The organism is Microcoleus sp. BM001215392, from assembly GCF_036700185.1.
Classification (GTDB): domain Bacteria; phylum Cyanobacteriota; class Cyanobacteriia; order Cyanobacteriales; family Microcoleaceae; genus Microcoleus.
The window spans coordinates 1-57,671 of sequence record NZ_JAUBOJ010000002.1; the positions used below are offsets into that span (position 1 = coordinate 1).

General features: G+C 44.7%; 44 protein-coding genes and 3 pseudogenes (1 of these 47 running past the window's edge). 39 read left to right on the forward strand and 8 right to left on the reverse strand.

Annotated elements, in window-relative coordinates:
- From QT974_RS00335 to QT974_RS00375, 9 genes and pseudogenes are all read left to right on the forward strand, one after another.
- Window positions 1-209 (forward strand): annotated as a pseudogene (locus tag QT974_RS00335) (siphovirus Gp157 family protein); the annotation flags it as partial.
- Between the two features lie 108 nt (window positions 210-317).
- Entirely contained in the window at window positions 318-584 is a 267-nt protein-coding gene (locus QT974_RS00340; protein ID WP_015211757.1) for a hypothetical protein, read from the forward strand.
- A gap of 61 nt (window positions 585-645) precedes the next feature.
- Window positions 646-1,347 (forward strand): hypothetical protein, encoded by a 702-nt coding sequence (locus QT974_RS00345; RefSeq protein ID WP_333466567.1) that lies wholly within the window; start codon window positions 646-648, stop codon window positions 1,345-1,347.
- A gap of 28 nt (window positions 1,348-1,375) precedes the next feature.
- A complete protein-coding gene (locus QT974_RS00350; RefSeq protein WP_015211755.1) occupies window positions 1,376-1,573 on the forward strand; it encodes a hypothetical protein in 198 nt (65 codons plus the stop codon).
- A gap of 2 nt (window positions 1,574-1,575) precedes the next feature.
- Window positions 1,576-1,824 (forward strand): hypothetical protein, encoded by a 249-nt coding sequence (locus QT974_RS00355; RefSeq protein WP_333323134.1) that lies wholly within the window; start codon window positions 1,576-1,578, stop codon window positions 1,822-1,824.
- A 1-nt stretch (window position 1,825) separates the two neighbouring features.
- Complete coding sequence (locus QT974_RS00360) at window positions 1,826-2,638, forward strand: hypothetical protein (protein WP_333466568.1); 813 nt, start codon at window positions 1,826-1,828, stop codon at window positions 2,636-2,638.
- The gene (locus QT974_RS00365; protein ID WP_333224249.1) at window positions 2,611-3,318 is read left to right on the forward strand and encodes a hypothetical protein; all 708 of its coding nucleotides are present in this window, start codon (window positions 2,611-2,613) and stop codon (window positions 3,316-3,318) included. The genes QT974_RS00360 and QT974_RS00365 overlap by 28 nt, the downstream gene beginning before the upstream one ends.
- Window positions 3,311-4,042 (forward strand): hypothetical protein, encoded by a 732-nt coding sequence (locus tag QT974_RS00370; RefSeq protein ID WP_333466569.1) that lies wholly within the window; start codon window positions 3,311-3,313, stop codon window positions 4,040-4,042. Before QT974_RS00365 ends, QT974_RS00370 begins: the two co-directional genes overlap by 8 nt.
- 22 nt (window positions 4,043-4,064) lie before the next feature.
- On the forward strand, window positions 4,065-4,895 hold the full coding sequence (locus QT974_RS00375) for a ThiF family adenylyltransferase (protein ID WP_333466570.1): 831 nt from the start codon (window positions 4,065-4,067) through the stop codon (window positions 4,893-4,895).
- 150 nt (window positions 4,896-5,045) lie between these two features.
- Here the strand turns inward: QT974_RS00375 and QT974_RS00380 are convergent, their stop codons facing one another.
- Window positions 5,046-5,276, reverse strand: coding sequence for a hypothetical protein (locus QT974_RS00380; protein WP_333132173.1), 231 nt, complete (start codon window positions 5,274-5,276; stop codon window positions 5,046-5,048).
- A 145-nt stretch (window positions 5,277-5,421) separates the two neighbouring features.
- Between QT974_RS00380 and QT974_RS00385 the strand changes: the two genes are divergently transcribed.
- The 14 genes from QT974_RS00385 (at window position 5,422) to QT974_RS00450 (ending at window position 28,861) form a co-directional block, all read left to right on the forward strand.
- Window positions 5,422-9,300: a hypothetical protein gene (locus QT974_RS00385; RefSeq protein ID WP_333466571.1), complete on the forward strand. Its 3,879-nt coding sequence runs from the start codon at window positions 5,422-5,424 to the stop codon at window positions 9,298-9,300.
- A gap of 140 nt (window positions 9,301-9,440) precedes the next feature.
- Window positions 9,441-9,698: a helix-turn-helix domain-containing protein gene (locus tag QT974_RS00390; RefSeq protein WP_333466572.1), complete on the forward strand. Its 258-nt coding sequence runs from the start codon at window positions 9,441-9,443 to the stop codon at window positions 9,696-9,698.
- 67 nt (window positions 9,699-9,765) lie between these two features.
- Entirely contained in the window at window positions 9,766-13,305 is a 3,540-nt protein-coding gene (locus QT974_RS00395; protein ID WP_333466573.1) for an AAA domain-containing protein, read from the forward strand.
- An 18-nt stretch (window positions 13,306-13,323) separates the two neighbouring features.
- The gene (locus QT974_RS00400; protein WP_333466574.1) at window positions 13,324-14,763 is read left to right on the forward strand and encodes a phospholipase D-like domain-containing protein; all 1,440 of its coding nucleotides are present in this window, start codon (window positions 13,324-13,326) and stop codon (window positions 14,761-14,763) included.
- A 404-nt stretch (window positions 14,764-15,167) separates the two neighbouring features.
- Window positions 15,168-15,572, forward strand: a complete 405-nt coding sequence (locus QT974_RS00405) for a hypothetical protein (RefSeq protein ID WP_333466575.1) — start codon at window positions 15,168-15,170, stop codon at window positions 15,570-15,572.
- Between the two features lie 380 nt (window positions 15,573-15,952).
- Window positions 15,953-16,393, forward strand: coding sequence for a plasmid mobilization protein (locus tag QT974_RS00410; protein ID WP_333466576.1), 441 nt, complete (start codon window positions 15,953-15,955; stop codon window positions 16,391-16,393).
- Between the two features lie 76 nt (window positions 16,394-16,469).
- Window positions 16,470-18,797 carry a hypothetical protein gene (locus QT974_RS00415; protein ID WP_333466577.1) on the forward strand — a complete coding sequence of 776 codons (2,328 nt, stop codon included), beginning with the start codon at window positions 16,470-16,472 and terminating at the stop codon, window positions 18,795-18,797.
- A gap of 21 nt (window positions 18,798-18,818) precedes the next feature.
- The gene (locus tag QT974_RS00420) at window positions 18,819-19,535 is read left to right on the forward strand and encodes a hypothetical protein (RefSeq protein ID WP_333323151.1); all 717 of its coding nucleotides are present in this window, start codon (window positions 18,819-18,821) and stop codon (window positions 19,533-19,535) included.
- Between the two features lie 16 nt (window positions 19,536-19,551).
- A complete protein-coding gene (locus QT974_RS00425) occupies window positions 19,552-22,803 on the forward strand; it encodes a hypothetical protein (protein ID WP_333466578.1) in 3,252 nt (1,083 codons plus the stop codon).
- A gap of 5 nt (window positions 22,804-22,808) precedes the next feature.
- A complete protein-coding gene (locus QT974_RS00430) occupies window positions 22,809-23,765 on the forward strand; it encodes a hypothetical protein (protein ID WP_333466579.1) in 957 nt (318 codons plus the stop codon).
- 333 nt (window positions 23,766-24,098) lie between these two features.
- A complete protein-coding gene (locus tag QT974_RS00435; protein WP_333229200.1) occupies window positions 24,099-25,229 on the forward strand; it encodes a hypothetical protein in 1,131 nt (376 codons plus the stop codon).
- A gap of 24 nt (window positions 25,230-25,253) precedes the next feature.
- On the forward strand, window positions 25,254-25,970 hold the full coding sequence (locus QT974_RS00440) for a hypothetical protein (RefSeq protein WP_333466580.1): 717 nt from the start codon (window positions 25,254-25,256) through the stop codon (window positions 25,968-25,970).
- Window positions 25,971-25,984: 14 nt separating this feature from the next.
- Window positions 25,985-27,982 (forward strand): hypothetical protein, encoded by a 1,998-nt coding sequence (locus QT974_RS00445; RefSeq protein ID WP_333466581.1) that lies wholly within the window; start codon window positions 25,985-25,987, stop codon window positions 27,980-27,982.
- A gap of 126 nt (window positions 27,983-28,108) precedes the next feature.
- On the forward strand, window positions 28,109-28,861 hold the full coding sequence (locus QT974_RS00450) for a hypothetical protein (protein ID WP_333466582.1): 753 nt from the start codon (window positions 28,109-28,111) through the stop codon (window positions 28,859-28,861).
- 193 nt (window positions 28,862-29,054) lie between these two features.
- Here the strand turns inward: QT974_RS00450 and QT974_RS00455 are convergent, their stop codons facing one another.
- The 3 genes from QT974_RS00455 to QT974_RS00465 form a co-directional block, all read right to left on the reverse strand.
- Entirely contained in the window at window positions 29,055-29,294 is a 240-nt protein-coding gene (locus tag QT974_RS00455) for a hypothetical protein (RefSeq protein ID WP_333466583.1), read from the reverse strand.
- A 305-nt stretch (window positions 29,295-29,599) separates the two neighbouring features.
- The gene (locus QT974_RS00460; RefSeq protein WP_333466584.1) at window positions 29,600-29,875 is read right to left on the reverse strand and encodes a lipase; all 276 of its coding nucleotides are present in this window, start codon (window positions 29,873-29,875) and stop codon (window positions 29,600-29,602) included.
- 152 nt (window positions 29,876-30,027) lie between these two features.
- Window positions 30,028-30,351, reverse strand: a complete 324-nt coding sequence (locus tag QT974_RS00465) for a helix-turn-helix domain-containing protein (protein ID WP_332955153.1) — start codon at window positions 30,349-30,351, stop codon at window positions 30,028-30,030.
- An 825-nt stretch (window positions 30,352-31,176) separates the two neighbouring features.
- Here QT974_RS00465 and QT974_RS00470 point away from each other — a divergent pair.
- The 3 genes from QT974_RS00470 (at window position 31,177) to QT974_RS00480 (ending at window position 37,214) form a co-directional block, all read left to right on the forward strand.
- Window positions 31,177-34,977, forward strand: coding sequence for a DUF3987 domain-containing protein (locus QT974_RS00470; protein WP_333466585.1), 3,801 nt, complete (start codon window positions 31,177-31,179; stop codon window positions 34,975-34,977).
- A gap of 602 nt (window positions 34,978-35,579) precedes the next feature.
- A complete protein-coding gene (locus QT974_RS00475) occupies window positions 35,580-36,173 on the forward strand; it encodes a hypothetical protein (protein WP_333466586.1) in 594 nt (197 codons plus the stop codon).
- 495 nt (window positions 36,174-36,668) lie between these two features.
- Window positions 36,669-37,214, forward strand: a complete 546-nt coding sequence (locus QT974_RS00480; protein ID WP_015211723.1) for a tyrosine-type recombinase/integrase — start codon at window positions 36,669-36,671, stop codon at window positions 37,212-37,214.
- An 84-nt stretch (window positions 37,215-37,298) separates the two neighbouring features.
- Here the strand turns inward: QT974_RS00480 and QT974_RS00485 are convergent, their stop codons facing one another.
- On the reverse strand, window positions 37,299-38,102 hold the full coding sequence (locus QT974_RS00485; RefSeq protein ID WP_333466587.1) for a hypothetical protein: 804 nt from the start codon (window positions 38,100-38,102) through the stop codon (window positions 37,299-37,301).
- 63 nt (window positions 38,103-38,165) lie between these two features.
- A complete protein-coding gene (locus QT974_RS00490) occupies window positions 38,166-40,373 on the reverse strand; it encodes a DNA/RNA non-specific endonuclease (RefSeq protein WP_333466588.1) in 2,208 nt (735 codons plus the stop codon).
- Between the two features lie 398 nt (window positions 40,374-40,771).
- Between QT974_RS00490 and QT974_RS00495 the strand changes: the two are divergent.
- The 12 genes and pseudogenes from QT974_RS00495 to QT974_RS00550 form a co-directional block, all read left to right on the forward strand.
- Window positions 40,772-41,509 (forward strand): annotated as a pseudogene (locus QT974_RS00495) (Hsp70 family protein); the annotation flags it as partial.
- Window positions 41,506-42,219, forward strand: a pseudogene (locus QT974_RS00500) (Hsp70 family protein). The pseudogenes QT974_RS00495 and QT974_RS00500, both read left to right, overlap by 4 nt.
- 160 nt (window positions 42,220-42,379) lie before the next feature.
- The gene (locus QT974_RS00505; RefSeq protein WP_333466589.1) at window positions 42,380-42,601 is read left to right on the forward strand and encodes a hypothetical protein; all 222 of its coding nucleotides are present in this window, start codon (window positions 42,380-42,382) and stop codon (window positions 42,599-42,601) included.
- 204 nt (window positions 42,602-42,805) lie between these two features.
- On the forward strand, window positions 42,806-43,414 hold the full coding sequence (locus QT974_RS00510) for a hypothetical protein (protein WP_333466590.1): 609 nt from the start codon (window positions 42,806-42,808) through the stop codon (window positions 43,412-43,414).
- 100 nt (window positions 43,415-43,514) lie between these two features.
- Window positions 43,515-44,099, forward strand: a complete 585-nt coding sequence (locus tag QT974_RS00515) for a hypothetical protein (RefSeq protein ID WP_333466591.1) — start codon at window positions 43,515-43,517, stop codon at window positions 44,097-44,099.
- 100 nt (window positions 44,100-44,199) lie between these two features.
- On the forward strand, window positions 44,200-44,547 hold the full coding sequence (locus QT974_RS00520) for a hypothetical protein (RefSeq protein WP_333466592.1): 348 nt from the start codon (window positions 44,200-44,202) through the stop codon (window positions 44,545-44,547).
- Window positions 44,519-44,833: a helix-turn-helix domain-containing protein gene (locus QT974_RS00525; RefSeq protein WP_333466593.1), complete on the forward strand. Its 315-nt coding sequence runs from the start codon at window positions 44,519-44,521 to the stop codon at window positions 44,831-44,833. The genes QT974_RS00520 and QT974_RS00525 overlap by 29 nt, the downstream gene beginning before the upstream one ends.
- A gap of 419 nt (window positions 44,834-45,252) precedes the next feature.
- Window positions 45,253-45,447, forward strand: coding sequence for a hypothetical protein (locus QT974_RS00530; RefSeq protein ID WP_333466594.1), 195 nt, complete (start codon window positions 45,253-45,255; stop codon window positions 45,445-45,447).
- Window positions 45,448-45,814: 367 nt separating this feature from the next.
- Window positions 45,815-47,212 (forward strand): ATP-dependent DNA helicase, encoded by a 1,398-nt coding sequence (locus QT974_RS00535; protein ID WP_333466595.1) that lies wholly within the window; start codon window positions 45,815-45,817, stop codon window positions 47,210-47,212.
- Window positions 47,213-47,518: 306 nt separating this feature from the next.
- A complete protein-coding gene (gene drmD / locus QT974_RS00540; RefSeq protein WP_333466596.1) occupies window positions 47,519-50,671 on the forward strand; it encodes a DISARM system SNF2-like helicase DrmD in 3,153 nt (1,050 codons plus the stop codon).
- Window positions 50,672-50,722: 51 nt separating this feature from the next.
- Window positions 50,723-51,325 (forward strand): hypothetical protein, encoded by a 603-nt coding sequence (locus QT974_RS00545; protein WP_333323168.1) that lies wholly within the window; start codon window positions 50,723-50,725, stop codon window positions 51,323-51,325.
- Between the two features lie 101 nt (window positions 51,326-51,426).
- Complete coding sequence (locus tag QT974_RS00550; protein ID WP_333466597.1) at window positions 51,427-55,506, forward strand: Eco57I restriction-modification methylase domain-containing protein; 4,080 nt, start codon at window positions 51,427-51,429, stop codon at window positions 55,504-55,506.
- A 197-nt stretch (window positions 55,507-55,703) separates the two neighbouring features.
- Here the strand turns inward: QT974_RS00550 and QT974_RS00555 are convergent, their stop codons facing one another.
- A complete protein-coding gene (locus QT974_RS00555) occupies window positions 55,704-56,051 on the reverse strand; it encodes a XisI protein (RefSeq protein WP_333466598.1) in 348 nt (115 codons plus the stop codon).
- Window positions 56,039-56,455 carry an element excision factor XisH family protein gene (locus QT974_RS00560; protein WP_332968503.1) on the reverse strand — a complete coding sequence of 139 codons (417 nt, stop codon included), beginning with the start codon at window positions 56,453-56,455 and terminating at the stop codon, window positions 56,039-56,041. Before QT974_RS00560 ends, QT974_RS00555 begins: the two co-directional genes overlap by 13 nt.
- A gap of 158 nt (window positions 56,456-56,613) precedes the next feature.
- Here QT974_RS00560 and drmA point away from each other — a divergent pair, with 158 nt between their 5' ends.
- Window positions 56,614-57,671 carry the 5' portion of a DISARM system helicase DrmA gene (gene drmA / locus QT974_RS00565; protein WP_333466599.1) on the forward strand. 2,743 nt of this gene lie beyond the right edge of the window, so only the first 1,058 of its 3,801 coding nucleotides appear in the window; it begins with the start codon at window positions 56,614-56,616; its stop codon lies beyond the right edge, outside the window.

Below are 57,671 nucleotides of genomic sequence, written 5' to 3' on the forward strand. Positions count from 1 at the left end.
GCACTCGAATTGAGCGTAAACTCAGAGTTGAATACGGAATAGTACCATCAAATCTGACCTCTGCAACTGAGGTAATTTCAAATCGTGCTGCTGCACCAAATACTCAGGAGAATCATTCAACTATAACACAAAATAGTAGGCGAAAAGAAAAGGCGATCGCTAAAAGCGTTGATGGTTCTAACAAGAAGATGAAAGCACGAGTCGGCTAGGGTAAATCTTCAGACAAACAAGCCTGGGAGGTTTAACTAACAGCAGATAGTTGTTATATCGCTATCTGCTAAACCTTTTTTTTGAACTAATTTAGGAGAACTTAATCCATGAAAAAACAAAACAACCATTCCTTTGATATTTCAACATTTGACACAATTATCTACCGGATTCATCGAGGAAAACTTGCCATCTTAATTGAGGATGGAGACAATCGCCTCGATATATCGTTTCCTATAAAAGATGGGCGATTATTTGTCCTCCTTGGTTCTATAAGAGCCGCTGTAGCTGAAGCAATGACCGATTACTTGGAAGTAGAAGCCTACGGAGATGAGCCGCTACTATTATTAAGTGGATCTTTGAATAAGTTTAATTAATACCAATAAGGGGGCTAACGCCCATAAGTAGTATGACAAGCTATTAAATAGCATAGCAAAAATGAAATGGTTGACACCAGAAGAGGCAGTCGCGGCTGCTAATTTATCGGTAACGAGCGAAGAGTTAATTGAGTATACAATTCAAGCCGAAGATGAAGAAACAATAGAGGAAAAATTCCAAAAGATTGGACTGCTATTTGACCGCGATCGCTGGCAAGCCAAAAAACATTATCTAGGTCTCCTCTCGCCAGCTAAAGTTAAAAAACCAGTTGCTACTGAATCATCAACCTCTGCAAGCGATTCAGAATCAATAGATGATGATAATTGGGCAGAGGAAGATGAAGAAAATACTGTCTTTGAAACTGAACAATCCCACACTTTACAATCCGAACATCAAGAAGAACCTTATATCTTCGAGAAATGTACCGTCGAACTGCACCTGACATTTAAACCAGATGACGGCCATCCAGACGGACGAATTGTAATTATTTCCGCAAGTAGTCACAGGGACTTTCCAGTTAGCGAAAAGATAAGAGAGTCATCATTGGGAGAATTACCGCCACCTCTCAAAGAACTGCTGAAGGAACTTGTAGCAGATTTTCCTAATTGCCAAGTGCGGCGACAGATTGCTAATGCTCGCAACCAAAAGAAAAGAAGCGCTAACCCAAATAAACCTGGAAGCGAAGCAAGTAGCACCACTACGTCTACAACTTCTACAGAGTCTAAAACTACTGGAACGCAACTGACCTTATTTGGGATTTGAACGACATACCTACTTTTGGGAAAAAAAAATGACTTCAAAAAAGAAAGTGCTAATTTCCTTCGAGGGACAACAGCATCCTGTTGATGAGGAAATAGCAAATGATGATAACGAACTCCGCAAATTGCTCACAACTTATTACCCAGATTGCGCCAACGCCGACATCATTAGAAAACCTGGAGAATTGATTACAGTAGCCAAACGCAACGGCTCTAAAGGAGTAAAATAACCATGAAAATGACTCCTTTAGAATTCCTCATCAATGCACCAGAAGAAGTCAATCCAGCACTATCTATGTGCCGGAAACTACAACGGTTAGAGCTTTCTGGCGAACTCGATAGCGCGACTATGAAAGAAATGGTAAAAGCTATTGACTTAGCTATTTCAAAAGGGACAGACGACGTGAGAGCAGTTGAGCAAACCAAGGAACGACTGTTAAATAGTCGCTCTGTAGCTGGTGCAGTTCCAATGGGGTTTTAATATGGCTGCAATTTGGAATGCTAAATCCGCTCTGCAAATATTACAGCAGTGCCAACCAATCATCGATTTTCAATCAGCAACCGATTATTTGTTAGATAAACTGAACACCTATCAGCTACTCAGTCTTTATCAACAATTGTTTCCTTTGGAATGGGAAAAAAGCCAATCGGAACTCTACTCGGAAGATGAAAATCACAGTCCGAAGGAATTGGAGTTTATTTCGCTAGTTAACGAACATTTATTTCCGATTGACGACATAATTTTAGAGGGCGCTTATGAAGAGCGCCTCTATCAAATTCCTGTCTCGCCTAAAGGAATAGATTGGCAAGACCATGAAGAAGGAATTGACGCATTGCGAAGTGGATGGCAGATATTACTGCCGCTTTCGCAGTCAGGTCGGTGGTGGTTGGAATCGGTAGTAGGCGATAAAGGAGAATCGTGGTACGAATGCACGTTTGGATACAGGTTGAAAGACATTTCACATCCCGAACAAACTAACTTTAAACTTCTTAAAACATTAGCCCGTCGCGTTGCACCTCCCATCAGCGATTTGCCTACAGCCTTAGCACTTCTTGACTTAAAAACTGGCAATATTTGGCTAGACCAAAGTGTTTGCTGTGAAAGTTACTGGAATCATAATTTTGAATCAAGACCCTGGACAATTGAAGACATTAAATTCCTAGCAAGTGAATGGAAAAAAGCTAGTCAGCTACTAGATAAAGCCTGCGAATTGATTGACTGGATTGAATCTGAGCCTAACACCAATTTCTCACACCTCTTAGCATTATGGAATCTGACATTGCATCTGAAATAATTCGAGAGGTACTGGAGGTAGCCCCCCGAAAATTGTCTACTATTCAAGCCGAACTTCTCTTTATTGAGGGCGGTACTTACATTTTTCACTATCAATCGGGGGACAGTTCCAAGTACAAATGCCTGTCTCCAGCAACTCTGCGAGCCGCTTTTGCCAATACACCCATTGATTCGGGTTGGATAAACCCTGAATCGGGGATAGTACGTTGGGGAACTGGCAGCGCCGGGGAATGGACAATCAAATTCGTGCTACCTCAGAAACACGAAATAAATTTGTTGGAATCAAAGCATTTAGTTTCTTTACCAGCATTGGTGTTCTTGGGGTTGAAATCTGATTACTGGGTTTGGGCAATTAAAGGCTCTAAATTTGACCCGGAAGCAGATGCTTTTCACGTTCCGCTGCCCAACGTCTATTTGCATTCCTATCAACCCTGTGGACGCATCTGCTGGGGAGATAATAAACCGCCTGTAGCTTCGCCCAATACTATTAAAAAAGCTTGGGAATTGTTCATCTCTAGTCCCTTTAACGGACATTTGAGTGACGGCAAATCTAGGGCGCAACCCAGTGACGTGCGCTTGCAGCTCGAAAAAGCAGGTAAACGTTCATCTTACCCAGTTAAAGATTTAGTCAGCACGAACCAAACGATTGCCAAATTAGTTTCAGCAATAACTGATGATTGAACCACGTAAACAGAATCACTACAACTTAGAATTTGTCGATTATAAGATTGTCAAACTCGGAGACAATCTGCCGTTTCACTCTAGCAGTATGTTCGAGTATCTGATTGGCAGCAATGGCATTTTTGTGAGAGCGGTTAGACTGGGGTTAGAAGTGATAATTCCGGTGGAAATTTTTACCGCGTCAATCAGAGGATTAGAACCGATTGAGCATTTAGTCCGATTAACTCCCGGACGAATCCCTCAGCAGATACTCATCCAACTGTGGAAAGAAAGTTGTATCGCCGCGCTTGCAGAACCACCGTTAGAAATCACTTTCCACATTCATCAGGAACAAGGACAATGGCGGCTCGTAATTCCAGAGCAAACGCAAAGTTCTGCTAAATGTAGAGCAATTGAATACGGTTTAGATTCTTCGTACATTAACGCCACTGTAGAAGTACATTCGCACAATCGGATGGCAGCTTTCTTCTCAGGTGCAGATGATGCAGATGAAGGGGGTTTCCGCATTTTCGTAGTTTTAGGGAGAGTGACTGAATCGAGCGCTGAAATTATTTGCCGCGTGGGAGTTTATCGACAGTTCTGGCACGTTCCGGCTGACTGGATATTTGAATTACCGAGTTTCATTGTAGATGTCACAGTTGGTGGAGAAAAAGACGATTTGATTGATAAATTCTACTCCAGTTCTGTTGCGCCATCTTTGTTAGATGACCCAATCGAATTGTAAACAAGATTTGGAGATTTACCCCATGTTTAATTATGATTATTTGTCAGCTTCGCCTTTGATTGTCAGACAAGCTGATTCGATTGATTTTTGGCTAATTGGGGCGGGAGGAACGGGTTCTTGGCTGTCTTACCATATTGCACGGCTGGCACGGAGTTTGGGTAAGTCGGGGAAAAAGGTGCAATTTGCGATCGCAGATCCCGATCGAGTTGAAGAAGGGAACATCAGCAGGCAAGCTTTCTGCGATAAGGAAATCGGACTGCCCAAGGCGCAGGCTCTAGCGTTGAGATACTCTATCGCTTGGGGAGTTGACACGACGGCTTTCGTGCAGGAATTTGACCCCAAGCTAATCCGCTACGCCTACGACAAACTGACCATCCTGGTGGGGTGCGTGGATACAGCAGCCGGGAGAGCGGCAATTAATCAGGCTCTGGAGTTAAACCAATTTTACAGCCGTTCTGAAATTCCCCGCGTGTGGTATTTGGATTGCGGAAATCATGCGGCAGCCGGACAAATTTTGCTGGGCAGTTCTTTGGAAACTGACCCGGACTTCTATAATTTTGGGGGGTTGGGATGTGCTAGGCTGCCATCTCCGGTGCTCCTGGCTCCTGACCTTTTGAAACCGAAACCTGAAGAGTTGACAAATAATCTATCTTGTGCTGAGATGGCAGTGCTGAATGTGCAGAGCGAGGGCGTGAATGTTCGAGTGGCGGCTGAGGCGGCGGATTATTTGTACCGGATGGCTGCGGGCAATCTCAAGCGGTTTGCGACCTATTTTGATTTGGAGAGTGGGACGGCGCGATCGCTTTACATTACCCAGCATTCGGTCTGTGTGGCACTAAAATCTAATGCTTGAGTTCAGCATCCGTCATCGACCTTATCCCAACCAATGATCCAATGGAAAATTTTCCATTGGGCATAGCCAAACCAAGAGGCCATATCAGGGCGGCTACCGCCGCCCCATCGAACCAAACACCCCATGCCTCTGCTATGTGTCCCCCTACGCCTAGACCCTATCGATATATGTAGGGTCAGCCTGAATTCGCTCGTCGAAGTCCATATTCTCCCATTCTTCAATAACCCTCCCCGGTCTGTCCATCAAATCCGCAGGAGCACTGCTGGGACGCACGAATGGGTATTTATCCTCATCTTCAGGAGCGATCGCCAATTCCACCAGCTCAGTATCTTCATCTTCAAACAGAGCCGGATTAACAATTGTATCAACCTTTAGTTCCATTTCAATCACCTCAAAAACACTTCCAACGGTCAACACTTGACCAAGTTTCAATCTGCTAAGGCTTAGATAGACTTTTCTTACCTGCCTTACCAACTGTTTCAACAATTCCTATTATAACACCTCGATTCTAGGGAGAAATCAACTCATGGTCGCCACAGTTTGTACCGAACAAGGACTCAAGATTCCCGTTTTTGATGCCGCTTACACTGATGCCAAAGGTCGAAATGTAGGAAAATTTTTCAACAACCCAGAAATCCTGCGGCACTCGATTTTGCAAGCAATATTTGAACCTGAGGAACTGAAGACATTAATGATCGTCAAACTCGACAAATCCAATCCTGATTCTCGCCAATTACGCGCCAGCATCCACGACCCCGAAGATGGCATCAAGCGACGCATGATATTTCAATCTGGCAACAGTTATTACTTTGGTGACGAAACCCTAGCCAAAAAGATAGGAGACTTATTCGCAACCGAAAAAGACACCGCCTGTCGCTACGGTTCTCTACTGGTCAGCACTTGTATGTCCGGCGTATCAGAATGCGACAACCTGCGAGTAAAAATTGTTGATTTCACCGACCCGCAATATGCTAAATATCGAACCGGAGACTGTCACGGTGCAATCAGTTCCGACTTACTCAAAAGCATCGGTGGCGAGAAAAATCGAGCCAGCCAATTTCGTTTCGCTTGGCTTCGCAGTTGGAATACAGACAATACAGAATCCACACCCCAAGTCAGCTTTCTGGCTAAAGGAACGCTCCGTCCCGATGACAATTTACTCGACTCATTAGCCGACTCCAAAGGTAATAAACCCCAACTGATTTTAGACCGTTCCAGCATCAAAGGCATCAATAAAAAACAACTCCAAGAACTCATTCCTTGTGGCGATTACGAATTACCAAAAGCCATCCTTGGCAATCGCAAAAACAGTCAAATCGGCATCACCCAAACTAGCTGGCAGTCCACCGGGGTTTGGTTCGACGAAGCAGCCCAAAGACAAGACCTAGTGCCAGCAGCTAAAGCCGAAGCCCAAAGGCTGGCAGCATTGCAGCGCGACCCGATGAAATTGCGCCAAGCCATGATTGAAGATTACGACAGGCGCGAAGCATTTTTGGCTCGTTTGAACGAAAGAAAACTCAAGGAACAGCAGGACAAACTATCAACTACAATTGACGACGAAATAAACGGTGACAGCGAGGAAAGTACCGAAGATAAAAAGCGGGAAAGACAGGACATTCAGATGCTCAAAGCCGATAAATTCGGACTGATGATAGGCAGTCCCGAATTCACCAATATGGCAGAAAGGTGGCTGGCATCCAAATGGCGAAATCTGGCAACCAGGGGAGCTTTATCAATGACCTCAGCAATGGCTCTACCCTGCGAAGATTTACCCAAAGGCACGGTTTGCGCTAACCATTTAGAAGAAGGAGAATGCGTTCAAGGTCGATTCCCAATTCTCAACAAAGACGGTCTGAGGATATATCAAAATGTACACGCAAAAAACCTGGAAAATATTCCAGAGGAAACCCGCAGTGTCATGGCGAAAATCAAAGGGGTAATTTGGTTCAATCCCAAAGACTTAGAAAAGTTCCATCAAGGTGATTTTGACGGTGACGAACCCTTTGGCATTGAATCTCAAAAAATCCCTCACATTGCCCAACAAATATTACCAGCAAAAGACGGATTATTTGACTTCGGGGAAGTGATACAAGCGGAGAAAGTTCCATATACGAAAGTTCGGTATCGAGAAGACGATTCTGAAGTCAGACAAGGTAAAGTTAAAGCAGGCGATCGCAAGTTTACCACCCTAGAACAAATCGGAGTTGCCAGTTCTCAAAATGAAGTCGGCATCGTCGCTTTAGCCATTGGTAAAGTAGCAGCAGCACTCCCCAACCCCGGCGAAGATGAAAAGCTATTTCTCAAGCAGCAGAAGCGATTTATTGCCGCTCTTAGCATCATGGAACAGTACGAAGTTGACTACCAGAAAAACTCGCTGCGGGGTAAAGATGCCAAAGAAGTGAAAGAGAAAACAGGTTTAAACCCCGACACTTTACTCGAAAAAGTAGACGAATGGTGCGAGAAACATAAAAGCTGCACTTACTTTTTCCAGTACAAAGGAGACGACCGACTGTACAAACAATTTCCCATGCCCGCCGATTTTCCCAATGCTGTTTACGTCCTAGCCAAAGAAGCCGTTAACCCTTATTGGGAACAGACGCGACTCATCCACCGCAACCGAGATGAATTTCAGCACATTCTTCCCCCTATTCCGGCTCATTTAATCGTGTCAAAAGACAATCGCCAGCAACTGAATGCAGCAGGCCTTGAGTATGAAAAAGAAGGGAAGGAATTGCACGTTTCCTATGAGTACAAAAATGCCTTAGTAGAGAGAGGAATCGAGTACCGACACAGCAAAGAAAATGACCTGCCTTGGGAAGAAAACGAATTGCAATGGGCAAAAGACCTCGTGCAGCGCTTTCAAGAGGACAAAAGCATTATCTACGATCGCACTGGCAGCGACATCAAAGCTCGCAAAGAGGAAATGGGAAAACTTTATGACAGCTATCGAGCCGAAATTGACGAAATTTGGGATACTCCTGACAGAAAAACCAGGGCTGCTCATGCCTTATTCCAAGCTACCCACACTTCCGATAATCTGAGCAAACACCGGACAATTTGCCAGAAGGTGGCAGAGGATTTGGAAATTACCTTTTCCCTACAACAAGACTACGAATTGCTGCACGAAGCCTTACCGCGAGATGTCTACGTGCTGCAAGTTCCTTTTCAAAAAGTGAAAACAAAAGATGGCAGAACTATTGACCTTCCTAACCAATGGAAAGATGCACTCGATAGCAAAGGAATTGAATATGAAGCCACTGCTCATCCCGAATTGCCTCTAGTCGAATTCGCCTTCAAAAACTTACCCCAAAACATGATAGCGAAACTCGATGCCAAATACGGAGATAATTCTAACGATCGCATCGACACCGACTCTTTGAAGGTAACAAACTACTCCGGCAATGAAACCCGACTCCTCATCGTCCCTCCCGTCGATTGTCGGTGGATTGAATCTCAAGATAAAGCAGGTAGAGGCGCACTTGTCTACAAATTATTCATGGATGAAATCTCCGATGCTTTGTCAAATTATCGGGTAAATCAAATAGAAGTAGTCAATGTCAAACATCCCGATAATGACTACTCAGAGGAAGATTTCTCCAAGCCAAAATGGAAGGATCGGAAAGTAACTCTGCAAGTGGGAACGATCGATTTACCTCCCACTCACGAGAAGTATTACCGATTTCAAGGCACTCCCATTATCCAGCTTGACGGGAAAAATTTGGGTACATTTTCCCCCGAAAGTCCTAAGTTGCCCCCTGGAACTACTTTTGAGGCAATGCTTTCCCCCGACAAAGGCGGCCGGTCGGTTATGCTGAAAGTCGATCGCGAATCGATTCGGTTGCCTGAAATTCAATTGCCATTGATCGATTCACCTGAAGTATCTCAGAGTTTTGATTTGGCGAAGCCTGCGGGAAACGCGATTCGCTCAGCGATCCGCCCAAACGGAATCGCTCAAAACAGTAGCACGTACCAACCGCCAAAATTCCAACAAGAATCTGCTTCAAAACCAGAAACGGCAGTTAATAACGGAAAACGCGACACCACCAACGCTAAAGCTGACAACTGGCGGCTTTCTCTGCAAGACACGCTCTTTAGCGTCGTGTCGGAAACCTACAAACAACGGCGATCGCACCTTCCTTCCCATAGCACCCAGCACTTCAAATTTGGCGATAACCAATGGACGGCTTACGTGCAGCCGAACGGGGATTGCTTTGTCAGAAACGAGTCCAAGCGCACCGTGTTTAAAGCCAACGTTCACACTGGGGACGTTCAAATTCCCCTGACAGAGCAAGCAGCGGCTCGTTTCCAAGAGATGATTGTAGAACGGGAAAAAGCTTTGTCTCAGTCCCGAATTACTTTCACGCCTGCGCCTGAATCGAAACCGAGAGAACTGGAAATGGTTTAGTCGAGTGCAGGGGGTTAGGGATTTGAGAGCGATATGCCTCCGGCACGAAAAGCGCATCCGCGCCGCGCAAGCGAACGCGATCGCGCAAGCCCCAATGGAAAATTTTCCATTGGCTTTTTTTTGTACGCACAACTAAAAGTATGTTCTGGGTTATACTTAAATTACTTTATTGCCCTCATCCTAAACTAACGCATCGCTTGCTCAAGGAAATGCAGCGGGGGTTGTGGCTAACTCAAAACCAGTTGGCGGACAGCTTAGGCGTAACCTATCTAACGGTAAACCGTTGGGAAAACAGACGTGCCAAGCTGTCACCCCTAGCGACGAAGCAGATTGAAGCAAAGTTGCAGGGTATAGGCTATCAAGGTGCAGATTTGTGGCAGCAGCATATTGGGGAGTAACAGTTAATGGCTTAATGGTTATTTTAGGGGAATCCTAATTTCAAATACAAATAAAGGAAAATTAATCATGTCTATTTCTCTAAAGGGCGAAATATTGGGTGGAAAATATGATATTCAAGCCAAACTTGGAGAAGGTGGCAGTTGTATTGTGTATTTAGCTAAAAAGTTAAAATCTACAGAACGCTACGCCATTAAAACCCTTTCTACTGAAGAAGAAAATGCCATTAAACTTTTAGAGAGAGAAACCAAAACCTTAAAGCGTTTAAATCATCCAAATATTGTAAAGTTTATAGAAGAAGGTTATGAAGATCGTCATAAACTCGTTTATTTAGTATTGGAGTATTTAGACGGTCAAAATATAAAAGACTATTTTGATAGTGGTATTGACTTAAAAACTCAACTAGATATATTTTTGCAAATTATTGATGGTATTAGTCACGCTCATTCAAAGGATATTATACATAGAGATATCAAACCAGACAACATTAAAATTGTTGATACAGGTGAGAAACCCGTAGCAAAAATTCTAGATTTTGGTATAGCAATCATTACTACCACTATTCTTACTAATACAATTAGAAGCTACCATACTCCTCTATTTTCAGCACCCGAACAAATTAATCTTGAAAGAGTTTCCAGAGATTCTGATATTTACTCTTTAGGAATGACCTTTTTGTATCTGCTATCCTCTCAAAAAAGTAGAATTGATTTTCAAGAAGAACGAGATAAAACGTTTCTTTATAAGTCCGCTGAAGAGATATTAGCTGGTTCTAATGCTTCATCTCTAATAGACCTTTTCCAAAAAGCTACAGATAAAGATAGAGAAAAACGACCTAAAATTGATGAAATCAGAAAAGCAATTGCTAATCTGAAAGAAGAATTGGCTGAAAGAATGACCGTAAAATTTAGCCTAACAAGCTCATTTCAAGAGCAAATCTCCAACAAATATAACTTTCAGAAACAGATTGTCAAAATCAAGAGACATATTGAATCGGAATTAAAAGCTGATTCAGGAGTTTTATATATAAACAAGAGTCCCAAACAAATCAAAGAAGATAGATTAACTGTCCAAATCGTCATAGAAAGTTTATCTAAAATTTATCATGGTTTTATTAACCGTAATAATCCTAATGAAGTAGTTTTGTTCAACGAACCTAACTTCATCAGTTCTAAAACACAGGAAATCATTATTGAAAACGGAGTTGCTGTTAAAGTAGATCCAATAGTTAATCTTGGTGATAGTCCCAAAAGAAAAACCGATCTTCTGAGTGAGTTAGTTAATCTAATTTTAGGGAAAGATCAAGAAGTACAAAATGAAAATTCAAATAGTGACGCTCTCAAATTAACTTTTGAGCAATGGCAAGATCTTATTGAACTTGAAAAGAAAATTATTAGCGATAAAAAACAAATTTTTAACTACCAACAAAAATATTATGATAGCGAAAGGCAACTCCTTATTCTAACCCTAAAAGAACCAATATCTCTTGAACAATTTGATCAAATTACATCGCCACCGTTACCTGTTACAATTTCCGTTAAATCAACCTCCCCAAAACCAAAACATAAAAAGATTGGAGATATTATTGATGGGGAGAAAGGAAGTCAGGGTGAATCAATTGCAAAACTTCATATCAGTATTGGGGACTTTTGCGATCCTGAAGTTTTAGCATCTATACTAGATAAGGGAACAATAGAAACCAATTTCAAAGCTCAAGAGTCTGAGGTAGAGCGCAGACGTAAAGCTTTGAGAGAAATTCGACATGGTGATTCTGAAAATGCTGAATTATCTAAAGTCATAGTTGATCCAACAAATGTTAAACAAATTGAACCTTTATTGATTCATCGATTTTTCAATGAAAAACTTGATGAATCACAACAACTTGCCGTATGTAAAGCACTTGCAACTGAAGATATTTTTCTCATTCAAGGACCGCCAGGTACAGGAAAAACTTCTGTGATTACTGAAATTATTTTGCAAATTCTTGATAAATACCCCAACGATAAAATTTTAATTTCATCTCAATCTAATGTAGCTGTAGATAATGTATTAACCAGATTGTCCCGCGTTGCTAGTAAGGAAATTAAATGCGTAAGAATTGGGCGGGAAGAAAAAATTGAAGAAGATGCTAGACAATTTGAAATAGAAAAAGCTATTTTGAATTGGCAAAAGTTAATTCAGTCTAAATCATTAGCGTATTGGGAAAATTATCAGCAACAAAATGAGCAACTGTTATCAGGTGTGAAAAAGATTGCTAATATAGAACAAATTAAAGAACAAAATCAAGAATTACAAGGTTTAACCAAGAAGCTAACACAAGTAATTGAAAGATTAAATTCTGAATTAGTTATTTCCAAAGATAATTCGGCTTCTCAAGAATTTTCTGATATTTCATTAGAAATGATCTATGAAAAACTATTGTTAGAGCAGAAGATTTTAGAATCAATTGAAAAATATGTGGCTAAATTTGGGATCGAATATCCTGAGCAAAAACAGCTTAATGATTGGATTAATGAGGAATACAAAGGATTACAAAATATTCTTGGCGACAACCGAGAAAATCATGAAAGATATATCAAGTTGAAAAAATTAAATGAAGATTGGAATGAAAGGCTTAAAAGGAAGCAACAGGATCTAATTTCCTTTTTTATAGAGGGTGTAAATGTAGTTGGGGCAACTTGTTTAGGTGTCGCTAATTTCAAAGATCGTAACTTTGATTGGGTAATTGTCGATGAAGCTGGACGTTCAACTGCTCCTGAAACTTTCGTTCCCATTTCAAAAGGGAAGAAAATTATACTGGTAGGGGATCATAAACAACTTCCACCAATTATCGATCAGGAATTACAAGAAAAAGCCTTGAATGAAAAAGAAATTCAAAAAAAATCTCTTGAAATTAGCTTGTTTGAATATCTTTATGAAAATCTCCCAAAGACTAATAAAATTACTCTTAATCATCAATATAGAATGCACCCTGACATCGGAAATTTAGTCAGTCATTTATTTTATGAAGATCAAGTTTCTAGTCAACGAGTAAATCAAGACGAGAAACAGCATCAATTGAAGCAATTCGATAAAAATGTTTATTGGATTTCAACTAGCGATGTTCCAATAAAAGAGTCTCAAGAGAGGGAAAATGGCAAAAGTCGTAGTAATCCCTATGAAGCAAAAGTGATTAAAGCCGTTCTTTTAAAAATTCAACAGGATTGTGAAGATCATGATTTGTCTAAAGAAGTGGGTGTTATTGCTGCTTATCGTTCGCAAATTGCCATTTTAGAATCGTCTATTGCTCCTAATGATCAACAACTCTGGAAAAATCTTCATATCTCCATCCACACAGTTGATGCTTTTCAAGGGGGTGAATGTGATATTATTCTCTATGATTTAGTTAGAAATAACCCTGAGAAAAAACTGGGTTTTACTGCCGATGATAGACGGCTTAATGTCGCTTTATCTCGTACTAGACAGTTACTTATTATCGTTGGTAATGATAACATGGCTTATGAGGGACGAACTCCGAATGGAATCCCTAATCCTTTTAAGCCATTAATAGAATATATCGATGAAAAAAGTGCTTTCTGTTCTCGAATCACTTCGGGAAAATTTCTGTAAATTTTAGGAGATTTAATTATGAACACTCAAGTTAAAGATGAAGATTTTGAAAATAAGATTCGTAAATATCATTCACTGCCAGAAGCCCTAGTTATTGACTGTCAACCAATTGGATATCCTTTTCATGTGTTAAATGTTGATTTAACTTACTTGGCCGATAGACAGCTACAACTCGCTGAAGAATTTGTTATGAAGTGTATTAGCCAGGAATTAAATAACCAAAGAGAAATAGCTTTTTTCTTAGGAATGGATGAAAATTTGATAGAGAAAGTTTTATCAGAATTACTATCTAAAGATTTAATCAAAAGAGAAAAATTTTTCAAGCTAACAGAGTTAGGTTTAGATGGTTTAGAAAAGCAAACGATATTAGCTCCCATATCAGAAACAAAAACTTTTTATATCGATGCTTTAAATGGTAAATTGAGAGAGAAATCCCTCTTAAAATCCTTTGATTCAAAAAATAATAATTTTTTAAACAAGATTATAAAAAAGCCAAGAAAAGGTCATATCGAAGATATAGTTGACTATTATGAACAGATTGAAAAATTATTGCAAAATTTTAATAGCTCTAATCGTATTGAGTTGATTCAGGTGAACAATATAGAAAAAGTCTATACTCAATGGCATGAACTTTTCTTGGTTTTGTATCAAAGAAATCCTGATGATAAAGAAATTGAATATGAAATTTTTTCGAGAGGCAATATTCAAGTTGAATATAGAACAACGATAGAACAACTATATGCAGGGGGTAACAAGATACTCGATCCAATTTTTAAAGAAATTGAACAAGATAAATTGAGCCCTGATAACTTAGCAGAAGGAAAATTTTTGAGTCCTATTAATGATGAACATATAAAAGCTGTAGAAAAGCTTAGTGTGAAACTTCATTCTCTTGATGATGATGCTGACTCTTTTACTGACTCGAAAAATCAATCAATTAAAAAAGAAGAACGTAGAAAGCTAAAACAACAACTTGACCAACTTAAAACACAAAGCAAAATCTCAGAAATTATTCATACCTATGAACATCGCAACTATTTATTTAAGGCTTTAAAAGAAGCCCAACAAAGACTAATGATTGTTTCGCCTTGGATTACAGGATATGTTGTAGATCAAAATTTTCTTGAGAGGTTGAAAGAAACTTTAAAGAGAAAAATACAGGTTTATATTTTTTATGGAATCAAAAGCTCAAGCCAACAAAATAATCCTATATCAATTCAAAGATTAGAAGAATTATCTACTCAGTACAAGAATTTGAGATTTGAAAAAGTTAAAAATACTCATCGTAAAATTTTAGTTTGTGATGCTGAGTTTGGGATAGTTACCAGCTTTAATTTTTTGTCATTTAGAGCAGATCCTAATTTAACATATAGAGATGAGTTAGGCGTTATTATTAGAGATTCAGCAACTATTGAGGATTTATTTAACAGTGGAATTAATTTGACGGAATTAATTTGACACAAAACAAAATTTACTAACGAAAATTTCTGGCGTATTGAGATAAAATTAGAAGATATTTAGACTCACTAGAAGCTTTCCTAAAAGAAACCGAACATCAGGGAGCGATCGCTATCTTAATCCGCTCTGTTGCCTCACTAATTCCCGATAGTTAGTGAAAGCCACAAAAAGCTTTATATTTTAACCCTTCTATTTCCTCTTATTCCCTCTTATTTCCTAATATCTCCTACTTGTCCCTAATATTTCCTAATATTTCCTCCAAAATTCACAAAATTTAATTAAGTTAAATTAAGTTTCGCTGCTTTTAAATAGATTTTTTGTACTCCAACACCTCTTAAATCCTCCTAGTTAGTGCGCCAGTCGCATAGCAAGCCATGTCAAATAGACGTTATAGGGGGGTAAAAATGAGCAAATCGCCCAAATCGTCCACTTGTCAGAATTTGTGCCAAAGGCAACAACATATCTTCGCTTCAGCACAAGTGGCTGACGAATACCTCTCCTCTGGCTACCGCCAGCAAGCAAGGCGATCGCTTACCCTTAAAATCGACCAAATGCCACAAAAACACTATGCGCCGACTGAAATCGCGCATCCAACCAATGCTACCGCCCCTGAACCGACTGCGATCGCCCTGCCTGACCATTGGGTGCAACCGGATTTTAACTTTGGGGATGCAGTGACAGACAATGAAGAATCTTATATCGTCATAGGTTTGGCAATGGACACACACTTGGACATTTGGAAATACTTGTGTCGCACCCCGAACAATACAGAGCGATTCTTCTGGGAATATCAACTCAGACTTGCTTAAACTTCCAGCACTAAATATTAAGACTGTGTTGAGCGACGGCGATCGCAAACCAGAAACCGTCCTCAACAACAAAGCACGATTGACTGTAAACCATGCTCAACAATGATGCAATTTACAGGCTTAAAACAAAAGCTACAAGCAATCCAGACAACAGTATCCACCCTCGAATCAGCCATCTGGATGATAAAAACTACTCTGCTAGCTTCTCACTAATGCGACTTGTGACCGAACAAAACATAAACCGAAAGAAACAGGCTCATCTCCAACAGAATTGCTGACAATTGAATCAATGAAAGCAATGGATGAATCACCGCTCAAACCTAATCCCTTGCTGTTCAACTTAGCCGTAATAAACCATTAGTTAACCCTAGAGAATTGATGTGCTTACAACTGCAACTCTCCCCAAAAACCAACTTTCAAAACCGAATGGAAAGACTGAAGTCGTCCGAGTGCGTCTAACCACCTTTGAAAAGGCAGATTTAGTGAAACGTGCCGCAGAAGCAGGTGAAAAAAGCCTGTCTGACTACTTGCGTAAACGCGCTTTTAGCCTTGGCCGCACAGTCCCCGCTATCAATGAAGGAACTTGTGCCCAACTGCGAAAAATGAGCACGCACATTTGCCAAATGACCAGGGGTGTAGAGACAGCAGTAAAAGCAGGACATTTACCCAAACAAAGCCTAGAAGTTCTGCAAGAATTCAGCAGAATGCTAGGCGAGTATCACCAAGAACTAAGAGGGAAAGTCAGAACAGAACTTTTGAGCGAAACCCGCGAACAAATACCCAATCAAACAATCGCGCAACTAGCCAATAGTCCTGTTTGACAATCTAAAGCACTGCTGAAAGTTCAATATCGAACCTAACAATCGCATCTAATTTCCTCGTAGGAGGTGAGAAAAGATGGCTGCAAAACTCTCAACTAAGCCAAACTCCAAAAGACAATTTTCTGCCCCAAAGCGTACTTGGTCTGTCCTAACAGCCACAGATCCAAAACACGTCAAAAAACTGGAACACATTCAGGAAACCCTTGATGCTGCCATAGAAACAATCCAAGAAGAAGGTGGCATTGAGGACTGGGAAGATTTCAAAAACTTCGTTGAATCCTTCAACAAACGACCCGACAGAATCAATGAATCTGGCAATCACAAAGCTAGTGTCAGCATGGATTTAGTTACTGAAGGAAAAGGAAGTGAGGTGTCTGGCTTTGTTTTCTATTTAACTAAAGACCCCAGCCAGAGAACTAGCGGTGTCTATTTAGTTAAAAATTTGAAACAAGCTGACGTTGAAACCAAAGACAATAACAATTACTATACTCCATCCCAAATTATGGACTTAATCGGGCTGGAGGCCAGTGATGAATTAGAGGAAGACAGCATTTCCGAAGAATTTGATGAAGAACTAGATGATGAATTGGAGGATGATTTAAGCGATCTAGAAGAAGATGCAGACATTCCCAGCCAAAATACGCAAACTCGCAAATCATCGCAGTCTAAACGGCAGCTAGGAAAGTCAGTAGCTTCTAAAAATGCTACCAGCAGAACGCAAAAAAAGGAGGAAGAAGATAATATTGAAGAACTACTTTCTGATGATGAGGATGCTCCTATCCCCAATGGTGTATTGGGCAAGATAGCTAAAAATCGCAGCGTTCTAAATCAGAATAATAACGGACAAATCCAGCAAAAAGTGGCTGAACAGCCCGAAGCAAAATATCCCTTACTCGACACCCTTGAAACTGTTTTAAAAGAAACCGAACGCCAAGGAGCAAGTGTCGCTTCTATGGGAAGCGAAATTAACGGATTAACCGTAAGTGGCTTAACCGTCCAAACTGCCTCTTTAATGGGTCTACTTGGAGCCAAGAGTATTGGGGATCTAATTGATTACATTGAACGAGCGAGGGAAAAGGAACAGGCAGAAAAACTCGAAAAAATTCTCGAACAAATTGACTCATTAAACGATCGCGCCGACCGAGTTGCGACTCGTGCTAAACACGCTGATGTCATTTCCGGCATAGAGGCGATAGATACACGCACTGAAAAACTTGCTGAACGGGCTAAGCAGGTATTAGAACCGCCTGCTGCAACTGAACCAGAGGAATTGGAAACGAGCCAGCCTCAGAGAAGCGATCGCGACATTGAAGCCAAGGCCACCAAGGGAATTAAAATCAGCAATCCCGAAACCAAGGCAGCTCAAATTAGCGAAAAGATTGGCGAGCTAGAGAGCAAGCTCAACCCAAACTCCCAGAAATCTACGCCTCTACAGCTCGATAAAGATACCAGCATCAGCGAACAGTTAGACCAAATTCAAGACTATTTAGGCAACCTCTCAAAAAGGTTGGATCGCCTTGAAAGTATCGTTGACAAACTGGAACATAAAATGACCGTTCAGATGCCTGTTGAATCAGAATTTAATCCTAATTCACAAGTGCCAGAAACTCGTCAAAAAGTTCAGCCCACAGTTACTGCACCTAACAGTATCGACAAGGAGGAAAGCGAACCAGAGGATCTTCTTAGTAAAATGGTAGCTCAAACAAAAGTACAGCAGCAACGAGAAACTGTAGCAGATTGCTTAGTCAATTATGCTTTTGCTACGGGGCAGTCTCCCCGATCGGGAATTGCTTTTGATGGTGGCGGCAGCTTGAATGTAACTGCTGAAAACAACGAAGTTAAAGTTGTCGTCAAAGGCAGCGATAATACCGAAATTTTTTCGGGGACCAAGAATGGATCTCGCTGGAAATTTGAGCCGGATCGGGACAAACTAACTCCCGAAGAAAGAGAAGCCATTTTCAAATTGCCTCAGTCGGAAGAAGAATACAACAAGCTAGCAACTGCCCAGGCTTTAGTTGAAAAGTTTCAGGACACCTTCCCCAAACGCTTTAGCGGGGAAAAAGATCCAGTGTTTCCTTGGAAAGAATCGCGTCGCGAAGACGGCACGACCGGGGCAGTCAAATACGAATTTGAAATACTGGATCTGCCTGACGGGTCAAAACAACTGATAGGAACTGACCCCCGCCAAGGTGACGCACAAGTGTTCGATGCCGTTCTGGTCAAAGGAAAGCCACCAGAGGTTCGGCAGTGCCACATTGCTGTTGAAGAAATGGAAGCTGTAGTCGGCTCCCCAGAGCCACAAAAAACTCAATTTAGAGATTCTCAAGCATCTAAAGACTACAACTATACCTCGCCAGGACGCAAAGAACAGTCGCGAGAAGACCGCAACGAATTGCAAGCTTAAACCACTTTGAGGAAAAATTCAATGCAAAACGATTACTTGAACAACAACTACCGCTCTCATAACGATCGCGCAAGGGTTACTAACCTAGGCATTACCCACAAGCGCCGCAGCCATTTTAGCACATTCATGCGTAAATTCAAGCTCAATAACGCCGATTTAGCCTTCATTGCAATTTGCCTAATTGCAGCCATTTATCTAACTCTTGTCCAGCCCTTATTTGTCAGCGTATTTAGCTGTGCATCTCTGGTGTTCTTCGGACTATGGCAAATTACCCGCAGCGTTCCCATCCTCGAAAAACTGCTGGGCAGCAAAATTCGCTTCTGGCATTTAGCTGTCGCTGTCATAACAGTAACAATGTTCCTGAATAACTTTCAGACCCCAGCACAAGCCATTTTTCTAAGCGGTCTCCAAGCGTTTATGACCAATCTAGCAAGCGAAGCTGGAGCAGCAGGAGGAGGAACAGCCATTGACGAATCAACGATCGTTTTAATTTTCAATGCCATTCGAGGCGTATTTCTCTTGCTAGTAGCCGCCGCAGCTTTATTCGCTTACAACCAAGCGCAACAAGGCAATGATTGGCGTCCAATTGTCACCCAAATTGCCCTCGCCTTCGGCATTGTGATTGCCATAGACGTAATAACGTTCTTGTTCGTCGGCGACGGCAGCGGTACTACAGCCGGCTTGGTTCCCAACCTTCCTCCGCTGGGAGTGATTACAAGTCTGACCTTTTGGAACTAAGAAAAAGGAGTCACCAATGGCTTTGCAAGATCCAGAAAAAGACTTTATCAGAGTCAATAAAATCCTGGGCAAACAAGCAAGTATCGGGTTTATTCCAGCCAATCAAATTCTACCTTGGTGCTTCTTGACCGCCATTGCATACATCTTAACGATGGGTCTATTTAGCCTGGGACTGGGTTGGTTCTTCACTGTCTCGCTTTGGCTGATTGTAAGCTGGTGGCTCCTAACAGGAAATCAACCCCACCTTTTTACTGACAAGTTCCGCAAGCCCCCCGGAGATGAGTGGTGCAACGGCGACAGCTTCTATATTTCTCCCATCTCTTCCCTGCGCCCTCCTAGCATCCAAGGCAAGCCTTACGATTCGCAAATGCGAGTCAAATTGAAGCCCAAAATTGTACCCAATCAATATGGTGGAAGGAGCAAATTTATGCCTTTCCAAAATGAAATTAACCTCTGCTGTTTGGTGGAAATTGAAAAAGATGGCAGGCAAGTGTCTGGGATGCTCCTCAATAACGGGACTAACTACCAACTGGTATTTGGATTCCGCCTCCGAGGGCTTCACAACCTACTGTTTAGGAACGAAGTGTCGGCATTTGCAGCTTCTCTTGAAGAAGGAATGAAAGACATCCCACCCAGTGAAAAAATTACTTTCTGCGCCGGCTGTTACAGCAGTGATGCTGCGAGGCAAAAAGAGTTAGAGCAATTGGCTGACACCGCTGAACTCCAACCCGTATCTGTACTGCTCCGAAATGAACAGTACCGCCTCCGCCAACAAACTCATCAAGGTACCAGGCAGGTATGGGAGCAAATTGCTTTCTGTACTTGGACGGCCGATAACGAAGGCGAAACCATCTCCAGGGATTTCATTGGCCAAGCCATTGATGGGGTCAAAAAATTGTGCGATTCGATTGTGGAAACCATTGCGGGTAACACGCGAATTTACAGAGAGCAATTTTACACGAAACTGCTACTCAACTCTTTTGAACAAGGATTCCTCCGCTGGGAAATTCTCCTGAATACCAAAATGGGACTCGAAATTAGTCCCATGAATTCATCTGAACTTTGGGAGTGGCTGTGGCAGCGATTTAACAGCAGTAAACCACCGCAAATCCCTCAAGTTGTTAAACTTGAAGAAACGCCTTCTGGCTATCAGCTCAGTGAAATTAAGACGACTGAAAAACACATTTCTACAGTTTTGATTGAAGGAACGAATGGCGTATCCTCCTGCCCCGAACACCGCAAGAGCCACAACCGCGTCTATCTGACGGGAAAGGGGAAAGAATGCGCTGTTCTGACAATGTATGACGCGCCCGCAGGCTGGATTAATACCCGCCAGCAATTGAAATGGATTTGGGAGGTGATGTCCTCAAGCTACGTCCGCGATACAGAAGCTATTGTAGAAATTAGCGCCGGAAATTCCCTTGTAATTAATGATAACTTGGCCCGACAAGCGAAAGGAGCAAAAGCCGCTAGTAGCAGAGCTATAACTAAAGGGCAAGGGCGCGATATTGGCGCTGAAATTAAACAGGAGGAATCTTTCGACGCCCAGCGCCGACTTTACCAAGGAGCCGTACCCCTCAATGCAGCCGTTGCCTTTTTAGTGTACAGGAACACTGCGGAAGAATTAAGCCAAGCCTGTAACGTACTCTCTAATAGTTTTGGAACTGCGAAAGTCATCCGCGAGCGGAACGTTGCCTGGGATATTTGGCTGCAATGCCTGCCCATTACTTGGAAATGGTTGCTGCATAGCGGTTCATTTTTGAGCGAACGCCGCCTCACTCTCGACACTGAAACTGCTGCTGGAATTCTGCCACTAACAGTTCCCCGCGATTTGGATAAAAAAGGAGTTGAATTTATTACCCATCGAGGCGGAAAGCCAATTTTTATTGACTTGTTCTACAGCCAGATTAGCCGCGCTTTAATTACTGGCTCCTCTGGTTCAGGCAAGAGCGTTTTGGGGTGGCGTTTTACCGTTGAAGCTCTGGCGAATAATATCCCTGTTGTCGGGATGGACATCAGCAGCGGGGGTAACAGTACCTTCAAAACCGCGATCGAACTTTTGGGCGACCAAGGCGCATATTACGACATCAGTCAAGGATCTAGCAATTTAGTAGAACCGCCAGACCTCCGCAAGTTCGACAAAGCTGAAAGAGAGCGGCGGATGGAATCTTGGAAAGAATTTATCCGCAAAGCTCTGGTGGCGATCGCAATGGGCAAAATTCACAATCCCCACTTAGCCCAGCGGGTAGATTCAATTATCCTGCGAATGCTCGATATGTACCTTAGAGATCCAGAAATCATCGCTCGCTACAACAAGGCATTTGAAAGAGGGTGGCAATCTCCCGAATGGCAGCAAATGCCAACTCTCCAAGATTTGCTGAGGTTTTGCAGCAAAGAAAGGCTCAACCTCAAATCGTTTGAAGAACTGGATAGGCTAGCCATCAATCAAATCCTCAGCCAAGGAAATGCTTTGCTAACATCCCGCTTGGGAAAAGCGATCGGTCAGCCCAGCACGTTTTCGCCGGAACCTGCTGTTAAGTTCTTTGCCCTATCGGGACTGTCTAACGAACAAGATGCCTATTTAATGGCAATTAACGCCCATGCTGCTTGCATCCGCAACGCTCTTTCTCACCCCAAAAGCTTATTTATTGGAGACGAATTGAGCGTCCTACTCAAAAAAGATGGTTTTGCATCAGTTGTCGGCGAACTCTGCGCCACTGGCAGAAAAGATGGCATAGCTGTCTTGCTATTGAGCCAAGATTTTGATGCTATCTGTGAATGTTCCGCAGGAGCACAAATTCTGCAAAATATGGTCTACCGAATTACCGGAAGAATAACCAATTCTGGGGTGGCAGCCGCTCACAAATATTTGGGGTACGATCCGCAAATTATCAGTTCAAATGCAACGGAATCTTTTCTGCCAAGAGCTGCTGACCTCTACTCGTGCTGGCTGATTGAGAAAGGAGGAAGATTTTGGCGATCGCGATTCTACCCCGGAGAGATGATGTTGGCATCAGTTGCTAACAATCAAAATGAAAAAGAAGCCCGAGATCGCATCATGGCTCAATACCCTCCTACCCTCAAAGGGCAACTTCAAGGACTAAAGCATTTCACCCAAGAATACATTGCAGCAGTGAAAGAAGGAAAAGGCTTTGACCACATTGGTCAAAATTTAGAAATTACTACCATAGCTGCCAATGCTCAGCAAAAAATGGCATCCGACTTTCACAGCAACAATTCTCAATTTTTTGCAAAACTACCAAAATAACTCCCATGAAATACCGACTTCAATTGATACAGCAACCTGCTACAAAACTCGCAGCAGTTTCTCTGTTAGCCAGCTTGGAATTAATCGTTCAAGTCAGGCCAAGTTTAGCTCAAGCAACTCCTCCTTTCGTGCCCGGTACACAAGAAACGGCTGTGAAAGCTCCAACCCCAAACGCTTTCATCCCAAGTACACAAGAATCGGCTGTGAGATATCCAGCCCCAACTGCAGGAAGTTTCTTAGCTCCCATTGAAGATGTTTTCAAACAAGTCAACGATTTTATCGGCGACATCCAAGGTTTCGTGCAAAACGAGCTATTTGGCTCTTTAAACGAACTCCTTTCCTCTTCTCTCGGAGCTATCGAAATTCCTGATTTGAGCCAAGTCAGCAGCCAAATTATTAAAGCTCCAACATCCCAGACAGAAGGAACGAAACTGTCTGATTTACTCGAAACTAAGTCGAGCAAATTAGACGGCAAAGGTTCATATACCATCATGTCTGACTTAGACGCTCAAGCTCAGCGCAGCGCCGCTATCGGCATAGCTGACGGAGCAACCCTCAGCAAAGAAGCTCAAAATAACAGCTTCCAAGTATTAGAAGCAACTCGACAAGATACCGAACAAAACGTCCAATTGGGCGAAGAATCGCAGAGCCTCGACGTTACTCAACAAATTCTCCAAAACCTCTCGCAGCAGACCGCATTGGGCGCACAAGTCCAGATGCGAAATTTACAGGAAGCTCAGCAAGCTCGCACAGATCGGGCCATTAATAACGTGCTGCTGTCGCAAGCTGCTAAGGAAATATCCGCGATCAACACGGGCGATCGCCGAGGCAGCACTGCGTCTGGAAACCAAGCCAGCTATCAGGCGGGAATGCTGATGCTCCCCGGCGGCGGCTACTTGGGAAAACCGAGTGGCAGCAGCACAACCCCGATTTCAACTAACAGGTTCGCCGCTCCCGATTAAGCTTCGAGCAGTTAAATTGAATCCGCGATCGTCTCTTGGCTTAGCAAAGATTTTGACAACACAAATTGAGTGTAGCTGTTGACTATAGCCTTTCTCAAAAAGGTGAGGTACGAATTTTGACCTGGAAAGCTTGACAATACAGGGTTTCTGTATACCTCATTTATCTGAGAATCGCTATATATCGCTCTGAAAAAGTTTGTCTAGCGCTTCTAACACGGCTGGCTTGAAGCCAAAGTTGGGGAGCAAGCAGATATCACCGACGACTATTGCCTAGTTTGCGTGCAGACTGACCGTGTTGTTGAATACAAAGTTGAAGTTTTTCCCTAGAAACAAATGAGAGAATTTCTAGCACAAATTACATCACCGACAAGTGGTGCAGAAGGGTCATCCTTGGACATCGTTAGCGAGTCAATTAACCTGGCTAAGACGACCTCAGAATCTTGGGATAAAGTTTGGATTAGCACGATTGACCCGATCGCTTCTGGGCTGTGGGTCGGTCTAGTATCGCTCGGCATCACCCTAGCAGCCGTCAGCATCCTCTTCTTAACTCTAAGCAGCGGGAAAGACATTATCGAAAAGCAGTCATGGTCAGAACTGGCAGCACTGTTCGTCTGGCCGCTCGTCATCATGCTGTTCCTCGGCGCTAACGGCAAATTGCTAGCAAATACCGTCATTTTTACCAGGAGCTTTGCTTACAGGCAAGTCCAAGGTGTCCTCGAAGCGCAACTAGGAGAAATGACATTTAGGGACGCGATCGCCAACGTCACTATCAGCAACATCGGCCGGCAACAACTAGAAAATCTCTACGGCGAATGCCGAAATAAAGTAGGAGAAGAACTGGTTACTTGCTGGAATTCCAAGCAAGAAGCTGCTCAGAAAATTGTTAGCGAAGCTGAAAGGCAAGCCGCCGGCTCAGCCCCTCTGCAAGCGCTGCGGGCTTTTGCTGAAATCCTCTGGAATAATAGCTTGCCCGGCGCTGCTCAAGATGCCGCGACTTTTATAACTGACCCCGGTTCAGTGTTTAGAGAAAAAGCAGTGCCAATCATCCGATTCATTCTATATAGCATCCAGTGGGCGTTTGTCAACATCCTTGAAGCAGCGCTCTTACTAACAGCACTCTTTTCGCCGATCGCGATGGGGCTGTCGCTGCTTCCCTTGCAGGGCCGACCGATTTGGGCTTGGGCAACTGGATTTCTGAGTTTATTTGGCGTCCAACTTGGATATAACATCGTCGTCGGATTGGCAGCCACCGTGCTAGTCAATTCTGGAGCCGAATTAGCTAGCGATGTTGCCTTTCTCTTTTTAATCAGCATTTTCGCACCCGGATTAGCTCTATTAATCGCCGGCGGAGGAGGAATTGCCCTGTACAGCGGCATCGCTAGCAATGCCAAACAACTCATCGATGTTTTGAGCAACGCTATAGGAGCAGCCGCTAATTTGGCAATGAACAAAGGATTTAAGTGATGTCACTAATTACCGAAAGATTTTATGAAACTACAAAGATTTTCACAAACTGCATTGTTGCCAGAAGCTAAAAATCTACTGGCATTGTGCTTCCTCATCTTAACTGGAGTGAATATCCTCTCCCTAATTCTGCACCTGTTCGTCGCGTACCGAATCAACTCGGTAGCTGCTATGAAGACAACACAAGTCCAGCTAATCAACGGTCAAACTTACTATGTAGCGGAACGAGATCGGTTTTTTCGGTATCCCTCAGTTATCCAAAATTTTGTCAAAAATTGGGCAGAGTTAACCTTCAACTGGGACAATAAAATACCAGGAACTAACGATACAGATTCAGGAATTAAAGTCAATTCCAAACGAGTTCCTACCAGCAGTTATTTTGCTTCGTTACTCCTAGAACCAAATTTTGGCAAAGCTTCTCTCCCTGACATAGCTGAACTCGTCCCCAATAAAGTTTTTACAGGTCAATTGCGAGCAACTGTCATCATTTCTTTTTTATCCGAACCCAGAGAAGTCCGTCCGGGCGAATGGGAAATTGACATGATTGCTACCCGGTTGCTCGTCGATCGCACGTCAGGAATCGATGAAAGAATTCCTTTCAATCGCACTTTCCGAATCAAAGCTGTAGAAATCCAAACCCCGCCGCTAGGTAGCCAAGCCTCAGCTTTTGAACAAAAAGTTTATGAGCTTCGCTCGGCGGGCTTAGAAATCAACAAAATTACCGAATTTAAACCCAATTAATAGCAGGTAAAAACATGAACGAAAAAGAACTTCAAAATTGGCGCGAATTTGATGGCGAACCCGATGAAATTGAAGAAAGTTCCTACAGTACGCCGCCTAGCAGCACAACTAGCCACCCTTTTAATGGCAACAACTCCTCTAATGCAGCCAATAACTTTTCCAACAGTTTTAATGGCAACAACTCCTCTAATGCAGCCAATAACTTTTCCAACAGTTCTAACGGTTTTCAGGCAGCTAACGCTCCTAATGGCCCTAGCAGCAATGGCAAAAAGTTGAGCCGTGAGGAGGAAAGAGAATTGGCAGGGCATGACGGAGACGCCGATGAATTATTGGCCTCCGAGCACAGAATTAAACAGGACAGCGAAGGAGCAGAAACCCGCTCTGTTTCTGAGAAGCCCGAAGTTCGGACGTTTTCAGTATTAATGGGTACTGGCGCAGTTCTCGGCATCTTGGGATTCTTTTGGTTTGTGTTCTTTGCTCCTAAACCTGTCCGCCAACAGGCAAAGACGCCGAACCCTAAACCGACTCAAGTTTCTAAAGACGAGTCAGGAGAACTAAAAAGCCGGCTGGCATTTCAAGATCAGCAGCGGGCGCTAGAAGTTCAGCCGCCTGAACCTAAAAATCGATCGACCCCTGCTTCCAAACCGACGCCTGCACCAAAACCTGCACCAGCCGCTAGAAGGTCTCAAACCCCAAGGCAGGTTCAAAACTTTAATCCGCCACCGCCAAGGACTGTACAGACCATTCCTCCTCCACAGCCGCCATTACCGCGCCCTGCACAGCCGCCTGCACCGCCCCCGCCTCGCCCTCGTCCGACGCCATTACCGCGCCCTGTGCCGCCACCCGCACTGCTGGCACTTCGACCTGCGCCACCACCCCGGTCGCCTTCACCAGAAAAAGTAGACCCTTACGAGCGCTGGGCGCAATTAGCTTCTCTGGGGCAAAGCAGAGGTCAAGCAGTTAAAGAGCTAAATGCTGAAGGTATTTCTGCCGGTTCCGCAACTTTTCCTAGCGCAATCGCGCCGGGGATGACAGCGGCAAACTACCCTGCCGTGCCACCCGCAATGCCAGTACCGGCACCACCGCCCAGTGCAGTAGCAATTGCGCCAGTAGCAGCACCGGTACCATTGTCCCAACAGCAGCCGGTGCCGCCGATTTCTCAAAACCCGCAGCCAGTGCTAGTCAGTTCGCCAAAAAGCCCACAATCGGCTGCACCAATGCAAGAGATACCCGCGATCGCAATTGGAGCTCCTGGCTCGGCTGTAAACACCAAGGTCATGAGCCCTGGAGAAGCTGGAATCCTCAACCGCATGACCGCCGGCGAAAACAGTGAAGGCAGCACAGCAATGAGAGAGATACCCATCGGCTCATCTGCTCTTGCCAAGGTAATCGTGCCGATGATTTGGGACGAAGCAGGTCAAAGCCCAACAGCCGGAAGGTTTGCCGTCCAATTGACCGAGGACGTGATGGCGACTGACGGGGCGATCGCCTTGCCGTCTGGCACCGTCTTAATTACTCAAGTAGAAAATGTCACGCGCGGAAATCGGCTGGTTTCTCAAAGCGTGGTGGCGCTTGTTTACCCCGATTCTGCTGGCCGCATCCAACAAGTACCCATTCCTCCCGGATACTTAATCGTTCGCGGAATCGATAACCAACCTCTCATTGCCGACAGTTTATTTGACAGAGGTTCTGAAATAGCCAAGGCTGATATTTTAGTGGGAATTCTCGGCAGCTTGGGGCGGGTAGGAGAAATAATTAATCGACCCGCCCAAGAGACTTTCAGCCAGCAGAGCGGCTTTTTTGGAAGTACGGCTGTTAAAACAACAACCTCGCGTGAACCCAACATCCTAGCAGCCGCTTTAGAGGGATTCTTTACACCTACTGCCCAACGGCTGCGAGAAAGAGCGGATCGCGACGCGCAAGAAATTTTGAAGCGAGGCAACGTGGCGATCGTACCAGAAGGAACTCAAGTTTCAGTATTCGTCAATGCCTTTGTCACAGTGCAGAGATAACGGAATTGACATCTTCCCCGCCCTAAAAGAACGGAGATTCCAAGAATCACTTCTTGGACTTCCTCTTTCCATGACTCGGCTTACTCAGACCGGGCTTTATACAAAAATCTTGGAGGTAATGTAACCGTGAAAAAACTCACTCGGAAAATTCGTCTGGCTTTACTTTCTCCTGCCTTACTAATTGCCACTGCATTCAGCAATGTCAATATTGGGCAAGCTCAAACATCGGCCATAAAAATTGTAGGAAGAGATGCAGCAACAAATGCAACTACCAACCTTCAAGTATGGTCTGGCCGTTCCAGCGTTATTGACTTTAGCCAGACTGGTGAAGTCATTATGTACATCCGGTTGGCAGATCCGTCCAGGGCTGTCTTTAACACTGATGCTGAATTAAAAACTAACCAAGCTAGAACCATATTTGTCCAACCGATTCAACCCTTACAATTTCCTGGCGCTACAACAGCCAACATTACTAACCTGTTTGTTAAAACTCGCTCTCCTGAAGGAATTGAACGCCTTTATACTTTCAATGTCGTTCACCGGGACGGGCAACCTACTAATAATGGCATTGCCATCTCTACGGTAGTACCCGGGCAGGAGCCAAGCGTAACTTTAGCAGACAATCGAACGGCGGCGCTCAGGGACATCGAAGGGGGATTAGACATTGCCATCCTTCGAGGTTACACACCTCCCAATGACCCCGTTGTCTTCAAAGTTCGAGAGTTCATTGCTCTAGCTCGAAATGGCACAGCTATTGCTAAAGCTGCTGAGAAAACTAATCTATCAATGTCTGTTGTTATTTCACTAGGGCAGTTAGGGTTGAGCCGCGAACCTTTGTATGAAATTCCAAAAACGCCATCTCAAAAGCTCTCCCTTTAACTCGAACTCTAGGAAATTAAATCCGTTTGCTCAACCAAAAATTTCAACTTCGTATCAAGCAATAGTCCGGACAGCTTTTAGCTCAAAGCCTGAAATCCTTGATTTTTTGTTGGTAGTTTTGCTTTGAACTCGGGCTAAAACCCGCATTCTATGGTTGACACTCTAAAACTGTCCGAAGTGTCGATCGAGAACGTTAGCTGTCATCGGTAACGTCTTCATGTGTAGAAACTGGTAATGGCAGCCCTACAGACAACAAAGTGCTTTGCGGTAACTTATTTTCTATCTGCCTTAACATTGCCTCAAGCTCTACTCTTGGACTGGTTTGTAGACCGAGACACTGTACAATTCTATTGGCATCCGTACTCAAACGCTTATTAAGTTGGATGCCATAGCTCCCTGTTTCTGCTAACAGTTCGTAAGAGTGAAACTGCATGGGTTCTCCAAGACGTGCCTCTTGAATATGTTGAAAATAAAATTCACGTTGCATATAATCAATCAGGCAATCTTGAACTACAAGGACAAGATGCTTGCTGAGATGCTCAAATGTATGAATTTTGGGCCTGGCTGAAATGATGTTCCCGTTCCATATTCAATTAATTATTCCTATCGAGCATTACTCACCGCACGCGATTGCTAAACCCTACCTCAATTCAGCAACACAAAACTTGGTTATTTTACTCTAAGTTTGACCTCAGTTCCTACTTGACCATCTCAAATTTATCGGTCATTTTTTAGGAACTACCTCATTGAAGCTATAGCTATAGATAGGGGTTCAGCCACTTGTAAGTCTTCAATCAGATTATCAACCCACCCCTGATAAGAGATGTATGGCACCTTAAAAACAGGTCTTAACTCTTCCCAATCCTCCACTTGAAAAAGATAGGGCGCTAACTGTTCTAAGTAGGAACGACCGAACTGAAATTCCATGTCGAGATTCCGAATCTTCGATAGTAATTTTTCTGAAATAGAAGTTTTTTCAAAGATATCTAATTCTGAAATACCCTTAACTGCCATGCTGTCTATTAACAAGACATAAAGCCTTTTGCGGGATGTTATATCCGGTAATAAATCAGCTTTAATACGCTGTAAAAATAAGTTGCGCTTTTGAATTTGTTCGGCAGTTAGCGTGGCATTGAAATATTGAATAAATGGATCTTTTTCTGTTGTTAAGACGCTTGACGGTACTTCTGCTGTTGTGCTTTTTTTTTACGAGCGATCGCCTCGTGGGGGTCTTCATCTCCTTCTACAAACTGCATCAACTCTGTCATCGACCAACCTATTGCATAGGTAAACTGCATTAACTTTTGCAGCCTTGGATCGGCTTTTCCATCGCACCAGTTAGCTAGCGTGTTGAATGCAATTCCAGTCAGTCTCCCTAACTCCCTAGAGCTACCCACGCGCTCATCTTCCACCAACGCCGTTATTAACTGACCGAGACGTTTGTGGATTTGACTATCTGCTACTACATTTTCTTCTACTTTTGCTGACATTCCAGTTTCCCACTAGCCAAGGAGTAACGACAGAGGTGATTAGACGGCCTACATTATACCAGGATAACTTATCTAACGGCCGTCGCAAATCCCTCGTTTGAAGTAACTACACATTTAAGGTATTTCGTCAAGCCTAAATTAGATGCGATTGCCCTGGGTGTAGAAGTAACTGAGGGTGAAGCCTCAACCTGACTTTAACAAATCTTTACTTGATCAAATTTATGGTCGGCTATAGAATAGTTTACGGTCAACCTTATGACCATCACTCTAATACAAGCCAATAATTGGCTTTTCTGAGAGTATACCCTTTCTGATAAAAATATTGCCTCACTCTAAACTCTAGCCGAGTCGCAAGTGAGGCTGTTGGATGACTCAAAGCGAACAGTTAGTCAGAAAAACAACCTTAGAATCCCCATTCTGAACGTTTTTCTTTAACCAGAACGCTTCTTACAAATCAAATAACCGGGGTCTTTTGACAGTTATGACCACCGATCCTAGTCATAGTCATAGCCGGAGCTTTTAACCCTTCTCAGAGCTGGAGTTTTTAACCCTTCTCAGAGCCGGAGCTTTTAACCCTTTTTGGAGTTGAAGCTTTTAACCCTTTTCAGAGCCGGAATTTTTAGCCCTTTTGGGAGCCAAAAATTTTAGAGTTAGTCCTTGCCGAAATTTTTAGCCCCTTTGGGAGCCAAAAATTTTAGTGTTAGTCCTTCAATAATACCAAATCAGAAGCTCTGAATCAACAGATATGTTCTGGTAACTCTAACATCTAAACCCTTTTTGCTTGAAACTCCGGCTCCCGCAAACCCTTTAGTGTAGGAGCTTTCCATGCCTAACAACTCATCCGCTAGCGATCTAAATATTCGTCTTTTTCAAGGCTTATCCCGGATTCCTCAAGACTGGCAACTCTGCTTGCTCGACGGCAAGAAAGTCCCTCAAGGCACGGGCTGGCAGCAAAAACCGCTCAGTCCCGCCCAAATGAAAGAAGCTGTAACTCTTGGCCAAATGGTAGATAGAGCCGACGGCACTCAATACCGCTGCTACCCCAAAGGATATGGGCTGATCACTGGAACTGCGATCGCTGCCAACGGGAGCACCTACTATTTAATGGCAGTAGACCAAGACGGAGCTAGTGCTAGAGCGAAAATCCTTGAACTGTCCGATGGCGAAGAATTACCCCACACCGTCGCATTTACCTCCAATCGGCCCGGCCGCTGCCAATACCTATTCCTAGTCCCAGAACAATACGCCGGAGCTATCCGCACCAAAAAATTCCCCACAGACGCTATCGGAGACGACGGCAAAGGCGAACAGCTCGAACTCCGCTGGGCGGGGTTGCAATCTTGCCTGCCGAACAGCGTCCACCCGACTACTGGCGAGTACGTCTGGCTCAAAGGCTGCGCTCCCGATGAAACGAGCGTGGCATTAGCCCCGCAGTGGATCATTGAACAAATGCTGGCCGAACCGCTGGGGGAATCAGAAAATTCTGAACTCCTCCCTCTAGAAAAAGCTCTAGAAGAAGCTGAAGCCAATTCTACCGCTCCCGCCCCCCGCCGGCGACACCTACACCGCACTCACCGTCCAGAACCGGAGTGGACTGATATTGATTGGGCGCTGTCCTACCTAGCCGCTCTGTCTCCGGCCCGCGCCGATAACTACGACGAATGGTGCGGCGTGGGAATGGTTCTCAACTCCATCGATGATTCTCTCCTCTATGAATGGGACAAGTGGAGCCGCCAATCCCCCAAATACAAGCCGGGAGAATGCGACAAAAAATGGAGGAGTTTCAAAAGCAGTGGGGTGGGCATCGGCACGCTAGCGTACTGGGCTCAACAGGATGGGTGGACTTCACCATTTAAGGGGCACAGTGCAGCCGACAGTCAAAAAAATGGACAGCAGAAAGCAACTCAAAATTCCCAAGACATTAGCAATACGAGCGAACTAAATCTTGCTAACCAAAACTCTGAAGAGGGCGATCGCACGGGCGGTATCGAACCTAATCCTGGTTCCTCTTCTAACGGCTCCGGTGTCAACAGATCCAACAGCGATCACTACTTGTACAATCGCGTCAATGCCATTATTAACAGTGAAATCAACCCGCCCCAACAGACAGCCGCTTTAATTGAACTATCCGCCCGTGAAAGGTTTCCTTTGAAAGGAGTAAAAGATTTAGCCACCGAAGTAGAAACTCATATTAGCTATGGAGAAACTCACGCACAAGAAGTTCAAAAACTCAAAAAAATCCTCAATTACCGCCAACAGCAACTAGACATCGCTCAAATTTTGCCCGCTCCTCTAGCCCAAGCAATTTTGACTAAAGCCGCTTCTGACCGCATCGACCCCATTTACATTTACCAGTACCTCCTCTCCGCTTGCGGTAGCCAAATGGGGGGGCATATTGGAATGATTGGCAAAGAAGGTGCAACAATAGCCGACAGTTGGGTAGAGTATCCTATCTTCTGGACAATGGTAGTTGCTTTAGCTTCGGCTGGCAAAAGCCAGACAATGCGAGCCGTTTTTGGCAGTATCAAACAGCGTTACAAGCAAGCCAAATCCGCATATCGACAGCTCGAAAAACAGCTAGAAAAACTAGAAGAAGCGTGGCAACAAAAATCTACTCAAGAGAAAGAAAAACTCAAAAATAGCTTGTCAAATCCCGCAGTCTTTAAAGCTTCAATGCCTCCCCCTGTACCCAAGCAACTTATTGAAGCAGGAAGTCCCGAAGGCGTTCTGCGGCGGATGAGCGAACTCCCGGTCAGGAGTGGCGGCACTTGGGTTTTCGACGAATTGGTGCGGTTGTTGAAGCTGGATCAGTATAAAGACAAGGGGGGAGATACTCGGCAAATCCTGCTACAAATGTGGAACTCGCCTGCTGATATTGAATTTGAACGGGCTGACGATAAAGATGCCTTTGAACTTAAAGATTTGTGCTTGAATTTGACAGGGGCTACTCAATTATCCAAAGTCCAACAATTGTTTAGCGACCCCGACGACGGCGACGGGCTAATCAGCCGCTTTTTAATAGCGGTGCCGTCAACTCCTGATAACTTTGCAGTTTGGTCAGACTCGCAAGTTGCAATCTCCGGGGAATTGCAAGAATTGTACGACCACCTGCGATCGCTCCACGGCGATCTCCGAGAGCTAGCGGGGTTGTCTGTCGCGAGTGAAGGTGGAGAATTGTCCCCCGTTCTGCTGTCATTTACGGCCGAGGCTCATGTGCGGTGGAAGCGGTGGTGGGAAGAAGTCAGGCGCAACCAACAAGCAGTGGAATTTGAAGACCCAGCATTTTATGCCTATTTGGGCAAAATGCTGTCTCAAACTTTGAGGTTAGCCCTCCTGCTGCACTGCATCGAATTGAAATACGAAGAAAAGCCAGATTCGCTGCGCGTCGGCCTCGATACCTTAGAGCGGGCGATCGCGGCGGCTAAGTTCAGCATCGGGCAATTCCGCATCTTGCAAACGAATAACCACGCCTCCGATTCGGCCGGAGCCCATCTCTCCTTAATTTACACCTATGCCCTGCGGAAGGGGGAGGAGGTTTCAGCCGCTCAAATCCAGAACAGCGTCTTCAAGCGGTGCAAGCGCAAACCCACATTAGCTGAAATTCGCTCCAACTTCGCCGTTCTCACAGAAAACGGGTATGCACTTCTCTCTGGCAAGGGAAAAGACCTCCGCATTCGAGCGCTTCCATTATCTAAAACCCGCGTCGGAATTCCGACAGATTCCGGCAAAAGTTCCGGCATTCCAGAAATGGCCCAAGCGCTTGCCAGGGTTAACGTTGAACCCCATTTAACGCGCTATTCCGGCAATTCCGACACTCCAGCGCGGCGCTCCGGCAATTTACAAGATGAATGGGTGAGTCCGGCATCATCCATGTGCGCCTCGGTATCGGAAGCTGCTACTGCGATGCCGACAGCGAGCGAATTAGAAATAGAAGAGGATTCGCCACTTGTTACCGCAGCGCCGACAGCAAGCGAATTGAAAATAGAAGAGGAGTGGCCACCTGCTACCGCAGTGCCGACGGTGAGCGAATTGAAAATAGAAAAGGATTCGCCGCCTGCTACTGCAATGCCGACGGTGAGCGAATCAGAAATAGAAGAGGATTCGCCGCCTGCTCAAATGTGTCGGAATTGTCGGAATTCTGACATTGATGAGGTTTCAGAGGTTGAGCCAAAGCCAATTGTAGGCGATGAAAATCTGTCGGAAAATGGTCGGAACGAAGTCGGAATTTCCGACGAGTTAGGCGGTGAAGGAGACGATGCCAATAGTGAATGGAAGGGTGAGTTAGATCCAAGTGACGATACCAACAGCGAATGGAAGGGTGAGTTAGATCCAGGTGACGATTCAGACTTGGATAGCGACCCGCTATACGGCGATCGCGTGCCAAAACCGACTGCACCGCCCGACCGCATTGGCACTACGGAACTAGCACCTCCAGGCGCGTCTAGCGTCCGAGGCAATAGTGACAAGGAGGCTACCACAGTGAGCGATAGCCCCCATCTTCTGCCCAATCCCGCTATTCTACCCATCGAGCCGCAGACTTCCACAACACCTGCTGACCAACCTTGCCCCACTGTTGAACTGACCGAACGCCCAACCCTGGGCGAAAGTGAGGCGAGTTCCCCGTAACGACTAAAGCCGAAAAACGGAATAATGACGCCTACAGGCAATTTGCGGATCGTGTTAGACAACGTGACTGTCCAAGTTGAACTCCATTTCTGTGGGATGGAAGGCCGCGCGATCGCGCGCCTCCTGTCAGCTTGTCGATGATGGAAAATTTTCCATTGCCTTTCTCACGGACGCACCACTCCGTAAAATCGGTAATGTCCGATTAATTTTTGATTAACCTCCGCGCCTACCGTCGCGGAGCAGCTAAAAAAGTCAGCTACTGAAACCACTCTCCGCAGAAAGTGCTAATTGTGACGACTGAATGCTCACCCGCCACTGTCCCCTCGCATTGGCGCCCGTCACGCGCGAGGCGTGAGCAAAGAAAGAAAACACAACTTTTCGCTTTCCTGAAACCGCTTAGATCCTTGTATAGCAGGCCGGGACCGTTGAATAAATTATCAGATTAGGTGGATTTCTCCTCAGTTAATCATCCAAAAGGATGAAGTTAATTCTCCGGTTCTTCAGCCCGTGTAGCCATGCTGCACCATGTTGTCAACTGTTGCAATCTAAAAAAGGTTAGCAATGCTTACCGCGAAAAATTTGATTGGGAGTTTTTTGTTCAGATGACTATCGAAACTATTAACGATGTACTATTTCCGCCTTTCCTTTTTACCACCCTTTTTTGCTTAGCCTCAGCATTCCTGCACGAGCCTGAAGCAGTCCAATCGGAAGAACTTACAAACAATCGAACTGAAGTAAATGTGGCAACAGCCACAGCGCAATCTGACAGTGCCAACAGCGAGGTAAATGGAGCAACAATTGAAATTGAGAAACCAGCCAGCTCCCATCACACTCGCCATCAGACCACAGGCAAAAAAACACCAAACAAACCAGCAAAACCAATTGATTTTGCCGCACATTCAGGCGCAAGCACAACCTCACTTCCTGCCGTTAATACTTCGCTGATTTCAATTAGGCAAGCTCGCAAAATTGCTAGCGCCATCAAAGCTGCTGCGCCAGAACTGGGGTTCAAGCAAAAAGTTAACGGCTCTGATTCCTCTATTGAATGGTTGCAGGCTCAAATCAAAAATCGGCTGGAAAATTATCCCCTAATTGTGATGCCTATCATCCTCAAGCTTGCTCCCAAAGCGGTGATTGCAAATACCCTAGCATCTGCTACTTCCGAACTAGGTGAAAGTGCGCGTTCAGTGTCCTAGCAGCGAACGAAAAGTTTCTCAACCAACCAGCGTACTCGTTTACCCTCCGAAACTTATAACAATGCCCAAGCCTTCGTAAGGCTTGGGCAGTTCTTTTGACCAGAATAAGCGATTTTCCAATCAAATCCTAATTTTTTATTAAAGGGGAACAAAACTAGCAAAACAACTTGCAAAGTGAATCAAAAAATAGTATAATCAAATTATTACAAGCGCCACTTCTATTTGAGCGTACTGTTATGGCGGCAATTAAACCTGTTACCTTCCGAGACCTCATAGACGCGATCGCCACATTGCCAATTATCAACTTTCCTGAGAATTTAAGTCAGTTGAGTAGCAATAAAAGCCAATTTAACTGCAATAAAGGGCGCGGGCTCCGGCATCGGAGGCGCAGCGCCCCGCAAGTGGCCCATCAAGCGATAAAAGCTTTTCGGCAGACTTGACGAAAGCCCACTTTCGTCCAATAATAAGGGATCTTCCATTTTGGAGGGCTGCGCCGTGAAGGTTCAAGGCAACGGGCGTGCTAAGATTTTGACGCCCGCCGAAATATCTAGGCTGTTCGACCGGGGTTTTGTTACAGCAAGGGATAGGCTTTTGTTTGCTGTGACTTTTTATTGTGCCTGTCGTATTTCAGAGGCGTTAGCTTTAACAACTCAGGACATTGTTGGCGGTGTGGTGACGCTGCGGAAAGCGACAACTAAGGGCAAGTCAGCAACGCGAACGCTGCCGCTACATCCCATGTTGGCTAAGTTTTTATTGGCTTACAATCCAGATGCGGGTTTTTTGTTTCCTGGGCGAGAGGGTACGAAGCCTTTGACACGCTCTCAGGCAGACTTGATTTTTAAAGAAGCTTGCAAACGGGTAAGAATTAAGGGAGCTTCCACACATTCGATGAGGCGGACAGCACTCACGAACTTGAGCAATGCTGGGGTGCCACTGCGGGTAATTATGGAGATATCAGGTCACAAAAATTTGTCGAGCCTCCAGCGCTATTTAGAAGTGCAGCCGGAACAGCTTGTCAAGGCACTCGGGATTCTGAAGTGAAGCTATCGCGACTTTGGTTCGCCAGATTGTTTCAACAGTTGAAGGGCTCTCCCGTAAGTCTTCTTTGAACAGAAATCAGATGCCTCAATCGTTGTTGTAAATATACGCCGTTTTTGTCTTGGGGTTGGGGTCTAACCAGGACGTAAGTTTTTGCAATACCTCGAACACCTCATAGGCTCGTTGAGCCATCTTTCGGGTATAGGTCTCATTCTCATCGCCATATCGGAAGCTAAACTCCACCACGACGGGATTCTCGGCATTATCGTCATACCAGGCAATCAGAGCGCACTCTGCATTGACTTTGGGTTCCCTCCTAATCTGAAATTTGCCCCCTTTGATAACAAGTTCGCGCACAGGATGCTTAACCGTGTGGATGGCTTCCTCTCCCGTGTAGTTAGTGAGCTTATCTGCCAGATCTGGATAAAGCTGAATCGCATCGTTCAATGTATTCAAATGCTTTGTAGCTGCGAGCGCTTGTGTCGTGGAGAAGCTGTATAACACCGTAAAGGGAGATTTGATGTCCTCTTCAAACTTTTTCTCTTGACTCGCCTCACGGGCATCCATATCCCGATCTTGAGCAATGTAACGGTCTCGATGACGGAATTTCAAAGTTACTTCCCGTTCATCTTTACTCGTATTACGTCTCACACGAAGGATGTAATCGTTGCCCTTATATAGGAGGTGGGTATCTGTATCGTAAAAGTTGATGATTCGCCTGTCTGTAATCTTTCTCAGGCTACCGTCTGTATCGATGACAAGCAGATTAATGGCTTGAGTAAAAGCACGCCAGAATCCGTTTGCAGCATCCAAAAGCTTCGACTCGTCACCCGCGAATTGCTCCGCTCGAAGCATAACCTTATATTCCCGCGCAACAACTTTCTCTGCCATAATTTCTTCAGTTCTAAACGTACTGTGGAGTAGCGTTAACCTTCAGTAACCTGTAACTTTGCCTTAAAAAACGATGTCATTGAGCCTTGCCAGAGGTACGAAATCCGTTCCAGCTTCAAAATAGCTCTCGTTCACCTCATCCTCAAGCGGGTCATAGTTGCGTAAATTTCCAAAGTCTAACTTCGTCTTGGCTTCTATTTCGCGAACTTGAACCTGAAACGGCTTGTAGGGACCTACTTCAAACTCTTCCTCTGGAAGGTCTCGAATTAACTCCTCTTGACTAAGCAGAAAAGCGAGAGCTACAGGGTTATCGTCGTCGTTTTCAAACACAATCACTTTCCAAAATTCTTTTGGAAGCCGCAGACCTCGGTATTTGCGATCGCCTGCATAAAAAACAGGACCGTTGAATATGCACAGCTTTTTGTTATTATCGCGGGCTTGTTGAGCAATATGGTCTTCAATATTGCCCCACAGCAGTAAGCCTCTATCATTGGCTTTCGTTGCTTGGTTGAAGATTTCATGCTGTGGAGAGCAATTTGTGAAGTGGAATGTGTCGTCGTTAGCAAGTTTTGCCTCTTCGGGCGTTTTACCCCACGCTGCATCTGCTCGTCTTACCAAGTGTCCCCGGTCAAAAGGATTGTTTGAGTAGATTTCCTCACCAGCCTGAGCTTTTTTATCAACCCGAGGGTCAAAGAACCAACGATCATTATCTTGTTTCCGGTTGTGCTTGAACGGTGCAGAGGCGTCGAAGTTCACCGCAGCTACGAATGCTAGTCGCCGTTCGCGATTCATGATAACACTGAAGTGGTAGTACTTCAGCTCATATTTGTTCCCTCCAGCCGTACCGGGAACCTCGAAAGCCTTCGAGCGAATTGCATTCGAGAGTTTCGGCAGTGCTACGGGGAAGCCCAAGAAGTTCGGATCGTATCCCGGTCGATTGTTGTAGTTGCGATCAGGCTCGATGGCTTCCAGCGTATCGTCCTCGCGTTCAATTTCACGAACAGCTTTCTGAGGCAAAGAACAATCCGGTACTCCCAAGCTGACTGTAATTTGTAGCGGAATCGTAATAGTCACGCTGCCAGAGGAGAGATGAGCAGAAAAATTTACGCTATGTTCATCCGTACCAGTTCCTCTTGGGTAGCTAACTTCCGGTTTCGTTTTCTTATGAAGGTTCAGAGGGGATTTGCGCCGCACTCTCAAAGGGTCACGGCTATTTAACAGTTCAGCACGTAGTTCCTCTTCATGCGGACTAATGCTAGCGCTAGTAATAAAATCTGTGAGACGTGAAATGCGAATGCCCTCATTGGCAACCCAAGCTAATTGGCTCGGATCGTCGCCTTTTCTCCAGACATTACCCTTTACATCGAGGAATCTGCCTTTAGAATCCATCCTCGGCACACCTGAGTGATGCAGGGCTACAACCTCCCACTGATCGTTGAACACGGGCGACCCAGACGACCCCGGCTCGGTGTCGGCTCCGTAGTGAGCCACTTTCTCCAGCAAGTCCAGCAATTTGTTTTCCCGGATAACGACCTGCTTCATCTCCCCACGAGGGTGCTGGATGATGTTAATTGATTCCCCTAGCTGGATTTTCCCTTCTTCCTGGATAAGTGGGCACCAGCCATAATCCGTGAGGGGTTTCTCTTGATGTGAGGTGGGTTTGACCGCGACCAGCGCGAAGTCAAAGCCCTTATCGTTCAGAAAGAAAGCATCAGGGTTAAGGTTGAATTGTTGAAGGGGCAGTGGTTGACCGAAACGGTCAACTTGGTAGTCAAGTTCTACAACACTGTCTGCGGCACGGTCTGCAGATTGCAGCACATGGTGATTGGTCAGCAGTAGCTGGGGAGAGACGAGAAAACCAGTGCCAAACGCCTTTCGTCCGTTACCTAGATGTGTGACAATCCGACCCACACATCGATTTACATACATGGCTTTTTCGAGAAACTCTATAGATAGGAAGTCACGCGTTTCGCCAAGTATCCGCTCCACAAGTTCGTTGTCGATCTCCTCGGGCGCGAACTCCTCATGGTATACCAATTCACTGAGTTCCTCGGACAGCGCCTCCGATCTGATTGGTAGCACTTCCTTTACCTTGCCCAAGAGGCGGTTCACACGCTTGGCTAGGCGCTCCTTTGGTTCGACATCATCATAGCGTTTTTCTTTCAGGAGCCTAATACTCTGTTCTCGTTTCTCCTTCTGTTGCTGCCAGTTCTCAGCAGCTTGGATCATTACATCATAGTCAAAGGCATACTCGTTCTGCGGGGCAACCATTGGATTATGCTCCATCCTTGGGTGATGTCAGGATCGCTCCGCTATCAGTCTTCCATTAGGTTTCTGAATTAAGCGAAGTCATCTTAGGAGAATGTACTGGCGATGGAAGTCGTCGAAACTAGCCAATTAAGATTTCAAACCGCCCACAATTGGATTAGGTTAACTATTGCTTAACCGTATAGACGATTCAGCAATAGTTACTGAGATTCCTTCCGCAGTGTGCAGGCTGATTCCGGAGATTTCGGAGAAATTTGTCCAAAGTCCAATTATTGTTGTTTAACTTGAGATAGGAACTCAATGAGAAGTAGGCGGTGAACAAGGTAGATATCCTGGGGATTGACTTAGGGACAACCAATTCAGCCATTGCCATCTGGGAGCCATAGACAGGACAGGCGAGAGTTCTGCACAACCGTGAAGGCGATCGCATAACTCCCTCCGTCGTAATGTTCGACCCCGAAACCCGTCAACCCATCGTCGGTAAAGCGGCACTCTCGTGCATCACCAGCCATCCCAGTCAAGTCATCTACTCCGTCAAACGCTTCATCGGTTGTACCTTTCGTGATGAACGAGTACGCAACGACCAAACGCAAGTCACCTACAGCATTGAGGAATTCCAACAGAGCAAAGTCGCTATCCGAGTCGGAGAGCAACTCCTCACCCCACCCCAGATTTCCGCTCAAGTCCTACGCAAGCTCAAGGAAGATGCCGAGGCTGTCTTGGGTAAGACAATCTCCCAAGCCGTCATTACCGTCCCAGCCTATTTCAGTGAAGCCCAACGTCAAGCAACCAAGGAAGCGGGAGAACTGGCGGGTTTGCGGGTTCCCCGGATTATTAACGAGCCAACTGCTGCTGCTTTGGCATTTGGTTTGGGTGCCCAACGGCAAACAGTAGCCGTGTACGACTTAGGCTGTGGCACGTTCGATATCTCGATTCTGCGGATTGAACGGGGTTTGTTTCGAGTCAAAGCTACCAGTGGCGATACTCACTTAGGAGGCGACGATTTCGATTTGGCAATTGTGAGCTGGATGAAGGCAGCATTCCAGCAGCAGCATGGTGTAGACTTACCCCTTGAACGAGACATTAGCGTGCGATCGCTCGCGATCGCACAACAGCAGAAACCGCCAAGATTGAACTGACGCAACTCACAGAATACGCCATTAGCACCCCGAACCTCTTCACGGTGGATAATCAAGCTTTGGGGCTTTCGGCGACTCTCACCCGCATAGAGCTAGAAACGCTGGTGCAGCCCTTCATCGATCGCACCTTAGCCATCTGCGATGCCACTCTGGAAAAGGCAGGGCTGAAGCCAAGTGACATTGACCAAGTGTTGCTAGTTGGGGGGCAAACCCGACTTCCGGCAGTCAAGGCAGCACTGCGCGATCACTACGGTTGAACAATCAATGATTCTGTCAACCCAGATGAGGCAGTCGCTAGGGGGGCGGCTGTTCTGGGGGCAAGGCTGTGCGGCTATCTCAAGGAAGACGTGAAATTGTGGGATGTTACGCCTTTGTCCTTGGGGCTTGAGCTAGCCAATGGCAAGATGGATGCTATCATTCGCGCCAACGAACAGATTCCAGCGACCAAATGGCGCAAAGGACCGCAAGCGTTTACCACCCAGCGCGACGGACAAGAGAGCATTCGCTTCCGCATCTATCAAGGTGAGCGACCGATCGCAGCGGACAATGAATTTGTCGGTAAAGTCGTTCTCAACTTAGCCACTGCCCGCCCTGCTGGAGAGGTTCGAGTTAGTCGCCAAAACGCCCAAAAAATATCACCACGCTCAAATAGCTTTTGTGGTGAGTTTGGGAACCCTAGTAATAGGGATATTAAGATCGAAATGTCTTAAGAATCCCCGTGTCTTTAGACCGGGGAGTGTCAACAGTACAAGACAGGTTTGGCCTTGTCAAAGAGCGGCTATCGCCGCTATTGGGAGTGACCTGCTCATTTAAGTTGCGTCCATTCTTAACAATAACGAACGCATTCACCTATTTTCTTAAAAGCGGTTGATGATGGACACTTCTGCCCAAAATCCAGCTATTGCCTTCATGGATGAGGCACAAGAACAGATGGCAACCTTCGCTGCATTTCTCAGCAGCACAAACAATTCTCACTCTTTCGCCAGCAAGCGTTTGAAAGGGCTAACGAAACTTCTACAACGGCTAATTGTCCAACCAGGCTGCAGCTTGCAGCGGAACCGCGAAAGCAATATTCAGCTTTACTGCAATTAGCTTATGCGATCGCCCGCACTTTAAAAGAACCTAGCTTGCAGAAGCAACTTGCAGGGACTCTCACATTCATAGGAAAGCCTTCATCACGGGCGATGCCCTCAAAAAAGCCAGTTAGCTGTTAAGAATTAGGATTGACTTCTATTTCAGTTAACTGGCTCCCTTTCAATTAACCACACAAAATTCAAAGAGGGATGCTATCTCGCCATGAACGGAAACAACTTGAATTTACTGCCAGTACCATTACCGCCCATGCTGCCAGAAATGGTGGGTATCGTTGGTGATTCCCGATACTTCGCCATGTTTTATATGGGCAGCAAAGCTACTTGGACTGATGGTAGAGGGTTAGGGACCTTCAGTTATTATGCCGTGTACGAGCCACTTACTGAACATCCCGCTCTCGCCCTCGATCTGGAACCATACCACCTCGGTTCCGATGATGAATTTCCCACCCATGCAATTGTGTGCGATCGCTTGGAAGGAAAGATGTACGTCGGAGATTACCCAGAAGTAGAGAAATTTCTCAACATCCAGCACCCACCGCTGCCCACTCTGTCACCAGAAGAAGTTGAACAGCAACGGCAAAGGATTGAGGAAGAACTGGCAAACTTTGACATTTCTACGTTGCAGAAGTTGGGGATGTTTGAGTTGTTGGCAGGGCACAATCAACAACAAAAGCAGGAGCTAGTGGAATTGGGGCATTGGCTTGACCAACAAGTAACTGAAGATTTGGTCCGGCGATATCTCGAAGCTGCTAATAAAGGTAATTGGACAGCGATTTCTGTACTGCAAAGATTTTTGCAAGGCATCCATTAAAAAAATTGACAACAGAATCATTACCATTAAGCGAACGCAATCTTTCCTTGTAACTATGAGAGAGATTGGTATTAGTGCCAATTCCCAGCAACACTAATTAATGGCCAAAAAGTCTGCCTATTTCCGTAACAAAAATAAAACACAGAATCAAGTAGTAGCCATTGGAGAAAGAGCGCTTGTACAATGCGTAAAAAGCTGGTGTCCTCCCAGTTGGGAATCAAGATTTCCAGGGAAAATCATCCCTTTCTGGATTCCTATACTTCCTGAGCAACCGCACTCGGATGCAGAAATTCTCAAGTTTGAACCGCTCCACTATCACTTTGACTTTCGCTTTTGGCATGACCGACTTATCAACTTATTCTTCACAGATGGGGAAACTGCTGAAGATTGGCAAGCACGAGTTCAATTAGCTTGTGAAGTTATCGAAATAAAACAAGTGGTGCGCTTGTGCTACCGCAATATACCAATCCTTTCAGCAAACTACAACTTCTTGCCACGCTTGGAGGAAGCTTACTCGAATTGCTCCTTGCTGCCTGGTAATATTTGCCCCCACAAAGGTTATAAACTTTTGCCAAATACCAAGCACCCTAATTTAGGAACCTGCCCGGGTCACGGCTTAGCATTTAACTTCAAAACAGGGCAATTATGCCGGAGAAAGGAATTTACACAGCTTGATTTCAGTTGATTGATTTAGGGGAATATCGCGCTGCAATTTCTTTATCAAGAAATTTGCCGAAAAACCTGTCAAAAAAAGTCAGGTGCAATCGATTCACAGCTATGAACTTATGTCAATCTTAAAAGGAAGTCGAGATTTGATTTCGGCGCTGCCGCTAAGAGATTTGAAGGGGATGCCACCTTCAATCGAATTGCCTGCTAATTTTGCCCAAATTCACACGCCGCGCTTTGAGTGCGGCGACATGGTGCGCTGGACGGGTGTTGGCGAAGAAGCTGATTGGGGGATAGTTATTGGCAAATTTTACAACTGCGAACCGCGTCGGTACTGTTGGATGTGGTGCTACATAATTTGGCTGGCTGCTAATTCCAAGAGCGCAGCTTGGTGTCAGTTTGATACGGCGCGGGAGGAAGATTTGGAGGGGTTTGAGGATGAAAAAGCCGCAGACTTTGACAGATAGAGAGCGCAATTTAATTGCAGCTTACAGCCAATGCCAATTGGGAATGACGCCGAAGCAGTTTTATGGCAAGTGGGCGGTGAGTTACGAGGAAATCGCTTTTATTTGTTCCCGTTCTAATTCTACAGTGCGGGGTTGGTTTAAAAAGGGAAAAAATCGAAGATTTCCTACTCCTGTCGATTTGCGTCATCTGGCAGTAATGGACTTTCTGCTGGAACATTTTGAGGAAATTCCAGAGACACTGGCAACCTTGCTATGTCGGCTTTCTGAAGATAATAGCGTGCATTAGTAGTGGCGCGTCTGCTTGAAATTAGTGCATTGAACAATTGCCCGTGTTTTCTCAAATTGATAAACTTCAAAGCGTTTCACGGAGGTCCAGCACCCGTTATGGATCAAAGAAACTCTTTCTCCCCTGCTCCCCCTGCTCCCCCTTCTCCCCTTCTCCCCCTCTCCCCTTCTCCCCTACTCCCCTGCGAGTTTCTGAGGAGATTTCTAATGCCTCATTTCCAAATAGACGCGCCACTATTGTTTTTGATTTTATATACATCAAGCCTTTTCAGCATCAAAAAATAATTTGAGCTGGTTTCAGCACAAATATAGTCAATTGTCAATATCACCGTGACCTGTCTTTGACAATATTGTTTCAATTAAGGTAATGGCAGGTAATCAAACACAAACACAATTTGTTACTGTTATCAGGAGGTTAAAATGACCTATTTTGAGAAGTTGCACCCGTGGTGCTTAATTCGCTTACTTCCTAATTGCCAGCGTATTGTTGTGGCGCGATTTCGCAAGAGAAACGATGCAGATGAGCATCTGCGGGTTTTGCAACGGTTGGTTAAAAATCGCACATTTGTGATTATTTTTGAGAGTCAAGAACAGCCAGTTTTGCCTCAAGATTGATGGGCAAAACTTATTTTGAAGTCGAATTAGTCAAAGTACCTGCATTAGATTAATAACTCCGCTTCTCCACAATTTCTCCTAGTTATCAATCCAACTGATAACTGGGAAAGTTTTTGATGGGTGCATAAGTCCTAACTATGGAAAATTTGAGTAGCAGTCAAATCAACAGAACAAATTATACAAGATTTACGCCCCAAGTGTTTAAATAAACTATTGGTAGCGGTAAGGTGCTTATGGCTCACCCTACATATAGAGGTTATGCGTAAGTCCTGTTAGAGTTATTATTATCGTCTCCATCAATTAATGATTGTGTAAATTTCAGCTAGCGCTGATTAGTGTTTGAAAGATAGTGGAAGAAACCAACCCTATGATTCAAACACTGGTAAAACCGAATTTTCAATTAACTTCTCAACAAAACAACGCCCTCCAACTCCTCGAACAATTTGTAGCAAGTTCTAAACGGGTATTCGGGCTATTTGGATATGCAGGTACGGGAAAATCAACCCTTGTCAACCTGGTAGCAGAACAATTAGTCAGGGCCGGAAAGAGAGTCGCTTTCACCGCTCCCACCAATAAAGCTGTAGGCGTATTGCGACGGATGGCTGCTGAAAAAGGACTGAGAGGAGTAGACTTTATGACCATCCACCAGCTATTGGGGTTAGCTCCAGTCAAACAGGGGCAAAACAAAATCCTCAAACAAGTTTCTCCTTCTTTCCTTCACCTGTACGACACTATTTTTCTCGATGAGTGCAGTATGGTTACAGCAGAACTGTGGAATATTATTCAAGAAAGAATTGCTAGCGCTTTACTCATCGGCAGCAATCGGCAGCTTATTGTTATGGGCGACCCCGCACAATTGCCTCCTGTTAATAATGGCTTCATAGAAGAGAAAAAATCTCAATCCTTCAGCGTGCCTGAAAAAGCAGTTTTAACAGAGGTCGTCAGGCAAGGTGCGGGCAGCCCCCTGCTAGAATTCGTAACAGCTTGCCGCACGGCTGTCAAGAGCAAAGAGGCGTTCAAACCCTTCTCCAAATTCAGCCTTGATAAAAAAAACGGAGCCTTCTTAGTCAGAGAAAAAACGCTGCTGAAATACGCCTTAAAAAAGTTCTCTTCTACTTTCCCTCAAGACCCTGATTGCTTTCGCATCCTCTGCTACACTAACGAGCGCGTCGCCTACTGGAATAGCAAAATCAGAGCCAAAATCTACGGAAAAAATGCTCCCAGATTTATTATTGGAGAGAGGTTGATTGCTAAAGCTCCCGTTATTGCTCCCGACGGCAAAACCGTCATCCTGCCCACATCAGCAGAAGTGGAAATTGCCGAATTTCAAGAGGATAGGTACTCTGGGTATAAAGCCTGGAATCTCCAGGTTAAAACCGATGCAGGCGACCAACGCCAAATTTACATCCTCCACGAAAGTGACGCTTGCCGATTCCAACAGGACAATGCTAGGTTGCTGCAAAATGCTAAAAGCAATCCGAGCTTATGGAAGGCATGGTACGACCATTGTGAAATCTTTGCAGATATGAGAAATTGTTGGGCAATTACTGTACACAATTCTCAAGGCTCTACTTTCACGGAGGTGGGAATTGATAGCAGTGATATCGGCAGGAAAGTCGCTAGTAAATTGCTGTATCTCGCTCAACTTCTCCCTAGTCAAAAAGCTCAATTTGTCAAAGAATACCGCGACAGTATTCGAGAGCACAATCAGCTTATGTACGTGAGTTGTAGTCGTGCAAAGCACCGGGTTTTTGTTACTAAGTGAACCCATTTTATATTTGGTGAATGGCACTTTAGAGTTTAAGGGCGATGCCTGTGGCTGGCTACGCCGGAGCCATCGAGTCAGCGCAAGCGCGATCGCCCTTGAAATGTGCTATTTTTTTAATCGTACTCAAGGGCGATTACAGTAATGTTTATATAAAGATAGCATGGGGTACAATAACAATACGGGACTAAAAGCTGAGAAAATTGTTAGGTTGCGATCGCACTCTTTATCTCATCAAAAAAGTTGCACCAACTTAAAACAGTGCCACACAGACGGAAGTAGTGCCAAAGTTTTCCAGAGGATGGTATGAGTTTAACTAGAGCAATTCCAGAACTGGGTCAGTTAGTCAAAGTGCGATCGCGCCAATACGTCGTCACCGAAATACGTCCAACTGCCATACCTGTTAATCCCATGCTGCCAGGGTTACAGCAGTTGCAAAACCTGGTGATGCTTTCCTCTGTGGAAGATGATGCTTTGGGAGAAGAATTACAGGTAATCTGGGAATTAGAACCGGGGGCTTTTATTCGCGAACGGATGGAACTACCGCCACCTACAGGTTTTGATGAACCCGCTAAATTAGACGCTTTTTTGGATGCGGTACGCTGGGGGGGCGCTTCAACTGCTGATATTCGTACTGTACAATCTCCCTTTCGCAGCGGTATTGATATTGAAGATTATCAACTTGACCCCGTTGTGCGTGCCATTCAAATGCCCCGCGTTAACTTACTAATTGCTGATGATGTAGGATTAGGGAAAACCATTGAGGCGGGATTAGTCACGCAGGAGTTGACAATTCGCCATCGTTGCCGCCGTATTTTGATTATCTGCCCTTCAGCGCTACAAATTCAATGGCGCGACCAAATGCGGGATAAATTTGGTTTGGATTTCCGGATTGTGGATAGTAATCTGATGAAGGAGTTACGGCGTTCTCGCGGGATTCATGTTAATCCTTGGCAGCATTTTCCCAGATTGATTACCTCGATCGATTTTATCAAGCGCGATCGCCCCCTGCGTCTTTTTCGCGAACTCCTACCCGCCGAAGGCGAACCCCTCTATCCCCGCCGTTTTGACTTGCTGATTGTCGATGAAGCGCACAACGTCGCACCATCCGGCGGCGGAAAATATGCAGTTGACTCGCTCCGAACGACTACAATTAGATTATTAGTTCCTCATTTTGAACACAAATTATTTTTAACTGCAACTCCCCATAACGGTTATCCCGAAAGTTTCACCGCTTTATTAGAATTGTTAGACTCCCAAAGATTTGCTAGGGGTGTTTCTCCTGACAAAAACCAACTGCAAGTTGTCATGGTGCGGCGACTGAAACAGGAGATGCAAAACTGGGATGGTTCGCCTCTATTTCCAGTAAGGAATTTAGCCCCTATTTTAGTAGATTATCCCGCCGCAGAACGGAGGGCGCACGCAGCTTTAAAACATTACACCGAATTACGCGGTAAAGGTGTGGCAGATAATACAGAAAAGTATGCCACTGAATTTGTTTTAAAACTGTTAAAGAAACGCTTGTTTTCTTCACCAGAAGCTTTTGCGATTACCTTAGCCCAGCACGAAAAATCTCTGACTTCAGCCCGCCGCCGGATTGCTACCACTTTATCACGACCAACTGAGGGAATTTTACGCCGTCAATTAGAACAAGTTGAAGAAGAATTCGCCGATGATGCGGTTTACGAAGAAGCAACCGATGAGGCAATTACTAATACTAGCAGATTGTTTCGCCCACTTTCGGCCGCAGAACAACAATTATTACAAGAAATGCGAGACTGGGCAGAAGATGCCGCCAAACGACCGGATGCCAAAGCTCAAGAGTTATTGAATTGGATTCATACTCAGATCAAACCTAATGGGAAATGGTCAAATCAACGGGTTATTATTTTCACCGAATATCGCGCCACTCAAAAATGGTTGTATAATTTATTAGCAGCCGAAAAATTAATCGAAGGAGACCGATTGATGACTCTTTATGGCGGCATGGTTTCGGAAGATAGGGAAAAAGTCAAAGCAGCTTTTCAAACCGACCCTGATATTTCCCCTGTGCGGATTTTACTGGCAACTGATGCAGCTTCGGAAGGGTTAGATTTACAGAATTATTGTTCTAAGTTGATTCATTATGAAATTCCTTGGAATCCGAATCGGATGGAACAGCGGAATGGCAGAATTGACCGTCACGGACAAAAAGCTCAGGAAGTTTTAGTTTATCATTTTGTCGGCAAAAATTATAAACAAAATTCGGTAACGGGAACTAAACCGGGTGATTTAGAAGGTGATTTAGAATTTTTAATGCGGGCGGCATTAAAAGTTAATAATATCAGAGAAGATTTGGGTAAAGTGGGTATGGTGATTGCCCAACAGGTAGAAGAAGCAATGTTAGGATATCGGACAACTTTAGATACTAGCAAATCTGAACGGGAATCGGAACCTGTGCGGCGGATGTTAAAGTTTGAGCGCAAAGTAAGAGAACAAATTGATAAATTGCGGGAACAATTAAACGAAACTCGCCAAAATTTACGGTTGACTCCTGATAATATAGAATCAGTAGTAAAAATTGGGTTAGAGTTAGCAGAACAACCGCCACTGATAGAAACTCAGATAGCAGGTTTAAAGGGAAAAGCTTTTTATTTACCAGCCCTAAAAAGCAGTTGGGCGATGTGTAGCGAAGGGTTAGCCCATCCCCATACCAAGGTGATTCGCCCCATTGTTTTTGACCCAGAATTAGCCCAGGGTAAAGATAATGTGGTGTTAGCACATTTGAATCATCGGTTAGTACAAATGTGTTTGCGCTTGTTGCGGGCTGAGGTGTGGTCTGGGGAGGAAAGAAAATGCTTGCATCGCGTGACGGCGAGGTTAGTTTCTGCTAGTTCGGGGTTGGAAACTCCGGCGGTGGTTGCTTATGGTAGATTGGTGATTTTAGGAACCGACCAACAACGGTTACATGAAGAGGTGATTGCGGCGGGGGGAATCTTGAAGGATGGGAAATTTACCCGGTTGAAAGTGATGCAATTGCAAAAGGCGTTAAATGCAGTTTTACCAGACGCAGCGCCAGATAGCGTTCAACAAAAATTTGCAAATTTTTGGCCGAATTATGCCGATGAATTGCTGAAAAATTTGCAGGCGCGGATGAGTGAGAGAACTGCTAGTTTACAGCGGGATTTGCAGAACCGGGCTGATAAAGAGGTGGCGGATATTACGGCTATTTTAACTGAGTTAAAGCTTAGTATTGAAAAAGAGTTTGTTGAACCGGAGTTTAAGCAATTGGAGTTATTTAATACAGAAGAAAAGGCACAGCTTGAGCGAAATGTCAGTAGTTTAAAGTTGAGGATTGAGCAAATTCCTCGCGAGATTGAACAGGAAACGGGGATGATTAGGGCGAGATTTGCTAATCCAACGCCGCGATTGTTTCCTTTGGCGGTTACTTATTTAGTTCCGCAGAAACTTGTGAGGTAAATTATCATGTTGATTGAGACAATTTATCATCAATTTTTAGGAGTGAGGCAAATGGCATACAGCGATTTTAAGTTAAATGAAGTAAGTCAACGGTTTGGTTTGACGGTGAATGAAGCGTCGGGAATGTTTGCGGATGTACCGGAAGCAGAATGTAGCGATTTACTGGTGACAATTCTCGGTGAAAATGTTGATTTGGCGGTGGCGATTAATACGGAAAAAGCGCGTTCGGAAATGATTATTAGTCCAGTTTTGTTAGAGATTAGGCGCAAATTTAAGGGTCAAATTAGCTTATTTTCGGGGGTGGACTTTACGGTTGATGTCCAACAAGGTTTAAATGGCTTTTGTGATTTTATCATTAGTTCATCGAAAGAACAGTTATTTGTTCGCGCCCCGGTAATTACGCTGGTGGAGACGAAGAATGAAAACTTAAAATCGGGGTTGGCGCAGTGTATTGCGGAAATGGTAGCAGCACAGTTATTTAATGAACGACAAGGAAATGAAATCAAAAGTATTTATGGAGTAATCACCATCGGCACGATTTGGCAATTTTTAAAGTTACAGGATAAAGTAATTTCGATCGATCTAAGCGAATATTATATTAAGGATATCAAGAAAATTTTAGGTATCTTAGTCAGCGCCATTCAACAGCAATAAAAACCCGACTCCCGACTCCCGACTCCCGACTCCCGACTCCCGACTCCCCACTTCCGACTCCCGACTCCCCACTCCCCACTCCCCACTCCCCATTACCCATCATGTCTACCGCACGTCACCACGCTGAATGGTTATCTCTGGTTGAAGCTTCCGGGCCTTTTTTAAGTTTACCGGTATTGCTGAAAGTGTTTCCCAGTGGGTTAGATGCCCATGACTCGGAACATTTTAAGCTGTTACGGTTAGCCTATGAAGAATGGCAGGATAATCAACTCGGGGCGCGTCCTGAAAAAGCGATTCATCGCGCTTGGGTGGAATTTGTTTTGCGGCAGACTTTGGAATTGCCGGAGGAGGTATTGTTAGAAGGGCAGCGCATTCCGCCTGGGTTGCAAACCACTGTTGCACAACAGGGCGAAACTCTGCGGCCGGATTGGGTAATTGTTAATCCTCAAGAAACACCTAATGCAGGGACGCCCCGGCTATTAGTTCAGATTGTACCTGCCGAACAGGATTTGGAGAAACCTTTGGCAGGACAGCGCTGGAAAGCAAGTCCCGCGACTCGGATGATGGAATTATTGCACGCTGCTAATGTGCGGTTGGGGTTAGTAACTAATGGCGAACATTGGATGTTAGTCAATGCGCCTAGAGGTGAAACCACGGGTTTTATTTCTTGGTACGGGACGCTGTGGTTGGAAGAACATTTGACGCTGCGGGCGTTTCGCAGTTTGTTGGGGGTGAGGCGGTTTTTTGGGGTGGATGACTCGGAAATACTGGAAACTTTGCTAATTCAAAGTATTAGCGACCAGCAAGAAGTTACTGACCAATTGGGTTATCAGGTACGGCGGGCGGTGGAGGTGCTGGTACAGGCGTTAGACCGCATCGACCAAGATAGAAATCGCACTCTTTTGCAAGATATTTCGGAACCTCAGCTTTACGAAGCGGCGCTGACGGTGATGATGCGTCTGGTGTTTCTGTTTTCAGCGGAGGAACGGAAGTTGATTCCTTCGGCGGGGGGAGAAGCGCTTTATCACGAATATTATGCGGTTTCTACCATTTCCGCTAAGTTGCGCAGCGATGCAGATAAGTTTGGCGAGGAGGTGTTGGAACGCCGCAGCGATGCGTGGTGTCGGTTGTTGGCGACGTTTCGCGCTGTGCATGGGGGAATTCGCCACGATTTGCTGGATATTCCGGCCTATGGCGGCAGTTTGTTCGACCCGGACAGATTCCCGTTTTTGGAGGGGCGAGTGCGGGGAACTCGCTGGCAGGAGATTTCTGCTGAACCTATCCCGGTGAACAATCGGATTGTGTTGCATTTGTTGGAAGCGTTGCAAATTTTGCAAATTAGAGTGGGCGGGATGCTGGAACCGCGCCGGCTTTCGTTTCGGGCGCTGGATATTGAGCAAATCGGTCATGTCTATGAAGGCTTGCTGGACCATACGGCAGTCAGGGCAATGTCTCCGGTTTTAGGATTGATTGGGACGCGGGAACGGGAACCTGAGGTGGCGCTTCGGGAGTTGGAACGGCTGCAAGCCAAGGGCGAGGAGGATTTGGTCAAATTTGTCAAAGAGCAGTCGAACAAGTCCCCTCCTGCGCTGCGTAAGGCTCTCTCAGCGGAGATTTCGTCAAGGGTGCAGGAGCGGTTGCGGGCGGCTTGCAACAATGATGGGGAATTGTATGAGCGCGTTTTGCCGTTTGCTGGATTGATTCGCCTGGACACGCTGGAGTACCCAATGGTGATTCCAGAGGGCAGCGTCTACGTCACCCAAGGTTCAAATCGTCGGGAAACGGGGACGCATTATACACCGCGCAGTTTAACTGAGCCGATCGTGCAATATACCCTGGAACCGTTGGTTTATGAAGGGGTGGCAGAGGGGAAGCCGAAGGAACAGTGGCGGCTCAAGTCAGCGAAGGAGTTACTGCAACTCAAAGTCTGCGATATGGCGATGGGGAGTGGGGCGTTTTTGGTGCAGACTTGTCGCTATTTGGCGGAACGTTTGGTGGAAGCGTGGGAAGGGTTGGAACGGGAAAATCCGGGGAAGGTAGTGATTGCGCCGGAGGGGACTTTATCTAAGTTTCGTCCTGATGAATGTCCGATTCCGAAAGATAGCGAGGAACGGTTGACGGTGGCGCGGCGGATTGTGGCGGAACGCTGTCTTTACGGGGTGGATAAAAATCCTCTGGCGGTGGAGATGGCGAAGTTATCGCTGTGGTTGATTACATTAGCAAAAGCGCGTCCGTTTACGTTTTTAGATCATGCCTTCAAGTGGGGGGATTCCCTAGTTGGGGTGAATTTGGAACAGTTGCGCTACTGGAATTTGGACACGACGGGTACGCCTGCTTTGTTTGCGGATAAGATTCGCCGGGAGGTTGAACAGGTTATTGAGTTGCGGCGGCAAATTGCAGCGAAACCTGGGATGACGGCGCAAGACCAAACGGAAAAGGCTTATTTGTTGGCGAAGGCAAATGCTGTTGCCAATGATTTGCGCGATGGCTGCGATTTGCTGGTTGCTAGTTATTTTAACGATTTGTCTGATGTGGAACGAGAAGGGTTAAGGCAAACGCTGTTAACGGTGTTTCGGGATGGGGCGAGTGTTTCTGAAAAGGTGCGTCAGGTGCTGCCAGATTTGGAAAAGTTGCGCCCGTTTCACTGGGAGTTGGAGTTTCCAGAGGTGTTTTTGGGTGAGGGACGGGGTGGATTTGATGCGATTGTTGGAAATCCACCGTTTATGGGTGGATGGAAGATCACGGGTATATTGGGTACAGACTACAGAGGATTTCTCTTAAAAAGAGTAGCAGATGGGAAAAAAGGTGCCGCTGATCTATGTGCTTACTTCTTTTTAAAAGGAGAACAGATACTTAAAATTAATGCTAGTTTTGGTCTAATAGCTACGAATACATTAACTCAGGGAGATAGTCGTGAAGTTGGTTTAGATCAGTTAGTATCAAAAAAATGTCTAATTTTTCGTGCTGTTTCTAGCAAAAAATGGCCTGGAAATGCTAGTTTAGAAGTTGTTAAAGTATGGCTTTATAAAGGGATTTGGAAAGGTAAGTTTATACTAGATGAAAAAAGCGCATTAGGAATCACATCATTTTTAACAATTCCTGGCAATACAATAGGAAAGCCTTATAAATTAGTAACTAACATAGATAAATCCTTCAAAGGTTCAGACGTTTATGGAATGGGTTTTCTGTTAACACATGAAGAAGCTAAGTATTTAATCCAAAAAGATTCTCGGAATGAAGAGGTTTTATTTCCTTATTTAGGTGGTCAAGATTTAAATTTTTCTCCCGATCAATCTCCGAGTAGATGGGTCATTAACTTTAAATGCTGGCCTTTGGATGCTGAGAATGATGATCCAAATGAGCCTAAAGGACCACCCTATGCAAGTGATTATCCAGACTGTTTAGCGATTGTAGAACAAAAAGTCAAACCTGAGCGAGAAGCTTTAAAAAATACTCCTGATAGTCGCAAACTTAAACAATTTTGGTGGCAATTTAGCAGAACAAGACCCGAGCTTTATTCTGTAATTGCAGATATGAAGAGGGTATTAGCAAGAGCAAGAATTGCTAATATCCACTCCATAGCTTATATACCAAGAGGCTGGATATATAACGAAAAGGTAGTCCTTTTCCCTAATTGCTCATTTGCGCTCATCCAGTCAACAATTCATGAAATTTGGGCAAGAGAGTATAGCTCTAGCTTACGAAATGATATGCAGTATACTGCATCAGATTGCTTTGAAACCTTCCCCTTCCCCTCATCAACCTCAAACCTAGAAGAAATTGGCGAAAAATATTACACCCACCGCCAATCCATCATGCTTTCTCGCCAAGAAGGATTAACCAAAACCTACAACCGCTTCCACAACAGAGACGAAACCGCCCCCGATATTCAACAACTGCGAGAATTGCACGTAGAAATGGATAACGCCGTCGCCGCCGCCTACGGTTGGCAAGACATAGACTTAGGGCATGACTTCCACGAAACCAAACAAGGATTGCGCTACACCATCAGCGAAACCGCACGGCGGGAAGTGCTAGATAGACTCTTGCTGCTGAATCACGAACGCTACGCCGAAGAAGACGCCCAAGGGTTGCACGACAAAGGGAAGAAAAAGGGGAAAAGTGGGGGTAAAACTGCTAAAAAACAGGTATCATCTGAGGGACAGTTAAGCTTGTTTTGATTAGCAGATGAAACCAACGTTCGTAGTAGGGACTTCAGTCCTTCTCGCACTAAAGTGCTTACTACAAACGTAAAACGTTCGTAGTAGGGACTTCAGTCCCTTTAGCACTAAAGTGCTTACTACAAACGTAAAATGTTCGTAGTAGGGACTTCAGTCCCTCTAGCACTAAAGTGCTTAGTACGAAATTTATTCTACTTTTAGCCCACTGCATAATCACTCATTTCCCGCATGAAAGGAGGATAAAAACCTAACACAATATCTTGTTTTGGTACACCAAAATTGACTAAATCTGCTGCAATATCATGTTCTGTTGAATTGTAAAAAATCCAGATTTTCTCATTGCGAATATCAAGATGTATTATACAATCATGCACCCAGCGTTTATGCTGCCAACCCAGATGCACAATTTGATAGTGATTTCGCTGTGTATCAAAGATAGTTTCAACTTCAATATCACCATAAGCTGGCTTAATTTCTGCGTAATCCATCAATAATTGCTGTACAATTTGCTGATAGTTGGTTAATCGATCCGTTAGTTTTTCCATTGTGAAATTTGCTCCAGTTCAATGTCGTAAATAATCAATTTTACGGAATTTTCTTGCAGCATTGATGCTGGAAAATCACGTTGAAAGAAGCTGTTATAGATTAAATCGGGTATGGCTAAATAGAGAATGCGATCGGGTTCTTCACGACGCAATGCAGCCCGATAGTTAATAAACTGCCCCAGTGCTGTATGAAACTCAGAAATTGCCGATGCACTAGCTAAAAAACTTTTGACTTCTACCGCAATTTTCTCATTTCCTCGCTCTGCTGCCAGTAATCGTTCTGCCCCCAAGTCAATTTCCATATCTACACCGCCCACTTTAATTTTAAGTGGATCGTGAGTAACATTCCACCCATCCTTAGTAAGAGCAGTCTTAACAACTTGATGAAAACGATCCTTAGCCACAATAGACGATTTGATATAAAGGTGCAATTTAAAACTATCACATTTAGTGAAAGATGGTGCGTTAAGCGTAGCCGTGACGCACCCTACGTATTTAAATGTGGTATTATGCTAAAATGCTAAATTGCTAATTTATGAATATTACGAAATATTGCAATGTTATGAATATTATCCAACTCCCTGCTATACTACCTGGCAACTTAGACCTCGCAGCGATTAACGAACAGTTAAAAAATCGCGCCGCCCAACTAGATTGGAGTAGCGTCATTTCTGCCAACGAACAACATTTAGCAGTTTTATTAAAGGGTCTTAGCTTAGATGATAGCGATGTCATCGACTTAGAAAATCCTACCATGTCCGATAACATTGCTCAAAAAGTTGTACATTATTTCAATACCCATCCAAATATTGAAAAGAATACCAATCAAAATAGTGGAAACAATCATCCTTCTATTTTAGAAACGCCAACTTATTATCAAATTCGGGCAGAATTAGAACAAGCAATATTAGATGATTTACTCGGCCCTGCGGGGGGAGACTATGAAGAAATAGACGAAATGCGAGTTAGCGATCGCTATCTCGTCGGATTAATCGCACCTAGCGATCGGCATATCGTACCCGAAGAACTCGAAGAAACGCCCGAACAAATGGATGAATTAGCCGTTTCCGGTAGCGGTACTTTAGAAGAAGGCACAACCGAAAGTAACATTCCCCCCGCCGAGAAAATGTTTCCCTCTGCAATTGGCATGACTTTTTGTGTTGATGGAAATGCCAAAGCAATTAAAGTAAAAGCTGGGTGGGGACAATACGAAAAAGGGAAAAGCGAAAGCATCCAAACTTCTACCGGTGAAGCAAAAACCCTGTGGCGGCGCTACCCCATTCGAGGAACTTCACCGGATATTATCTTAAAAGCAGGCGCGATCGATCCTTGGCAAATTGATGCAGAAAAAGCAGTATTCGTTCAAGGTCAAATTCGCCAACAGCATCAAGATTGGATCGTAACTCTCTTCTTAGTCAACGGACAAAAAGAACCGGAAATCAGACGCGATAGCGCTTGGTTATTTCAACCAGAATTAAGCGTTGAATCTGCCGATCGCAATTATCCCGATATTTTCATTAAACGGCGGCTGAAACGCCAACTCGGTAAACTCAACCCCGTATTATTTGCCGAAGAACAAGCAATGGCGATGCAGTACCGCGACTGCATAGAATTTGCCGT

Bases quoted from the DNA above. Each gene is read 5' to 3' on its own strand.
- QT974_RS00420 (WP_333323151.1), top strand. From the start codon at position 18,819: ATGCAAAACGATTACTTGAACAACAACTACCGCTCTCATAACGATCGC.
- QT974_RS00355 (WP_333323134.1), top strand. From the start codon at position 1,576: ATGAAAATGACTCCTTTAGAATTCCTCATCAATGCACCAGAAGAAGTC.
- QT974_RS00435 (WP_333229200.1), top strand. From the start codon at position 24,099: ATGAGAGAATTTCTAGCACAAATTACATCACCGACAAGTGGTGCAGAA.
- QT974_RS00470 (WP_333466585.1), top strand. From the start codon at position 31,177: ATGCCTAACAACTCATCCGCTAGCGATCTAAATATTCGTCTTTTTCAA.
- QT974_RS00360 (WP_333466568.1), top strand. From the start codon at position 1,826: ATGGCTGCAATTTGGAATGCTAAATCCGCTCTGCAAATATTACAGCAG.
- QT974_RS00545 (WP_333323168.1), top strand. From the start codon at position 50,723: ATGGCATACAGCGATTTTAAGTTAAATGAAGTAAGTCAACGGTTTGGT.
- QT974_RS00365 (WP_333224249.1), top strand. From the start codon at position 2,611: ATGGAATCTGACATTGCATCTGAAATAATTCGAGAGGTACTGGAGGTA.
- QT974_RS00525 (WP_333466593.1), top strand. From the start codon at position 44,519: ATGAAAAAGCCGCAGACTTTGACAGATAGAGAGCGCAATTTAATTGCA.
- QT974_RS00520 (WP_333466592.1), top strand. From the start codon at position 44,200: ATGTCAATCTTAAAAGGAAGTCGAGATTTGATTTCGGCGCTGCCGCTA.
- QT974_RS00465 (WP_332955153.1), bottom strand. From the start codon at position 30,351: ATGTCAGCAAAAGTAGAAGAAAATGTAGTAGCAGATAGTCAAATCCAC.
- QT974_RS00405 (WP_333466575.1), top strand. From the start codon at position 15,168: ATGAGCAAATCGCCCAAATCGTCCACTTGTCAGAATTTGTGCCAAAGG.
- QT974_RS00370 (WP_333466569.1), top strand. From the start codon at position 3,311: ATGATTGAACCACGTAAACAGAATCACTACAACTTAGAATTTGTCGAT.
- QT974_RS00340 (WP_015211757.1), top strand. From the start codon at position 318: ATGAAAAAACAAAACAACCATTCCTTTGATATTTCAACATTTGACACA.
- QT974_RS00415 (WP_333466577.1), top strand. From the start codon at position 16,470: ATGGCTGCAAAACTCTCAACTAAGCCAAACTCCAAAAGACAATTTTCT.
- QT974_RS00475 (WP_333466586.1), top strand. From the start codon at position 35,580: ATGACTATCGAAACTATTAACGATGTACTATTTCCGCCTTTCCTTTTT.
- drmD (WP_333466596.1), top strand. From the start codon at position 47,519: ATGAGTTTAACTAGAGCAATTCCAGAACTGGGTCAGTTAGTCAAAGTG.
- QT974_RS00350 (WP_015211755.1), top strand. From the start codon at position 1,376: ATGACTTCAAAAAAGAAAGTGCTAATTTCCTTCGAGGGACAACAGCAT.
- QT974_RS00460 (WP_333466584.1), bottom strand. From the start codon at position 29,875: ATGGCAGTTAAGGGTATTTCAGAATTAGATATCTTTGAAAAAACTTCT.
- QT974_RS00515 (WP_333466591.1), top strand. From the start codon at position 43,515: ATGGCCAAAAAGTCTGCCTATTTCCGTAACAAAAATAAAACACAGAAT.
- QT974_RS00390 (WP_333466572.1), top strand. From the start codon at position 9,441: ATGTTCTGGGTTATACTTAAATTACTTTATTGCCCTCATCCTAAACTA.
- QT974_RS00445 (WP_333466581.1), top strand. From the start codon at position 25,985: ATGAACGAAAAAGAACTTCAAAATTGGCGCGAATTTGATGGCGAACCC.
- QT974_RS00455 (WP_333466583.1), bottom strand. From the start codon at position 29,294: ATGCAGTTTCACTCTTACGAACTGTTAGCAGAAACAGGGAGCTATGGC.
- QT974_RS00510 (WP_333466590.1), top strand. From the start codon at position 42,806: ATGAACGGAAACAACTTGAATTTACTGCCAGTACCATTACCGCCCATG.
- QT974_RS00385 (WP_333466571.1), top strand. From the start codon at position 5,422: ATGGTCGCCACAGTTTGTACCGAACAAGGACTCAAGATTCCCGTTTTT.
- QT974_RS00550 (WP_333466597.1), top strand. From the start codon at position 51,427: ATGTCTACCGCACGTCACCACGCTGAATGGTTATCTCTGGTTGAAGCT.
- QT974_RS00400 (WP_333466574.1), top strand. From the start codon at position 13,324: ATGAACACTCAAGTTAAAGATGAAGATTTTGAAAATAAGATTCGTAAA.
- QT974_RS00375 (WP_333466570.1), top strand. From the start codon at position 4,065: ATGTTTAATTATGATTATTTGTCAGCTTCGCCTTTGATTGTCAGACAA.
- QT974_RS00425 (WP_333466578.1), top strand. From the start codon at position 19,552: ATGGCTTTGCAAGATCCAGAAAAAGACTTTATCAGAGTCAATAAAATC.
- QT974_RS00380 (WP_333132173.1), bottom strand. From the start codon at position 5,276: ATGGAACTAAAGGTTGATACAATTGTTAATCCGGCTCTGTTTGAAGAT.
- QT974_RS00555 (WP_333466598.1), bottom strand. From the start codon at position 56,051: ATGGAAAAACTAACGGATCGATTAACCAACTATCAGCAAATTGTACAG.
- QT974_RS00505 (WP_333466589.1), top strand. From the start codon at position 42,380: ATGATGGACACTTCTGCCCAAAATCCAGCTATTGCCTTCATGGATGAG.
- QT974_RS00530 (WP_333466594.1), top strand. From the start codon at position 45,253: ATGACCTATTTTGAGAAGTTGCACCCGTGGTGCTTAATTCGCTTACTT.
- QT974_RS00485 (WP_333466587.1), bottom strand. From the start codon at position 38,102: ATGGCAGAGAAAGTTGTTGCGCGGGAATATAAGGTTATGCTTCGAGCG.
- QT974_RS00440 (WP_333466580.1), top strand. From the start codon at position 25,254: ATGAAACTACAAAGATTTTCACAAACTGCATTGTTGCCAGAAGCTAAA.
- QT974_RS00430 (WP_333466579.1), top strand. From the start codon at position 22,809: ATGAAATACCGACTTCAATTGATACAGCAACCTGCTACAAAACTCGCA.
- QT974_RS00345 (WP_333466567.1), top strand. From the start codon at position 646: ATGAAATGGTTGACACCAGAAGAGGCAGTCGCGGCTGCTAATTTATCG.
- QT974_RS00395 (WP_333466573.1), top strand. From the start codon at position 9,766: ATGTCTATTTCTCTAAAGGGCGAAATATTGGGTGGAAAATATGATATT.
- QT974_RS00490 (WP_333466588.1), bottom strand. From the start codon at position 40,373: ATGGTTGCCCCGCAGAACGAGTATGCCTTTGACTATGATGTAATGATC.
- QT974_RS00535 (WP_333466595.1), top strand. From the start codon at position 45,815: ATGATTCAAACACTGGTAAAACCGAATTTTCAATTAACTTCTCAACAA.